This is a genomic window from Oscillibacter sp. (assembly GCF_040505565.1).
Taxonomy (GTDB): Bacteria; Bacillota; Clostridia; order Oscillospirales; family Oscillospiraceae; genus Oscillibacter.
On record NZ_JBEUWZ010000004.1, the window covers coordinates 113449 to 170632 of the forward strand.

Genomic DNA, 57184 nt, shown 5'->3' on the forward strand with positions numbered 1-57184 from the left:
CGGAGGGGTTTCGGCAGATTCGACATTTCGTCAAAGGAGACGACACCTCTGTGAAGCCAGGTGAACACCTGCTTTCCGCGAAACGCAGGCTGCCCCATGGCCTTTAAGGTTAGGGTCAGTTCCTCCTGCGTTTGTGATTTCAAATCGGTCATAGAGAAAGATCCTTTTCGTTTCGCCGCAGGCGGCAGATGTAAAACCCGTCGGTGCTGTGGCGGTGGGGCCAGAGCATCAGCTCCCCCGACTGCGCCCCTATCGGCGCGGGCAGAGTAAATGTTTCCTGGGAAAATTCCGAGTGTCCGGAGAGAAAGCCTTCCACCACCTGACCGTTTTCCTCCGGCAGAATTGTGCAGGTGGAGTAGATCAGTACGCCGCCGGGCTTCACGTACCGCGCGGCGTTTTCCAAAATGGCGGACTGCGCCACGGTAAGTGTAAACAGATCGTCCGGTGATTTATACCGGACGTCCGGTTTTTTCCGAATGATACCAAGACCGGAACAGGGAACGTCCACCAGTACCACGTCTGCGCTGGCCGCCCAGTCGGGACGAAAAACTGTCCCGTCGGCGGCGAAGGTCTGAATGGACCCGAGACCCAGCCGTGCGGCTCCGGCCTCAATGCGTCCCAGCTTTTTTTCGTGGAGATCACAGGCGAAGATCTCGCCCTCGTCCCCCATGGCCACGGCTGCGCCGAAGGACTTGCCCCCGGGTGCGGCGCAAACGTCGATGACCCGCTGCCCCTTTTGCGGCGCGGCAATGAGGCTCACCAGCTTTGCGGCGGGGTCCTGCACAAAAAACTCTCCGCTTTGAAACGCCTCCAGCGCCGTCAGGTCGCCGGACGCGGACAGCTCCAGGCAGTCCGGCACCCACGGGTGTGCGGACGCGGTCACGCCGGCAGCGGCCAATCGGGCGATCAGGTCCGCCGCCGTGGTCTTCAGGGTGTTGACCTGCACCGTCAGCGGCGCAACACCGTTGTCGGCGGCGAGAAACGCCTCGGCTTCCTCCCGGCCCAGCAGCGTCAAAAGCCGCTTCACCAGCCACTTGGGATGGCTGTACCGAATGGAGAGGTACTGCGCCTCATCCGTCGCCGGGATGGACGGCAGCTGCGCTTTATTCAGAGAAATCTTCCGCAGGACGGCATTCACCAGCCCGGAGGCTGCCCCCCTGCCATTCTTTTTCGCCAGCTCCACGGACTCGTTCACCGCGGCCCGGTCCGGCACCTTGTCCAAAAACAGGATCTGATATGCGCCGATACGCAGAATATCGGTCAGAGGCGGCTGTAAATGGCCGACTTTCTGGGAACAATAGGCTCCCAAATAAAAATCAAGCAGCGCGCGGTTTTGCAAAACGCCGTAGACAATGCGGGTGATCAGCGCGGCGTCCGCGCCGGAAAGACCTTCCCTCTGGAGTTGGGCCTTCAGGCTGGCATCTGCCCAGGCGGAGGCCCCCGAAACAGCGCTCAGCACCCGCAGCGCGGTATCCCGGGCGCTCACCGGCCGCCTCCCCTGCGGTTTCCGCCGCCGCCCCGGGAGGCAAAGATCGCCACGAACCGCATAAGCTGCAACAGGCTGGTGAGAAGCGCGGCCACATAGGTCAGCGCCGCGGCCCGCAGCACCTTTTTCGCGCCCAACAGCTCGTCGTCCTCCAAAAGGCCCTGCCCCTCAATGGTCTCGATGGCCCGTGCGGAGGCGTTGAACTCCACCGGCAATGTCACCAGCTGAAAGAATGTGGTGAAGCCGAACAGAATGATGCCCGCCAAAAACAGCGTTTGGCTGTACATGAATAGACCGATCAGCAGCAAAACAAAGGAAAACCTGGAGCCGATGTTCGTGGCCGGAATAATGACGCTGCGCAGCCGCACGGGGCCGTACCCCTCGGCATACTGCACCGCGTGCCCCGCCTCGTGGCAGGCCACGCCCACCGCCGCCACCGTGGGAGCGCCGTATACGTTCTCGGACAGGTAGATGGCATTGTCCCGGGGGTCATAGTGGTCGGTGAGACGGCCCCGGGTCTGATAGATCGCCACGCCGGTGACGCCGTGGGCCCGCAGAACTGCCTCCGCGGCCTGTGCGCCGGTGATATGACGGCGGTTGTTCACCGCGCTGTACCGGCTAAAATTGCCGGAGATCTGCGCCTGCGCATAAAGAGACAGGAGAAACACCGGAATCAGCAGAATCCAGTAAAAATTGTTGGCGAAAAAATAAGCATAATCGTTTTGCATCAAATTCCTCGTTTCAAAGTTGAATAGGATGTCCCCGCAGATAGTCCGCAGCGGACATCCGCTTGCCGCCGGTGGCTTGTATTTCTGTCAAGCGCAAAACCTTGCCATCACCGCAGGCCACCGCGATTCCTCGCTTGTCTGCAGAGAGCACAGCACCCGGCTGCGCGGAAGTGTCCTCCCCTGTCTCCACGGAACGGAAAATTTTCATAGGCTGGTCGGCAATAGCGTCGGTAGACGCGGAGGGCCAGGGAATCAGGCCGCGAATCTGGCAGTTGACGGCGTGGGCGCTCCTTGTCCAGTCGATGGGTGACAGCTCCCGGGACAGCATGGGCGCGTAAGTGAACACGCTTTCGTTCTGAGGCGTCCGGACGGCGGAGCCGTTTTCCAGCGCCGTCACGGTTCCGCTCAGCGCCTCTGCCCCCAGTATGGCAAGCCGAGCGGTCAGAGCCTGCGCGTCCTCATCCGGGCCGATGGGGGTTCTTACCTGCGTAATTACGTCCCCTGCGTCCAGCGCAGCAGCCATATACATGATGGAGACGCCGGTCTCCTCCTCTCCGTTCAGAATCGCCCAGTTGATGGGGGCCGCGCCCCGATACTTGGGCAGAAGCGACGAGTGGACGTTGATGGAACCGTATTTCGGATAGTTCAGCAGGTCCTCCGGCAAAATCTTACCGTAGGCCGCCACCACGATCAGCTCCGGGTCCAGCTGCCGCACGATGCCCATGGCCTCGCCGTCCCGCGCCTTCAACGGCTGAAAAACAGCAATTCCATATGACATAGCACATTCCTTTACAGAATTTGGTACCAGCTTCATTCCTCTGTTTTTAGGCTTGTCCGGCTGGGTAATGACACCGCATATAGTATGCCCGTCCTCCACCAGCCGCTTCAGGGAGGCCACGGCAAACTCCGGGGTCCCCATAAATAAAATGCGCATGGACGTTACTCCTTTGTTTCTCCGTCTTCTCTGGAATCACCTGATTTCTCATTTTCCATATACGTCTCCAACTCCTCATCGGAGAGGAAGTGGTCCACGTGTTCGGAGAACAGATGTCCGTCCAGATGCTCGATCTCATGGCAGAAAGCCCGGGCGGTCAAACCCTCACCCTCCGCCTCGAACCACTGGCCGTCCCGGTCCTGCGCCCGAATCCGCACCATGTTGGGCCGGGTGACAATTCCCCACTTTCCGGGCAGGCTCAAGCATCCTTCAAGTCCGGTCTGCTGACCGCTCCGGGAAATAATCTCCGGGTTAATCAGCTCGATATACTCATCCGAATCCTCGTCCAGCACCAGGCACACCCGGCGCAGAACTCCCACTTGCGGCGCCGCAAGACCGGCGCCGCCGGCATCGGTCAGCGTTTCCGCCATATCGTCCAGCAGCTCGCGGAGATGCCTGTTGAACTCCGTCACGGGGCGGCACTTTTTCAGCAGGCACTCGTCACCCACCTCTACGATCTTTCTCAAAGCCATTGCGTTGACCTCCCAATCAAAATTACGATCAATCCATTGCGTTGCAGTCTGCAAACAGATTCAGTCCTCGGTTTTCCCGCCGCTTTCCAAACTCTCGCAGCAGCCATGCCATCCGCTCACGGGTGGGCTTGTCGTTTTTACCGGACAGAAATATCCGGTAGCGAAAACGGTTGTTGACCTTCAGCACCGGCGCGGGGGCCGGGCCGAGGATCTCCGGCTCCGTATCGCGCACCGTCTCGTCCGCCATCAGCTCCCGCATCTCGTCCCGCAGGGATGCCGCCGCCCGGAGCACCGCGCTCTCGTCCCCACCGGAGACGGTGAGGGTAAAAAGGTCCGCAAAAGGCGGATAGCGCCGGATGCGCCGCAGGGCGATCTCACTTTCGTAAAACTGCTCGTAATCCTGCTGCGCGGCGCTTTGAATGACCTCGTTTCCGGGTGTATAGGTCTGAATCATCGCCCGACCACGCTTTGCGCCGCGTCCCGCCCGGCCAACCACCTGTGTCAGCAGACTGAAGGTCCGCTCGGCGGCGCGGTAGTTGTCCAGATACAGCGACGAATCGGCGCTGAGTACGCCCACTAACGTCACATTTTCAAAATCCAGCCCCTTGGCCACCATCTGAGTCCCCAAAAGGATGGGAATCCGTTCGTTGATAAAGCGGCTCAGCAGTTTTTCGTGGTCCCCACCGGCGGTGTCCGCGTCCATCCGCAGGACGCCAACTCCGGGAAACAGATCCCGCAGCTCCTCCTCTACCCGCTGAGTCCCGGCCCCGATGTGTTTCATGATTCCGCCGCACTCCGGGCAGGTATCGCTGGAGCGCTGGGAATGCCCGCAGTAATGGCACATCAGCCGCCCGTTGGCGGAGTGATAGGTCATGGAAACGCTGCATCTGGGACAGGTGGGAACGCTGCCGCACTCGCCGCACACCAGCATACGGCTGTTGCCCCGGCGATTCAAAAACAAAATGCTCTGCTCACCCCGATCCAGATTCTCTCGCAGCTCCCGCCGCAGAGGACCGCTGATCGCGCCCGCATTTCCGGCCTTGATCTCCTGCCGCAGGTCCACCACCGTGACGTCCGGCAGACTTTTTTCGTTGTACCGTCTGCGCAGCAATTCATGGTGGTATTGCCCCTGCTTTGCGCACCATGCGGTTTCCACCGTGGGGGTGGCGGAGCCCAGCACCAGAGCCGCGCCGCACTGGGCGCAGCGAAATTTGGCAATATCCCGTGTGTGATACCGGGGCGCGTTTTCGGACAGGTAGCTCCCCTCCTGCTCCTCGTCCATGATGACAAGGCCCAGCTCCCGCACCGGCGCGAATACGGCCGACCGGGTACCCAGCACCAACCGGGCCTCTCCCCGCCGAATGCGCTTCCACTGGTCATATCGCTCCGTCATGCGCAGGGAGCTATGGAGCATGGCCACCTGGGAGCCAAAATAGGATGAAAATTTTTCCATCATCTGCGGCGTCAGCACGATCTCCGGCACCAGCACGATCACGGATCTTCCGCGTTTCAAAACCTCCTGCGCCAGACGGATATAGACCTGGGTCTTTCCGCTGCCGGTGACGCCCTGTAAAAGCGCCGCTTCCGGTTTTTTGGTTTCAGTCAGGGCCAGGAGGTGTTCAAACGCGGACTGCTGCTCTGCGTTTAAGACGATGGGCAAGCCGGGCCGGATGGCTTTCGGCTCCGGAATACGGAGCTTTTCTTCCTCTGAAAACGCCACAATACCGGACTTCTCCAGTCCTTTCAGGGTCTGGGCGGAAGCTCCGGTAAAATAACAAATGTCCTGCACCGAGGCGCGGCCGGTGGCGCACAGCAGCAAAACCACCTCATAGCGCATCGGCGCTGATTTTTTTCGCGGCTCCACCAGCGCCAGAGCCTCCGCCCCGTCCATGGTCAGCTCTGCCATACGGCGCGTCTTGTCACCAATACGCCGGGCGGCTGTGATGTCCGAGGATAAAACGCCCTTTTTGCACAGCGTCCTTAGTACCGGCTCCACGCCGTCGCCGCAGGCGGACTTCAGCTGAGACAGCTCCGCGCTGCCCCCAGCGGCGAAAAGCATGTCCAGCACGCGATCCGCATCCTTGATCTTCCCGACAAGCGCTCCGGCAGCGGCGCGGTCAAGCTCCTCTGCCGCAGTAAAAGTCTCCCTCATTTGGTACCAGAGTCCTGCGGGCAGGATGGTCTTCACCGCCTCGTACATGGTGCAGAAATACCGCTGACGCATCCACAGCGCTAGAGACATGCCCCAGCTGTCCAGCACCGGCCCGTCGTCCAGAACGGATTCCAGTGCCTTCACATTGGAGCGCTTCGGCGCGGTTTCCCGCGCCATAATCACGCCCTCGCAGCTGCGGTTTCCCCTGCCGAAGGGCACCATCACCCGGACGCCCGGCAGCGCCTTTTCAAGCATTGGTTCGGGAATCAGATAGTCGTAGGGCTTGTCAATGGAATACGTCGCCGCGCTGACGGCCACCTTTGCGATCTCTGCCTGCTCCATCCGTGTCCCTCCCCGGTCGTCGGCTTACAGCTGTTCCTCCTGCTGTACGATAGCGGTTTCCTCTTTAATGGTCAGGTCCATGCCCCGGGCATCCAGCTTTCCTTCCGCTACCTCTCGGATGGCGAGGGTCACCGGCTTTTCGGTTAGGGGTTCGCCGGATTCCTCAGCGGCCTCGGAGATCTGCCGCGCCCGGAGGGCCACCACATTCACCAGCATATAACGGTTGGGAATGTAGCTGTTCAGCTTGCTCATTGCAGGATATAGCATCATAGTAAATATCTTCCTATCTGCCTTTCGGCTTAAAATAAACGGTCCTATTCGCAGAAGGTCACCTTCCGTTGATGATCTCCATGCGTTCGCTGGGCTTGCAGTGTTCCGCCGTCAGGATGGCGTCCAGCTCCGCCACCGCCGTTTCCACCGTGTCATTGATAACGAAATAGTCGTAGGTATGGGCTGTCTGAAACTCCACCTTGGCCCGCAGGAGACGTTTTTCAACCTTTTCCGGGGAGTCGGTGCCCCGCTCCGTCAAGCGCCGCTCCAACTCCGCCCAGGAGGGCGGAGCAATAAAAATCCGGACGGTCTCCGTCCGCTTGCTGCACACCTGCAGCGCGCCTTGAATCTCTATATCCAAAATCACGTCCCGTCCGGCATCCATGGCCTCATCCACATACTTTTTGGGTGTGCCGTAAAAGTTGCCGACATACTCCGCGTATTCAAGAAACGCATCCTCTGCGATTCGCTGGCGGAACGTGTCCACATCCATAAACCGGTAATGGACGCCGTCCACTTCGCCGGGACGGGGTTCCCGAGTGGTGGCGGATACGGAGAAGTAAAGATCGGGACGCTTTTCAAGCAACGCCTTCAAAACCGTACTCTTTCCCACGCCGGAGGGGCCGGAAATGATGAAAGTCTTTCCCTTTTGCATTCTATTCTTCCTCTTCCTTCGCGATTTCAGTCCCCAGCCGCCCCGCCAGCTTTTCCACCGGCAGCGCGGAAAGGACCACATGGTCGCTGTCCATGATAAAAATAGAGGCGGTTTTCCGCCCATAGGTAGCGTCGATCAGCATACCCCGCTCCCGGGATTCCTGAACAAGGCGCTTCACCGGCGCGGAATCCGGGCTGACCACCGCCACCAGGCGGTCAGCGGATAGCAGGCTTCCAAAGCCGATATTGATGAGTTTCACGGCCTCACTCCACGTTCTGGACCTGTTCGCGGATCTTCTCCACCTCCGCCTTCAGGTCCACCACCACTTGGGCGATGGAGACGTCGCAGCACTTGGAGCCAATGGTATTGGATTCCCGGTTGACCTCCTGAATCAGGAAGTCCATCTTCCGGCCCATGGGCTCGTCGGCCTTCAGCATATCCCGCAGCTGGGCTACGTGACTGCGCAGGCGGACGGTCTCCTCATCCACCGCCACCTTGTCCGCGTAGATCGCGGCTTCGGTCAAAATCCGCTGAGGGTCAATGGAGGTACTCTGAAGCACCTCTTCCATCCGGGCCGTCAGCTTCTGGCGATACTCCGAAACCGTTTCTGGAGAGCGTTCCTCCACCCGGCTGGTCAAAGCTTCAATTGCGGTAAGACGGCCGCCGATGTCCGCAGCCAGCTTTTCGCCCTCCACAGCCCGCATCGTGTTATATGCAGCCAGCGCCTCGTCCAGCACCTTGCAGATATCCGCGCCCAGCGTCTCCAGATCCTCTTCCGCCTTGGTCACGCTCAGCACGTCCGGGAATCGGGCCAGCGTCTCCGGTGTAAGTTTAGGCTCCGTGCCGCAGATCTCCGCCAGCTCCCGCAGCGCCGTGGCATAACTCTCCGCAAGACCGTGGTCCACCACCACCTTCGCGGTGTCCGCGCCTGTGGAGTCAATGGTGAAAAGGACATCCACTTTACCCCGCGAGATGGCCTGCTGTACGTGCTTACGCACCGCATCCTCCGCAAATACATAAGCTCTTGGCAGTTTTACCGCACAGTCCAGATACCGGTTGTTGACGGACCGGACCTCCACGGTGATGTCCCGTTTTTCAAGCGTTTGTCTGGCCCGTCCATAGCCGGTCATACTTTTAATCAAATTCGTTTCCTCCCAACAAAAGTTCCCGCCTCACAGGCAGCGGAATCCAGCCCCGCACCCATTGCACAGAAGCAATGTGCAGCAAAGCTGCTGGCACAGGCTGCTGCCTCCGCACATCTCCGTCCCAAAGCTGCCGTTTGGGCTATAGGCCGCGCGGCCGGCGCCTTCCATAAAGTCCAGCGCCTGCTGATACTCCCGGTTGCCCGGGTCCATCTGCACAGCGGCCTCATAGTACCGCTTCGCCTCGTCCAGCCAGCCCCGGCGGTAGCATACAGCGCCCTTAAGAAAGTTCCACTCCGCGTTGTGGTCGGAGTAATTCGACAGCAGCGCCTCCGCCCGGCTCAGATCGCCGGCATTGATGGACATACGCGCCTGCTGCAAAACGGAGCTTCCGGACTGCTGCGCAGATCCTCCACCGCCGTAGCCGTACCCATAGCCGCCGCTGTATCCGCCGTAGCTTGCGGTGCTGCGGCTTCCGCCGCCCCGACTGCTGCCGCGCAGCTTATTGACCTCCTCGTAGGCGGCGTTGATCTCCTTCATCTTCTCCTGCGCCAAATCCGCCAGAGGATTGTCGTGATAGTTGTCGGGATGGTACTTCCGCGCCAGCTCCAGATATGCTTTTTTCACTTCCGCGTCCGTCGCAGATTCGGGAACGCCGAGTACCTTATAGGGATCGTTCATGTGGTCTCCTCAACATTTCTATCTTTCTTTTGCTCCGGACGTCCCGCCCGGTACGTGCCGGAAAGCACTGCTTTTCCAATCTGAAACAACCCCGCATAGACGGTGTGTTCCAAAATGCTGGTCCAGCACCCGAAATCCCACAGCTCGTAGGCCGTGGCAAGTAAGCGGATGGAGTGGTCGACGGTCTGGGTGAAGGACGCGCGGCTCTCCTGCGTCCATACGCCGTCCGTCAGGCCGTACCGATAAATGAGCGGATTGTAGTTCCCGTCGGCGGCGTCCTCCTTCAGATCGTCCGCCGCGTCCATCAGATAGACCCAACGACCCAGATGGTACAGCATCTGATGGAGGATGCGGCGCAGGCGTCCGTCCTCCGCCTCATCCGCGGCCGCGGCCAGAATCTGCGCAAAGGCGTCCGCAGGCTCGTCCAGTGACGGGGATTTGGACTGTTCCAGCTCCGTGAGACGCTTGAGCTGTTCCCGAGTCACACGGTCAAATTCCGGTCTGGCGGCGGCGGCTTTCTGAAAACTGCTCTCAAGGGCCAGGGATGCCGCGCGGTACTTGAGCCCTTTGAAAAGTCCGTGGTCCACCACGCCGTCTCGCGCCTGCCAATAGGCCAAAATCACACTCTCGTCCGCAGCCAGATCCAGCGCCGGATTTTCCCCGCAGTAAGCTTGCTTTTTTAACGGACTTGCCACACACCGGGCGCAGCGCGTTTCCGGCTCCTCTCCGCCTGAGAGCAGAATGGCCAGAAACGTGAAATCGTAATTCAGGATAAACCGGGCGGGCAGCCCGCAGCGGCGGCGCAGGGTGTGGCACAGTCCGCAGTAGGCCCGTCGGAACCGCTCCTGTTCCTCTTGGGGAAGCTGTTCCAGGGGCGGCCTCACGTAACCAAACATGGCGATCCGGCTCAGAAAAATCGGACGATGGTGAAGTCCAGTCCGCCCTGCCGCCGCAGGTGGCGGTCATAGAGCACTGCCGGGATCAGGCCCAGTCCAAAGGCGATCGCCGCCGTAGTGTACTGGACGGCCGTGGGGAAAATGGAAGCGGTGAGAAAATACCCCAGGAAAAACAGCACCACCGGCACCATATAGACCAAAAGGACAATACCCATCAAATGCTTGGTGCTGCTCTCCACCACCACCTTTTGTCCAGGCTGGGCCCCAATGGGATTGCTGGCGCGGGCGTAGACCGGTGCCCCGGAGACGCCGCATCCGGCGCACTCCTCACAGTCGTGTCCGCAGGCGGACTTCCGGGCCACGGCGATTTGCGCATGGTCCGCATCCAACAGTTTCTCGATCGTTGCAACTTGTGTCATAATAATGCTCCTAAGTCCTTTTAAGGTTCTTGATTGACATCCGTATTGTTATTCGTACGATTGGTATCGGCCTCCGGAGTTTCCCCCGTCTGTCCGGTGTCCTCGGTAATCGTGACCCGCACCTGATATTCACCCCGAACGCCCACATCCGCGCCATTTCCGATCACCACCTGCGCGGGGACCGTATAGCTCCCGCTTGCCGCGGTGACATCCGTCAGATCTGCCATCACCGTAACGTCCTCTGACGTCACGGACGCCACATCCGCTGCGGTCCCCCGCAGAGAAACCGGCAATTCCGTAGTCAGTACCGTTACAATTTTTCCGGCCGGTACGTTTTCACACGCGAATTTAACGGCGCTGACGGTGGATGAAGCCATATCCTTGAATTTAACGGTCATTGTGGCCCGGGTGGTGCCGCTGAGGTTCTCACAGCCCGTCGGGACAGTGATCGTATACCGATACGTGGTGGGGCCGGAGAAATCCGCCAGATCAAAGTCATCCAGCGTAATGGAATCCATGTCCTTCAAAAGCTCTGCGGCTCCCGAGACCATAACGCTGGCGGGTGTGATGGTGTACTCCAGATTGCCAACCCTTGCACCGTCCGCCTCAATGAAGTTCACCTTCAGCGGAAGCTCCTTCTCCACATTTACCGGCAGTGTCACCTGGATCTGGTCAGCGGTGGCGTGAAGATCCCCGGTATCCTGAATCAACTGGTCGGCCTCGTCATAGAGCTGGTATCCAAGTGTCTGGGAGACGGTCTGCGTGGCGTTATCAACCGAGAGCATCACCTTGGCGTAAGACACCTTGTCGACGTCTTCCTGAGGCCCGCGGATTTCAAGCGTTTCGGGTTGGAACTGGAGTTCGCCGGCAATATAGCCCTGGGCAACGGAGCCCTCAAGCGCACAGCGAATATCCACGTCCCGGCTGTACAGTTCGCCGATCTCCACCTGCGCCGTGTAAGAGCTGGCATTGAGAATGGTGATGGAGTTTCTGGTAATGCCGTCGGGATAGTAGATCGTATAGCTAACGCTTTGGGTCCCGGTGGAGGTAATGTCGGTTAGGTCGGCCTGAATACGAATCTTGCTTGGGTCAAGCCGGGCCAGAACGCGCCGGCGGGCCTTGATCTCCAGCGTGATGGTCTGGTCGCTGTCCGGCAGAAGCATCAGTCCCCGGTCCGCCAGCGTGGTGTCCTTCCCTGCGTACTCAATGGGAATATTGCTGATGACCTTCGTTTTCTCGCTGCCTTCTGGATTGTCCGCGCTGTCCACGTAGATCCAGATGGCGCAGGCAATCAAAACGGAGAGTATGATATGCAAAACCTTACGTTTGTTCCACTTGCGATTACTGTTCTCCACGGTCGCCGCCTCCTTCCCTGTGGACGCGCAGCAGACTGAAAATGCCCGATTTTTGATCTGGCGTCTCCTTCTCCTGGGGCAGCAACTCATTGCGCAGGATGTTTTCCAGCGTCTCAGACATCAGATGCCGCTTCAGCATTCCGCCGATGGCCACGGATATGGACCCGGTTTCCTCGGACACAATCACCACCACGGCATCGGAGTTCTCGCTCATGCCAATACCGGCCCGATGCCGCATTCCAAGATCTCTTGAGAGATTCACGTTTTTGCTCAGAGGCAGCATACATCCCGCGCCCAAAACCCGGCCCTTGCGAACAATGACCGCACCGTCGTGCATAGGGGCTTTGACAAAAAAAATGTTTTTCAAAAGCTCATTTGAAACATCCGCGTTCAGGACCGTTCCGCTGCGGACCATATCGTCCAGCATGATCTCTCTCTCGAATACGATCAGCGCGCCGGTGCGGGACTTGGACATCTCCGTACAGGCCAGAACGGTCTGGCCGATCATACGTTCCAGAGTGCTCTCCGTCTCCCCTTTTGTGAAGAAAAGAGCCCAGCGGCGGCTGCCCACCTGTTCCAGTACCCGGCGGATCTCCGGCTGGAAGAGGATGATGAGAGCCAGAACGCCCCACTCCACCATACGGCTCATGATATAGCTGATGCCGTTGAGATGGAAGATAGAGGACAGCCACAGTACCGCCATAAAGAACAGCACGCCTTTGAGAAGGTTTGCCACCCGCGAGGTCTTGACAAAGTTCAGCAGCTTGTACAAAATGATGGCCATGAGCAGGATATCCAGAATATCCGTAATCTCAATCGTCAACAGATACCGGACGATCTCGCCCAGCAGGACCGAGAGCCTTGCGCTCATAGTAGCATCAGCTTCCTTCCCGGGTCTGGGCGGCATCCCGGCGGCGGCTCGGGCCGCAAGGTGAACGCCCAAATTACAAGAATGCTTATATTATATAAAAAACAGATGGAGATTGCAAGGTAAACAACTCCAAAATTCATAGTATGTTCACTGCTTTGCAAGTTTTTTCTCCGAAACGCGGCTTTTTCGCCCGCGCCCGGTTTTCAGGGCGCGGGCGAAATTTGGAAATTACTTGGAGAGACGCTGCAAAATTTCCGGCAGAGCCTTCAGCAGAAGATCCACCTCTTCTTCTCGGTTGAACACGGAGAAGCTCAGGCGGACGGTGCCGCTGTCTATGGTCCCGGCAGTGCGGTGGGCCAAAGGCGCGCAGTGCATTCCCGCCCGGACCGCAAAACCCGCGTCCGCCAAAGCGTTGCCCACCAGCTCCGAGTCCAGTCCCTGTGCGACAAAGCTGAGGACACCGGTCTGGTCAAACAGGTCGCGCCTCGCGCAGACAGTGACACCGGAGAGCTCCCGCAGCCCTTCCGACGCCCGCTGGGCCAGCTTCCGCTCATGGACGCAAATGGCTTCCTCCCCCATCTTGCGGACAAAACGAACGCCCTCCAGCAGCCCCGCGATGCCCGGTACGTTGTGAGTTCCGGCCTCCAGCCGGTCCGGCAGAAACTCCGGCATTTCCTGCTGGATGGATACGCTGCCGGTGCCGCCCTCCATCAGGGGACTTGTCTCCGCCTTTTCGCAGCAGAGCAGAACGCCGGTACCTTGCGGACCGTACAGCCCCTTGTGGCCCGGCATGGCGATGAACGCCGCCCCCAGCGCCGCCATATTCAGCGGAAGGACCCCGGCGGACTGGGATGCATCGATGATGAAGGGTACACCCCTTTCCCGACAAATGGCGGCGACGGCCTCCACCGGCTGCACTGCTCCAAAGACATTGGACACATGGGTGCAGATCACCGCATCCACATCCGGTGTGATGGCCTTTTCAAAGGCCTCCGACATCAGGTCCGGCCGAAACAGGGGGGCACGCGCCACGCGGATATCCGCCGCCAGCGCCGCCAGGGGCCGGGTGACGGCGTTGTGCTCGTACCCGGAGATGACGACTCTCCCCCCGTAGGGGACGAGGCTTTTGATAGCAATATTTAATCCGTGGGTGGCGTTCATGGTGAACACCACCTGCTCCGGTTCAGGTACATGAAAGAGTTCAGCCAGCTCCGTGCGGCAGGAAAGCAGCGTCTCCGCCGCCTGCATGGCCTCAGGATATCCGCCCCGCCCGGGAGAGCTCATCTTCCGCAGGGCCGTTTCCATCGCATGACCCACCGCCTCCGGCTTTTGGAAACTGGTGGCCGCGCTGTCCAGATAGATCATAGTCAACCTCCTTACAAAGATCTCAGTGAGGAGACCGCCGCCCCGCGTCCCGACGTTCTCCAAGGCCCGGCGGCAGAGCCGCCGGGCAAGGTTTACAGAGAAAGCTCCACGTATTTTCCCTGTTGAAGCAGATATAATTTAGCAGGGTAAAGTCCCGCGTTTCGAAGAATTGCCAGTGCGGGGTTCACCCCTCCGGTAAACTCCACAGCATACGCGCAGCCCAGGTTGCTCAGTTCCCGGGGGGCGCGGAAGATGCGCGTCCGGATACCCGCCGCTGCCAACACTCTTTCCATCCGTTGGGCATAGGTCACAGAACGGGCGATAATCCAATATTGTTCCACGGACACTCCTCCTCTCCCAACATCTTATGCAGGCCGCTACAAGGCGTGAAACCTGCGCCGCACTTTTGGGAAAGCTATAGCCCGCGGGGAGTTTAGACTCTTTCTGCTTTTTCGGGAGATAAACGGGAGGCCCGTCCAAAGGACGAGCCTCCCGTAAAACATCTATTCTTTTTCCAGCAGCGCCACAGCCTGCGCCACCATGCCGGAGCTGTCCCCCGTGAAGCCCAACCCCTCCTCCGTGGTGGCCTTCACGTTCACTTGATCCCGGTCCACACCCAGCGCGGCGGCCAGATTTTCCTCCATCCGCTCCCGGTAAGGCGCAATCTTGGGTTTTTGGGCGATCAGCACGGCATCCACATTGACCACCGCGTAGCCCCGCTCCTTCAAAAGTGCCGACACCTGCCGCAAAAGCCCGATGCTGTCCGCTCCGGCATACTGCGGGTCGGTGTCGGGAAACAGCTTGCCGATATCTCCCAGCTTTGCCGCTCCGGAGAGGGCGTCCATCACCGCGTGGGTCAGTACGTCGGCGTCGGAGTGGCCCAGCAGGCCCTTGTTCCATGGGATCTCCACGCCGCCCAGAATCAGCTTTCGTCCCTCCGTCAAACGGTGGACGTCGTAGCCCTGACCGATTCGCAGCTTCGTCATAGTCCGTCCTCTCTGGCGTTCAGGATCGCCTCAGCCACAATGAAATCCAGCGGCGTGGTGATCTTCAGGTTCTCCTCGTCCCCTTCGATCAGGTACACGGTCTTTCCCAGACGCTCCACTGCGGAGCAGTCATCCGTCAGCGCTGCGCCCGATTCCAGCGCGGACTGTAGCGCCGCCTTTAAAAGGCTCGCCTCGAACACCTGGGGTGTCTGCACCGCCATCAACGCGCTGCGGTCCAGAGTTTCCTCAACCTGCCCGTCCCGGACGGCCTTCACGGTGTCCTTCACAGGGATTGCCGGGGCGGCAGCGTTGCATCTGGCCGCTTTTTCGACCACATCATCAATCAGCTCCGGCGTCACCAGCGGACGCGCACCGTCCTGAACCGCCAAAAGCTCCGTTTTCCCGTCGGCCTCCAGCGCCGCCAAAAGGACGGAGTGTTCCCGGGTCTCGCCGCCCCGGATTACCTTGGCGCATTTGGAAATTTCGTATATACGGCACAGCTCGGAAAACGGCAGAATGTCCCCCTCCCGCGCTGCGACGATGATGGCGTCCACCCTCTGCGCCCGCTGCAGCGCCAACAGGGTCCGCGCCAGAACGGGAATCCCGTCCAGCGGCTCCAGCAGCTTGTTAACGCCCTCCCCCATCCGGGTAGAGCTTCCCGCAGCAGCGACAATCGCCGTACAAAAGGGGCGCTGCGCGTCCCTGAATCGATGAAAGAAACGACCCATGCCAGTCCCCTTTCCCTGTGCCGGTATCATTCCGGTCTGCATTTATGCTTCTATGGCTCCGGCCAGCCGCTGCTCCACCTGTTCATAATTTCCAATGCCGGTGAGTACGATTTCCGAAATCAGGATCTGCTTGGCATCGTGGAGCATCTTCCGTTCCCCTGTTGAAAGGCCCCGCTCCCTGTCCCGCTGGGTCAGGCTCTTGACCACCCGGGCCAATTCATAGAGGTCTCCGCTTTTCAGCCGCTGAAGATTTTCATGGTAGCGCTTGCTCCAGTTGGTGTTCTCGTCGGTCTCCATAGCAGGGAGCGCGCTGAGCATTTGCTCCACCGTCTCCCGTTCAGACACGGGGCGCAGACCGATCACATCGCTGTTGGCTATGGGGATTTTCAGAAGGAGGCCTCCCACCAGCATCTTGAAAACATAGTAATCCTGTGCTGTGTCGCCGATCTTCTCATTCACGATGCTGTCGATCACTCCGGCTCCGTGCATGGGATGGACTACCATATCTCCGACACTGAACATTTCAGGCTCCTTCCCTGTCCCTGTATATCTCCCCACACCTGTTGATATTTATAATAAGCCGAATAGATTATAGCATATTTCCAGTAATTTTACAAGTATTTCCCCTGAAATGTTACCCTGGCAGGAAAAACCGCCCTTCACACATAGGCGAAGGGCGGTTTTCTGAAAACAGTTGAAGCTTATTTCTTGTTGGACTGACGCCAGATATGCATTTTCTCCGCCTCGGCGATCAGCTCCTCGCGAAACTGGGGATGGGCAATGTTGATGATGGACTCCGCCCGCTGCCATGTGGACAGACCTTTGACGTTGACCTTGCCGTATTCCGTCACCAGATAGTTCAGATTTGCACGGGTGGCGGTGACTACGGAACCCTCAAGCAGGGTGGGACGGATGCGGGTCTTCAACTCGCCGGTCTTCTTATCCTTAAACGAGGATGAGCAGCAGATGAAGCTCTTTCCGCCCTTGGAGAGGTAAGCACCCATGACAAAGTCCATCTGCCCGCCTGCGCCGGAGATATGGCTGGTTCCGGAGGATTCGGAGGACACCTGACCAAACAGGTCGATATCCACCGCACCGTTGATGGAGATGAAGTTGGGGATCTGAGAGACGCGGGTCACGTCATTGACATAATCCACCGGCGCAGCCATGCACTCGGGGTTGTTGTCGAGGAAATCGTAGAGCTTCCGGGTCCCGGCGGCAAAGGTATAGGTCTGGCGGCCCTTGTCAAAGGGCTTGTTTGCGCCGGTAATTTTCCCGGCCCTGGACATATCCACAAAGGCATCCACATACATCTCGCTATGTACGCCCAGATCCTTCAGATCGGACTCGGCAATCATCTTGCCCACAGCGCCGGGCATGGAGCCGATACCAAGCTGCAGGCAGGCGCCGCTGGGGATCTCCTCCATGACGAGACGGGCCACCGCCAGGTCTACCTCACTCGGTTCCCCGGAGCCGCCCAATTCATCCATCGGCTTATTGTCGCCTTCGACGATCATGCTCACATCGTCGATATGGATGCGGTTTTCAAATCCGCCATGGCAGTATGGCATCGCGGTGTTTACTTCCAAAATAATGCACTTGCTGCGCTCGCAAACAGCCTTCAGATGGGTAGCGTTGGGACCAAAGTTGAACCAGCCATGGGAATCCATCGGAGTGACCTGTATCATCATAACATCAATGGGCGCAATATTTTCACGGCAGTAACGGGGAATTTCGGAGTAACGCATGGGAATGTAAAACGCCATTCCCTGTTTGACCATCTTCCGTTCTATTCCGCCCATATGCCAAGAATTCCATGTAAAATGCTTCGGCGCGTCCGGAACATCCGCAATGGCGGGACGGTGAGTGAGAATGCCGCCGCGGATATTCACGTCGATCAGCTCATCCGCGCGCTTTGCAAGCGCCTTGTCCAGTGCGTCGGGAGTACCCACGCACCAGCCGTAATCAACCCAATCGCCGGACTTGATAACCTTGACGGCCTCGTCCGCAGTGGTCAGCTTCTGTTTGTATATCTCCTGATAGCTCATGATCATATTCCTCCCTGTTCACCAGTATGCAATTTCAAAGATTGTCAATATAATAACATATTCGTTTTTAAAATGCAATCAAATTTGTGAAATTTGTGGTCATTTTTCGACCTACGTTGTCAGACAACGTAAAGTGGCGTCAGAGAAGTTAAAAAGGCAAATTTATCCTTGATTTTACAGGAAAAAAGCGGAGGTACCGCCAATGTGGTACCCCTCTTCATTCCCTTTCAGGGACATATTAAGAAGAATTTTCAGCAATTTGCTCAAACAAAAACTCAGAGGCGTAATGTCTGCTTCTTACAAAAAAGTGGGATAAATTTTGCCTTTATCTCTTTAAACTCTAACGGAATCTGGGCTGAAGAAAGCGCTGGAAATTCTTTTGCATTTCCAGCGCTCAGTCACGTATTCAAAAGAAAGACCGCTTACTCCGCGTCGGCGGGGGTGCCTTCCTCGGCAGCGGGTGTCAGCAGAGCACGGATAGACAGAGAAATCTTCTTCTTCTCCTCGTCCACAGCGATGATCTCGGCATCCACTTCCTGACCTTCACTCAGCACATCGCCGGGCTTTTCAATGCGCCGGTCAGCAATCTGAGAGATGTGAATCAGGCCGTCCACACCGGGGACAACCTCGGCAAACGCACCGAAGGTCATCAGCTTGACGATGCGGACCTTGGCTACATCACCCACGTGATACTTGCTTATGAACATATCCCAGGGGTTGACGCTGCGGTCCTTCACGCCCAGAGAGATCTTATGCTTTTCAGGATCGAAGGAAATGACATATACCTCCATCGTGTCGCCCACCTTGCAGACCTCAGAAGGGGTCTTGATGCGGCTCCAGCTCAGCTCGGAGATATGTACCATACCGTCCACACCGCCGATGTCCACAAACACGCCATATGCGGTCATGGACTTCACAGTACCGATATAGTGCTTTCCGGCCTCAATATTGTTCCAGACTTCATCCTGAGCGGCCTTGCGGGACTCGTCCGCCACGGAGCGGATGGAACCCACCACACGGCGGCGGGCGCGGTTAACCTCGGTAATGCGCAACTGGGCCTTGGACTTCACCATGGTCTCCAGATTGGCGCCGCGGGGCATACCACTCTGAGAAGCGGGCACAAACACGCGCACGCCCTTGACGGATACCACAACGCCGCCCTTGTTGACCTCGGTGACAGTGCCTTCCATGACGGTCTTGTCATCCACGGCCTTTTCAATGTTCTCCCAGACCTTGACGGCATCCAGACGCTTCTTGGAAAGCTCTGCATAACCCTCCACGTCGTTGACGCGGACGATATATGCCTCAATCTCGTCTCCAACCTTCAGAATCTCCTCCGGCTTGACGTTGGGATCTTCGCTCAGCTCGCTGGACTTGATGTATGCGGCCTGTTTCGCGCCCACGTCCACCTGAACCTCCGTCGGGCCGATGGCCGTGACAATGCCAGTTACCTTTTCCCCTGTATTTAAAGTCTTAAAAGATTGATTCAGCAGTTCCTCAAAGGACTCCTCGCCGTCTTCGGCGACCTTGATTTCTTCACTCATCGTTGCATATACCTCCTTAATGATGCCCGCAGGCGTGGAGGCACCGGCCGTCAGACCTGCAACAAAGCAACCATTGAAAAAATCCGGCGAGAGCTCGTCCGCCCTCTCAATTTGGAGGACGCGCGGGCATCTCTCATTACAAATTTCCGTCAAATGTTTGGTGTTTGCACTTCTGCGGTCTCCTACCACCACCATCACGTCCACCTGTCCGGCGATCTGTGCCGCCTCAGACTGACGTTTATACGTAGCAAAGCATATTGTATCAAATATTTTCGCGTTTGTACACTCTTTTTTTAAGATTTTTGCGGAAGTTTCAAAAAGTTCACGAATGCAGGTAGTCTGTGCCACCACCGTAACAGGCGTATCCCGCCGCCCGGGCTCCGCCTCCAGCCATGCCCGAATCTCTTCCGGCCCGCCGAAGATCAGCGGATGGGAGCAATAGCTGGCTACGCCGAGGATTTCGGGATGGTGCGGTTCTCCGATGATAATGACCTGACGGCCCGCTTCCTCAGCCTGTGCCGCAAGGGTTTGAATTCGCTGCACATTGGGACACGCGGCACTGACGCAGTGGATGCCGCGCTTTTCCAGCGCCTCCAGCACCTCCCGCCGTTCTCCGTGGGAGCGGAGCACCACGGTCTCTCCCTCCCACACATCCTCCGGCGCAGCGACCTTCCGGACGCCCAGAGCCTCCAGCTCTGCAATCACGTGGGCGTTATGGATCAGATCACCCAGCATGACGCAGCCGCCACACTCGTCGGCGGTCTCCTTTGTCAGCTCCACCGCCCGTTTTACTCCGTAGCAAAAGCCGGCGCTGCCAGCCAGAATCACTCGCACAGCGACATCCCTCCCACAGACTGGCCGCCTAGGGCATAGGCCGCCGCCAGAACGCCGTCGGCGACCCGCTGGACTTCCTCCGCAGTGCCGTGCCGTCCGGTAATCTGAGGCTGATACGGTTCACCGAAAATAATGCGGGTCCGGTGGAACAGCTTTTTTTCACCGTCCACAAACACCGGCACCAGAATGGCCCCGGTGCGGATGCCGATCATGGCAACACCGCCGTGGGCGTGAGCGGGCAGACCGTCGGCATAGCCCACGCCGCCCCGGATGGTGGTGCCTTCCGGGAACATCAGCAGATTGTCCCCGGCCTTGATGGCCTGCATAGCGGTTTTGACGGATTGAATATCGTTGCTGCCACGACTGACGGGAAACGCGCCCACCTTGCGCATAATCCAGCCCAGAACCGGATTGCGGAACAGCTCCTCCTTCGCCATGATGTGCAGCCGATAGTTAACCGGCAACCTCAGCGCCACCAGCACCGGGTCCCAGTCGCTGGAATGGTTGGGACAAAGAAGCGCGCCGCCGTGGGGAAGGCGGTCCATCCCCTCTACGGAGACCGGGTGAAGAATTCCAGCAATTAAGCCAACAAAATAGTAAATAAACACAAAAAAACGGTTCAGCGGCTTCATTTCATTTCCTCCCCGACCACCCGCAAAAGCGCGGCCAGACTCCCCTGAAAATCCAGGTCGGTTGTATCCACCATGACAGCGTCCTCCGCCTGACGCAAAGGCGCGGCCGCACGGTGGGTATCGTCCCAGTCCCGCTGAACAATCTCGCTGAGCACCTGGTCGAACGGCTCCGGTGTCCCGCGCTGCTGAAGTTCCAGACACCGGCGCTGCGCCCGGGCCTCCGCCGAGGCGGTGAGGAATATCTTTACGTCCGCATCGGGCAGGACCACCGTGCCGATATCCCGTCCGTCCATCACCACGCTGTGTTTCCGGGCAAGGTCCCTCTGCATGTCCAGCAGATACGCCCGAACGTCGGAATGTGCGGAGACGGCGGAGGCGTACCTGGAGACCTCCGGCAGGCGGATCTCTTCCGACACGTCCTCCCCGTTCAGGAACATGCGCTGCGAACCGTCACCGCCGTAACGCAGCTCCACCTTTGCCGACCGCAGCAGCTTCATCACCGCCGCTTCGTCCTTCGGATCCGCTCCCCTGCGCCATACATAACAGCCCAGCGTGCGGTAGATGGCGCCGGTATCTACGTACAAATATTCTTTTTCCTTTGCCAACGCCCGGGCCAGGGTGCTTTTTCCCGCACCCGATGGTCCATCGATGGCGATGTTCACCTTTTTCATTGGGATGCTCCTTACTCCTTGGTTTCCGCTGCCGCAAATCCGGCGGCGCGCCCGGTTGACCAGGCAATCTGTAGGTTGAATCCGCCGGTATAGGCGTCCACATCGATCAGCTCTCCCGCAAAGTATAATCCCTTTACAAGCTTTGACTCCATCGTATGTGGATCGATCTCCGACACCTTTACGCCGCCGGAGGTGACGATGGCGTCCTCCACCGGCTGGGGGGCGGCGATATCAATGGGGAAATGCTTCAAAAGGCACAGCAAACCCTGCCGCTGCTCCCTTGTGACGTCGTGGACCTTCTGGTGCGGGAAAATCCCGCAGCGCTCCACCATGACCGGGATCAGCTTCTGGGGCAGCAGGTCATTCAGCGCGTTGCAAAAATCGCTGTTGGCGTATTTTTCAAAGTCCGCCAGCAGACGCCTGTCCAACTGTGCCTCGTCCAGCGCAGGCTTCAGGTCGATCTCCAGCCGGTACGCCTTCTTATCGAAATGCCGCATGTGGGCGGAGGCGGACAGCACCAGAGGGCCGCTGACGCCGAAATGGGTGAACAGCAGTTCGCCAAAATCTGTATGAATTTTCTTGCCGTTTTCAAAGACCGCCAGCCCCACGTTTCGCAGAGAGAGTCCCTGCAATTTCGCGCAGACGTTGCCCTCTTCCTGCAAAGGCACCAGAGAACCCCGCAGGGGCGTGACCATGTGACCCGCCTCCGCCGCAAGACGGTGACCGTCCCCGGTGGAGCCAGTGGCGGGATAGGACACGCCGCCGGTGGCCAGAATTACAGCGTCAGCAAAAAGCATCCCCTGCTCCGTCTCTGCGCCCCGAACCACGCCGTCCTCGGTCAGCAGACCCGTCGCCCGCCTGCACAGCATGGAGACGTTCAGCTTTTTCAGCCGCCGTTCCAGCGCGTCGCTGATATCGAAGGAACGGTCAGACGCGGGAAATACCCGCTTTCCCCGCTCCACCTTCAGCGGAACACCAAGCTCCTCAAAAAACGTCATGGCGTCCCGCCCGTCAAACCGGGAAAAGGCACTGTATAAGAATTTTCCGTTGTGAGGGACGTTGGCCAACAGTTCTTCCGCCGTGGAGTCGTTGGTGACGTTGCACCGGCCCTTGCCGGTGATATTCAGCTTTTTTCCAAGACGCTCATTAGGCTCCAGCAGCGTCACGGACGCGCCCCGCTCCGCCGCGGAGATCGCAGCCATCATGCCGGCGGCTCCGCCGCCGACCACCAGGACTTTCTTACTCATCGTCCGACCTTCCGAACACACCGTAGGCATCCCAGATGTCCTCCAACTCGGAGAACGTGGCAGACACATCCTTCCCCAGCCGGAAACCCAGGGCCACCAGCAGGGCGTTTACCATGGACATCGGAGCCACCATGGAGTCCACAAAGGAGATCATCTCGCTGGGCGCCAGGACCGACGCGCTGGACATCTGCGCCAGAGGAGACAGCTCGTTATCTGTGACGGCCAGAATCGTCGCGCCCCGGTCCTTGGCAAATTTCGCCGTGTTGATGGTAACCTTGGAATACCGGGGAAAGCTGATGGCCAGCATCACGTCGCCGGTGCCGATGCGAAACATCTGCTCGAAAATCTCACCCGCGGCATTGGACTGTACCAGCGTGACATTTTCCAGCAGCAAATGCATGTAAAAGTTCAGATATCCCGCCACAAAGGAGGATGACCTCACACCCAGAATGTAAATATGACGCGCCCGCACCAGCTCGTCCACCACACGTTCAAAATCCTTCCGGTCGGCCTTGTCCGCAACCAACCGGAGCTTGTCAAAGTCGGACCGCATCACGGAGGACAGCACGTCCTGACCGCTCAGCATACTGTCCGCCGCCTGGATGCGCTGGGTGGAGGTCAGGCGGCTGCGGATCATCTCCTGCAGTGTTCTCTGCATGGCGGGATAGCCATCGAAGCCCAGTTCATAGGCAAAACGGACCACCGTGGATTCGCTGACGCCCGACAGCTCCCCTAATTTGCTGGCGGTCATGAACGCCGCCTTGTCATAGCTCTCTATGATGTAGGAAGCAATGCGCTTTTGCCCTTTGGAAAAACCGCTCATGCCGTTTTCCAATGTATATAAGATGCCTTTAGCCACAATATTTTCCCTCCATTGCTCTTCTCGGTTTCAGCGCGCTATCCGTGCACTGAGTGCCCACTTTGAATAGTGTATCACATTTCCTGCATTTTTCAATATCAACCTGCACTTTTACCGCAGCAGGGATCCGAACAGATTCATTACAGCGAGTTTTCTATTTTGCGCGCAGCATAAAAATTGCAGGATTTATAAAAATCCTGCAAGGAAAACGCGTACGCATCGTCAATGTATAAGGAGTCTCTGAATCCTATCTTATTTAAAACTAGTTCATCAATGGCTTCCCCGAGCAAAGGCGATTTTATAACTATAAGAAATCACCTTACAAGCATTCCCTTAGCAGCGCGGCGGTTTCCGCCGCCGTCAGGAACCGCCACTTCCCTTCCGCCAGGTCCCCAAGATCCAGCGTGTGTTCCCGCACTCGCCGCAGGCGGCGGACTGTCAGACTGCACTTCGCGCACATACGCCGGATTTGACGGTTCTTCCCCTCATGGATAATGACGGACAGCCGCGCGTGGTCTCTGTTCTGAACGAGCACCTCCACTGTCGCCGGACAGATCCGTTCTCCGTCAAGCTCTGTGACGGAAGATAGCTCCACATCCAACCCCGCCTTGAAGCCTGTTACATCCACCTGATAGGTTTTGTCAATTTGGAAACTCGGATGGATCAGCCTCTGCATCAGCTCCCCGTCGTTGGTCAGCAGCAGCAGCCCCTCCGAATCCATGTCCAGCCGACCCACCGGAAAAACCCGCGTCCCCACGTCCCGAACCAATTCCGCCACCGTGGGACGGCCTTTCTCGTCGGAAAGAGTTGACACGTATCCCCGGGGCTTATTCAACAAAATATAGGTTTTGTTCTCCTTTTTCCCAAGCGGCACACCATCCACCCGTACATCGTCCCGGTCCGGGTCGGCTCTGTCCCCAATTCGGACGGCATGGCCGTTAACCGTCACTCGCCCGGCGGCCAGCCAAATCTCCGCAGTCCGGCGGGAACAAAGCCCCGCGGCCGACAGAAGCTTTTGCAGACGTTCCTCCATGGTGTTTCCCTCCTCTCGGCATTTCAAAAAAAAAGCCGCGCCCGCCTGCACGGCTCCATGCTGCCAAAAAAGTCCTCGCTTCTTTTGGCAACCTGCTATATTCTTTCCGCATTGGCAAAAACCGCACGTTCATCCGCCCTGTATCAGCAGCCGCAGATGGCGCAGCAGACTCGCGGGCGGCTGGATCGCCGACAGAATGTCGCGGCCGCACAGCAATTCGACCCGCCCGACTTCTTTCCCGTTCAGACTGAAAACGGCTTGTCCCGCAGAATTCCCCGCCGTCACCGGGGCGCACAGGCTCTTCGGCAGCTCAAATCGAACCTCCAGCTTCTCCCCCTGCGCCAGCGGCCAGGAAAAGCTGTCCGCCGCCACCAGCGGAAGCGAAGTCGTCAGCCCGCCGGTCACCGCCAGCGTCCCCACCGTCTCGCCGATGGTCATGGCCCGCTGGGCCGGATATGTGGAAAAACCGTAGTCGTACAGCGCAGCGTGATCTGCCCAGTCGTTGCCGTCCTGAAGGGTCACAGCCACCAGCCGCTGCCCGTTCCGCCGCACGCATGAGACCAGTGTGCGGCCCGCGGCCTTCGTATAGCCGGTCTTCAGGCCGATGCAGCCGTCCACGTAAGAGAGCAGCTTGTTGTGATTGGACAGCGTCCGCCCGCCCACGGTGACAGTGCGGGTGGAGACAATGCGGGAAAAGGTCTCGTTGTTCATGGCAGCGCAGGCCAAAACCGCCATATCCTTGGCGGTGGAGTAGTGCTTGTCGTCGTCCAGACCGTTTGGATTTGCAAAGGAGGTATGGGTCATACCCAGCGCCTTCGCCTTTTCGTTCATCAGTTTCACAAACTTGTCCGTGCTGCCTGCCACGCCCTGGGCCACGGCCACCGCCGCATCGTTTCCGGAGCAGAGCATCAGTCCGTACAGCAAGGTCTCCAGCTTCAGCTTTTCCCCGGCCTTCAGATACATGGACGAGCCTTCCGTGTTCGCGGCCTCCGCGGAGATCTTTACGGTGCTGTTCAAGTCCCCGTTTTCCAGCGCTACCAGTGCGGTCATAATTTTCGTGGTGCTGGCAATCAGCATTTTGGTGTCTTCGTTTTGGGCGTATAACACCCGCCCGGAGTCCACATCCATCAGCACAGCAGCCGTGGCAGATATGCTAACGGCGTGTGCTTGGCAAGGAAAAACACTGTATAGAATTAAGACGGTGCAAAACAAAGTCAGGAATCTTTTGAAACGAGTTTCCATCTACGATCACCTTTCCACTGAGGTGACCCTAGTATACCCCTGTTACAAGTCCTCTTTTTCCTTCTTTTTGTCGAAATATTTTTCCACTTTGTCCAGAATATCGGGGACCATCTCAACCACCCGGTCAACGGTGGACACTGGAGGTACGGAGACCGGCAGAACCCTCGTCGTCCCGTCCTTGATCACGAGAAACGCCACGGGGCTGATCTTCACGCCCGCGCCGCTGCCGCCGCCGAAATTCTGGGGCTGAGTGGTACCGTAATCCCCGCCGCCGTTGGCAAAGCCAAAGCTGACCTTCGAGATGGGGATGAGCGTCACGCCGTCGGCTGTGGTGATTGGCTGTCCGACGATGGTATTTGTGTCCACCATCTCATGGATCTTCTCCATGGTGGAACGCATCAGGTCGTTCAGCGGATGACTTTTTTGAACATTGTTATCCATAGCGATTTCCTTTCTACGCGGCGGCCGGCGGCGTTTCCGCCTTTTGATCCGGCTTTGGTTCGTCCTGTTTATGGGCCTTTTGAAATTTTATAAACCAGCGGATACCGGGGATCAACAGATCGAAGCCCATCGCCAGCAGCGTCCCGATTCGCAGCGAAACGCCCACCTGCCCCCGAACACGGAGGTCTGCCGCGTCGAAGTCCACGCCCACGTGGAGGGACGGCTTCGGAATGTCGATCAGTTCCTCCAGCGGCGGCATCACCGCCCACATCACGGCGCATATGTCGCCGTAGGCCTCCGCCGCTCCGGCGGGGTCATTCTTACCGGCAAGGGTCAGCGACATCGTCAGCGGACGGACTTGGATGCCACGGCCGAACCGTCGCAGCGTCCTTTTTGAGGGCGGCCAGAGCATTTGATACGCGGTTTTCAGGTCCTTCAGCGTGGGGCTTTGGATTTTTTTCAGCGTCTTTGTCAGGTCCTTCGGCTCCTTTTTCATTGTTTCCTCTTTGGGCTTTTTCTTTTCAGCCTTTGAGGGAGCCACCCGGAAGTGCAGGAATCCAAAGGTCACATCCGCCGACACGATGTCCCCCAGATCAATGCGAACACCTAGCCGCGTAAGGCAAAACAGGGCAAATAAAACCGTAATGCCCGCCAAAATTTTCAGCCAGAGCAAACGGATCTCCCTCCTTCCTTAGCTTTCCCGCAAGGCGAAATTTATTCGCCGTTCTCCGGTTCGTCCGGCACCGCGGCCTCGCATTTCTCTCCGTCCGGATCGACGATCTCTCCGTTGTCCCCCAGTCGCATCTGACCCGCGCCGCCGAAATCCGGCAGCTCCGGCAGGTCCTCCAGTGAGTGGAGGTGGAACGCACGGAGAAAATTTTTCGTGGTCCGATACAGCCGGGGACGACCCGGCACCTGCAGCCGCCCGCACTCCTCGATCAGCTTCCGCTCCAGAAGCAGTCCCAAGGTATAAGAACTATCCACACCCCGGATCTGGTCCACATAGGCCCGGGTAACGGGCTGATAATACGCGACGATGGTCAGTACCTCCAGCGCCGGCTGGCTGAGCTTGGCGGGCTTCCGGATCTCAAACGCCCTGCGGATGACGTCCGCATAGTCCGGCGCGGAACACAGCTGCCACGTATCCTCCACATGGAGCAACCGGACGCCGCGGCGGTCATAGGCGTAGTGGTCCATCAGATTTTGCAGCACCCGCTCCGCCGCCGGACGATCAATGTCCAACGCAAGACAGATGCGGTCAATGTGGATGGGCTCGCCGGAGGCGAAGAGAATTCCCTCCACGGCGGACTCAATCTCCTTCATGTCCATACTTTCCATGATGTTTCCTTACAGCGTCAGATTTTCCGGAAGCTCCTGCTCCTGCTTCACAGTGCAGTCCGTCTCGGACCCCGCCAGACGGATGACATGGGCGCGGCACAGCTCCAGGATTGCCAAAAACGTTGCGACCACCTCGCTGCGAGTCCGGTTTCCCTTGAACAACAGCAAAAATCGGGTAATTCCGCCGATCTTCAGCTGCTGGACGATCTCCCTTGCCTTGCTCTCCACGGGATAGGGCTCGTGTTGCACGATGTTCGCAAAGGCCGTTCTCGGCGGGGGCAACGCCCGCTCCACCCGGTCTCGGATGTCCGCCATGGCCAGAATCAAATCACCGGAGTCCTGGTCATATTCATAGATCTTCCCCCGCTCCACCGGCTCCGGCTGACGGATGACGATGCTGCGGCCAAATTCCTCCATGGGCTCCAGCCGCATGGCCGCGGCCTTCACCACTCCGTAGCTCTCGCTGCGGCGGCGCTCCTCCAGCGACTGGATCAGGGCGTCCATTTCGCCCTTGGCCTCTTCGTCCTCAATGGACAGCAGCATCCGCGTCTTGAGATAAATCAGGTGAGACGCCATTGCAATAAATTCGCTGGCCACCTCCAGATCCATCTTCTTGCGTGACTCCAGCCATTGGAGATACTGGTCGCAGATCAGGGCGATGGAGATATCCTGAATCTCCATTTTATTCTTGCCCAGCAAAAACAAAATCAGGTCCAGCGGTCCTTCAAAGTCCTGCATCTCTTCCTGAGACTTGGCACGGACTACTTTTTCCAGTTTGAATACGGGACTGTCCAAAAATCGTTCACCTCAATAGAGCAGGTTGATCATGGCGGTGTACACCGCGGTGATGGCGCGGCTGATCAATCCGCCGCCCACATTGGCAAAGGAGAGCAGGATCAGCAGCAGCATTCCGTACCGCTCATAACGCATCAGCATGAAATACGCCCGGTCGGGCAGCAGTGCCCCCAGCACCTTGGACCCGTCCAGCGGCGGGATGGGAATCAGGTTAAAAAGCCCCAGACCAATGGAGAGGATGGCGGTGGAGAGCAAAAAGTTGAAAATTCCGTTCCACACCGGACTGTAATCCGCATAAAGGTAAATTCCCTTGCTGATCAAAATCAGAGAAAAGGCCAGCATGAAATTGGAGACTGGCCCCGCCAGCGCCGTTAGTGCCATCCCCTTCTTGGGGTCCTTGAAGTACCGTGGGTCCACCGGCACAGGCTTTGCCCAGCCGAACCCCACCGCAAACATCATCAGAAGACCCAGCCAGTCTATGTGCCGCAGGGGATTCAGGGACAGCCGGTGCATGGATTTAGCGGTTGGGTCCCCCAGAGACAGTGCCGCCAAGCCGTGGCAGGTTTCGTGAATCGTAAGGCACAGCAAAACGGAGACCGCCCGCAGCACCGCGTCCAGCGCGGAGGAAAGGTCAAGCTGCCCAAGCAGCGCCTGAATATAATGCAGCAAAGTAATCTCCTTGTATGAAAGTATGTTTAAAAATATCAATTATATTATTATAGCAGTTTCTTCCTTTCAATACAAGGAAAATCCAATTTGCGGCGTAAAACACACGAAACAAAAAGGTCAGGGGGCATCTCACAGCCCCCTGCCTGTCTTTTTCCCGTCGGCGTCTTACTTTCCCTTTTGCAGCAGCATATCCAGCACCAGATCGTCCATTTTGGGGGACCCGTCGTTGCCCAGCTTCACGAAGTTAGCGATGGTGACTTCGGGGTCCTGCTCCACAATGCCGTCGGTGGGCTTCACGGTCTCGTCCCGCAGGGCCATCGCCGCACAGTGGAATGCAGTGAACACGCAGGTGGAGATTTTCAGTGCGCAGTCGGCCTTGGCTCCGTCGCACAGCATTCCCGTCACGTCGCCCAGCATATTGTTGACAGCATAGCCGATTTGCTTTGCGCTGCCGCCCAGTAAGTAAACCAGTCCGCAGGCCGCGCCGGTCGCGGCGATGGTGGCCCCGCACAGGCCGGAGAGCAGGCCAAAGTCGGCGTGGATATGAATGGACATCAGATGGCTGAGCGTCACGGCCCTGAACATCCGCTCCTCGCCGACACCCAGCGACTGCGCGGCGGAGACGATGGGCATGGTGGCGGTGATGCCCTGATTTCCGGAGCCAGAGTTGGTGACAACCGGCGCGTTGGCCCCCGCCATACGGGCGTCCGCGGCGCTGGATGTGACGGCCACTGCCTCCAGCATCACATCCTTGCCCATCAGGCCGGATTCCTGGCTCTGGCGGATGTGTCGGCCGATATTCAGCCCGTAGCTTCCCTCGGCGCCCACTTTTGCGATCTCGCTGTTGATCTTGATGGCCTGCTCGATCATGTGGACGTCGTCCTTCTCCCGATCCAGTGTCTCCACGAAGTCATAAATCGTCTGTATGCTCAGTGTCTCCTTGATTAACCGCGGCGTGATGGGATCGGCGGCAGCCTCCTGCGCGGCAGTCTCAAGCTCCCGATGATCTTCCTCAATAAAGGTGACGTTGGTGTGCGCTCCTCGAATGATGGCGCGGGCCTGATGTGACCCATTGGTCAGCTCCACCTCTACGTAGAGCTTATCCGGCTCCGGCGTTCGGCCCATTTCCACATTGCCGCTGCGCACCAGCTCCACAGCTTTTGTCACATCCTCCGGCGTGGCCCCGTCCACCACCTGCAACTGACGGTCCACCCGACCGCAGACGGCACCCAGCGCTGCCGCGTAGTTCATGCCGGTGCAGTCCGTCCCCGGTATGCCGGCAGCCATCGCATTCTTAATGATGTTGACGCTGGCGAGGACTTTGACGTGGGTGGGTTCCCCAATCAAATGCTCCCGGGCGACAGCAGCAGTCAAGGCAATTGCTGCCGGCTCCGTACACCCTGTGGCCAGCATCATCTCGTGATTGAGAATCTGACAGATTAACGTACGATTCATTACTTTTCTCCTTCATTTCAATCGTTTTCCGGTAGTTACGCGGATTACTCTTATCGGTATTTTAACACCGCGCATAGGACAAAGCAAGGAAAGATGACTATGCTCCAGCCTATTTTTTTATACTGCTTTGTACAATTAGACGAACTCGTCGACACGCTGCCTCTTCCGTTGAAAGACATAACACTTAAAATTTCTCCGTTGATCACGGACGGTTTCGTTCCGACACAGCGAATCGTGCCGGAGCTGAAATTTCAGCGATTTGCTGTCTCTTCGATTCCACTGTGTCAAAAGGAAGACGGAAAGGAGCCATATCCATTTTAAAATGGATACGGCTCCTTTCCCGTCAAATTTTTTGCAGGCCGGTGCTTTCTCGTGAAAACTTCTCCCGGTTGAGTTTGCTGAAAGGAAAGCCGCTCACAGTTTTCCGCGATAGGCTTCCGCCTCGTCCAGCAGCTCTCCCGCACTTTGCAGCAATGCGTCCGTCACCCTGCTGCCGCCGGTGAGACGCGCCAGCTCCGCCATGCGCTGCGCCCGGTCCAGTTGAAGCACCTGCGTAAAGGTCCTTCCCTGGCGCTCTCCCTTTTCCACGGAAAAGTGGGAATCCGCCATGGCCGCCAGCTGCGGAAGATGGGTCACGCACAGCACCTGTTTATGCCGGGAGACCTGCGCCAGCTTCTCCGCCACCTTCTGGGCCGCCCGGCCGGACACGCCGGTATCCACCTCGTCGAACACCAGCGTTCCCACCCGCTCCTGCTCCGCCAATACGTTTTTCAGCGCCAGCATAATGCGGGCCAGTTCGCCCCCGGAGGCAATTCGGGCGATGGGTTTTAAATCCTCCCCCGCGTTGGCCGACATCAAAAACCGGATGGTATCGCATCCGTCCGGCCCCGGCTCTTTGGATGTAAATTCAATGGAGAACCGGACCCGATTCATGTCCAGGTCCCGCAGTTCCTTTAAAATGCGCTGCTCCAGCTCCGCGGCGGCGGTTTTCCGTGCCTTTGACAGCGCCGCGCCCGCAGAGGTCACCGCTTTTTTAGCTTTGACAAGTTGGCCTTCCAGCCGAGCCAGAGTGTCGTCCGCCGTTTCAATCTCGTCCAACTCCCGGCGGCTGCGGTCCAGATAGGCCAGCATGTCCTCCACCGTGGAGCCGTACTTCTTCTTCAGGCGGTACAGCTGGTCGGTCCGGCTCTCCACCGCATCCAGTTCCTGAGGCGAAAAGTCGAACTGCCCCGCCATGTCCCGCACCGTTTCCGCAAGGTCATAGGCTTCACAGTGAAGCTGTTCCAGCCGGTTCCATATTTCTTCCAGCCGTCCATTGCGCCCCTTCACATGGGCGAGTGCATTTTCTGCCTCCTGAATCAGCGACACCGCGCCGCCGGTTTCGTCATCCCCGTTGAGGCACTGGTCTGCTCCGCTCACCGCCGACAGGTACTTTTCCCCGTTGCGCAGAAGATCCCGCCGCTCCAGCAGCTCCTCTTCCTCGCCAGGGCGCAGCTCGGCCCGCTCCAGCTCCTCAATCTGAAAGCGCAGACTGTCCACCTTCCGGGCTTTTTCCGACTCGTCCATCCGAAGGGTTTCCATCTTCCGGCACAGCTCCGCCATGGCGTCATAAACACTGTGGTACTCGCCCAGCGAGTTGTCCAGCCGTCCGAAGCGGTCCAGATATGCGCCGTGCTGCTCCTCGTCCAAAAGTTGCTGTCCGTCGTGCTGGCCGTGAATGTTCAAGAGGTTCGCGCCCAGCGCGCGCAGCTGGGATACCGTAACCGGCCGGCCGTTAATGCGGCAAAGGTTTCTGCCGTCCGCGTCGATCTCACGCTGAATCATCAAAAGGCCGTCCTCATCCGGCTCCGCGCCGCTCTCCGCAAGACCGGGCAAATCACCCGTCACGCCGGAAAACTCCGCGCTGACCACCGCCTTCTTGCTGCCGGTGCGGATCAGATCCCGGGAGGTCCTGCCCCCCAGCACCGCGCCCATGGCGTCGATCACGATGGATTTGCCCGCGCCTGTCTCACCTGTGAGTGCGTTGAAGCCCGGGCGAAACTGAATGTCCGCCTGCTCGATGACCGCAATATTTTCAATGTGCAGCAGTTCCAGCATGGCTCCCTTCCTCTTCTCTCTGTATGAATATTCGATCTTATCCGTTAATCGTTTCCTGAATTTCCGTGCAGAAAGTCTCCGCTGAGGCTGTGTCCTTCATCACCAGAAACGCCGTGTCGTCTCCCGCAAGGCTCCCCATCATATAATTCAAGTCCATGTCGTCCAGCGCGGCGCAAGCGGCGCTGGCCAGTCCCGGCATAGTCTTCACCACCACGATGTTCTGCGCACTGTCGATACTGGTGATGCTCTCCCGGAAGATGGTGCGCAGCTTCTCCGCAAAGTTCAGCCGTGTCCGATTTCCAGAAACAGAATATTTATACACTCCTCGGCCCACTGGCTCCTTGATGAGGTGCATCTGCTTGATGTCCCGGGAAATGGTGGCCTGTGTACTGGAGACACCCCGCTCCTGTAACCGGGTCAAAAGTTGCTCCTGCGTTTCGATATTCTCCTGTCCAATGATCTCTAAAATCATCATTTGCCGTTCATTTTTCATTTTCCTGTCCTCCCGGTAGCATTTTTCTTGCAAAAATTTCACAAAAGCTCTTTTCCGTCAGCCGCACCAGCTTCAGTGCGTATTTGGACCGGCGCACCTGCACCTCGTCCTCCGCGTGGAGAGAAAAGCCCCGGCTCTCATCCACGAACAAATACACCGGCTTGCGTCCGTTTCGCTCCGTGCGAATGGACAACATGTGTCCGGGAGAGAGAACATACGACGAAAATCGCATGTTATGCGTACAAATCGGGCAGACCACCATGGCCTCGGCCTCCGGCTCCACCACAGGTCCTCCGGCAGAGAGGGAATAGGCCGTGGACCCGGTGGGGGTTGAGATAATGACGCCGTCTCCCGCGATATCCGCCAGATGGTGGCCGTCGGACTCAATGCGCAGATGAATCACATGGGAGATAGGGCCTTCCCGTATCACCGCGTCGTTCAGCCCGAGATTCGTGTAAATGGGCCGTCCGTCCCGCAGGACAGATACATCCAGCATCATCCGGCTCTCCATTTCAAAATCCCATGTTTCAAGCCGCCGCAGTGTTTCCAGCTCTCCCAGCTCCAACTCCGCGATGAACCCGAGGCTGCCGGTGTTGACGCCCAGAACCGGGACCTTGTTCAGCGCCGCCAGCTTGGCGAGGTGCAGAATCGTACCGTCCCCGCCGAAGGTAATCATCAGATCCGCGGAACGCAGCTCCTGCGTCAGCGGATGCACCTCCAGATTGGCAAAGGTCCCCTCCCGCTGATCCTTGAAGGGAGAACATACCACTGTCCGAAAACCGCTTCCGTGCAGAATGGACTGGGCGAATTTTGTGGCGGTCATATCCCGATCCCGGCTGGGATTGGGGCAGAGAATAATCTTTTTTCCCTCTTTCATGTTTCCGTGCCTCCCCGCTCCGGCAGAACCTCGTGTGACTCATCTACCAGCGCCCGCAGGTCAAAAGTTGTCTCCTCCTCCGACGCGCCGCATTGCAAAAATCCCAGATACTCAATATTTCCCTCAGGGCCTCGAATAGGAGAATAAGTTAAGCCAAGCACTGTAAAGCCAGATTCCTTTGCATGCATCAAAAAGTGCTCCAGCACCTCCTGATGGACCGCCGGGTCACGGACTACGCCCTTTTTCCCGACCTTTTCCCTGCCCGCCTCAAATTGGGGCTTGACGAGGCAGACCGCGCGGCTCGACTGCTTCAACAGTCCCCGCAGGGCCGGCAGAATCAGCTTCAGCGAAATGAAGCTCACATCCACGCTGGCAAAGTCCAGCTCGTCCTGCACCTGTTCATGGGTGAGATACCGGGCATTGGTCCGTTCCAAACACACCACTCGCGGGTCGGACCGCAGCTTCCACGCCAGCTGTCCATAGCCCACATCCACGGCGTAGACCTTCACAGCGCCGTTTTGGAGCATACAGTCGGTAAATCCGCCGGTTGAGGCTCCGATATCGCCGCAGACCGTACCGTTTAATTCGATGGGGAAGACCGACATGGCTTTCTCCAGCTTCAGTCCGCCCCGGCTCACATAGGCCAGCGCGTTTCCCCGCACCTCGATCTCCGCGTCGGAAGGATAAGCGGTGCCGGGCTTATCCGCCCGCTGGCCCCTTACAAATACCAGACCGCTCATGATGGTGGCCTGTGCCTTCTGCCTGCTCTCCTGCAAGCCGCGCTCCACCAGCAGCATGTCCAGCCGTTTTTTTTCACTCATGGTAACCCTCCTGCGCTCTCCCGACTGAAAGAGTGCGATGTACTCACCGAATTCTCTCTAAAATGGACTTTGCGATGCCTTCGGCATCCAGCCCCAGGCTGTGTTCCAACTCCCCCACGGAACCCGCCGGGATAAAGCTGCCACCCAAATTTTTAAAGATGATCTGCTTTGGCGCATCTCCCCGTGCTGCCAGAATGCCCCCCACTCGCTGCCCCACGCAGCCGGAGCCGCAGCAGTCCTCCACCGCAGCCATGCATCCGCAGCCGGACAGAACGGGCGCAAGATCCTCATAACACAGAGGTGCAATGCGGTTCAGCTTGACAACGCCTGCGTGCACGCCTTGCTTTTCCAACGCCTCCGCGGCGTCCAGCGCCTGATTGGTCAGCACACCGTAGGTCAGGATGGTCACATCGTCTCCATCCCGCAGCCGCACGGCGGCATCCGTCCCGCTGTCCTCCCGGTAGCGGCCCTCGCCGCCTCTGGGGTACCGGACCGCCACCGGGCCGCCGCACTGGAAAACCGCGTCCCTCAGCATCCGCCGCAGCTCCGCGAAGCTGGCGGGGCAGTAAACCGTCATACCGGGGATAGTAGGCAAAAACAGCGCGTCAAAAACGCCGTGGTGGGTCTCGCCGTCGTTGCCCACCAGTCCTGCCCGGTCCACTGCCAGCACCACATGAAGCTGCTCAAGCGCAACATCGTGGATAAGCATGTCGTAGCTCCGTTGCAAAAATGAGGAATACACCGCGAACACGGGAATCATCCCTTGGGAGGCAAGTCCTGCGGCCATAGCCGTGCCGTGGCCCTCCGCAATGGCAACGTCGAAAAACCGCCGGGGAAATTCCTTTTGGAATGGAGCCAGTCCCGTTCCGTCCGCCATGGCTGCGGTGATGGCGCACACGCGCGGGTCCTCCGCGGCACAGGTGGTCACCGTTTTGCCGAAGACGGAGGAAAAGCTCTCCGCGTCCGGCTTTTTCAAAAGACCGGTCTCCACGTCGAAAGGCCCCACTCCATGAAACTTTCCGGGGTCCCGCTCAGCGGGAGCGTACCCCTTTCCCTTCAGGGTGTGTACGTGGACCACCACTGGGCAGCGCAGCTCCTTCGCCCATTGCAGCACATTGCACAGCCGGCTCAGATCGTGCCCATCGATGGGGCCGAGATACGTGAAGCCCATGTCCTCGAACAGGGTGCTTCCGGGCCACAGCGTCTTTTTTAGGGAGGATTTCAGGCGATGGTTAAACCGATAAAGCGTACTTTGCATAGGGCTCGTCCCGAACAGGCTGCGGTACCATTTTTTAAAGTGGTAGTAGGCGGGCTTGCTTCGAATTTTCCCAAGATGGCGGCTCACCGCCCCCACGTTGGGGTTAATGGACATGCCGTTGTCGTTTAGAATCACGATCAGCGGCTCTCTGGCGGCCCCGGCGTTGTTCAGTCCCTCATAGGCCAAGCCTCCGGACAGCGCTCCGTCTCCGATCAGAGCCAACACATTGTAATCCTTCTGTTCCAACGTCCGGGCCCGGGCCATACCCAGCGCCACAGAGACGGAATTGGATGCGTGGCCCGCCACAAACGCGTCGTGACCGCTCTCATAGGGCTTTGGAAATCCGGAAAGGCCGCCGAACTGCCGCAGAGTGCCGAACAGCTCTTTGCGGCCTGTCAGAGCCTTGTGGACATAGCACTGGTGGCCCACGTCGAACACCAGCCGGTCATTGGCGGTATCGAACACCCGGTGGATCGCCACCGTTAGCTCCACCACACCCAAATTGGAAGCCAGATGCCCGCCGGTTTGAGAAATATTTTCAATTAAAAAGCTCCGCAGCTCGCCGCAGAGCGTATCCAGATCCCGACGGCTCAAGGCTTTCACATCCGCCGGAGAATCAATTTTTTCAAGAATCATGGAGTCTCTCCCTCATCCTCCTCACTTGGAGGAACGATGAAATATGTGCAAAAATCTGCCCGCGAGGAAGACCACGCGGGTACTTTTATCGATGGCAAACGTCTTGCCAAGCGCTTTGCCGCCGATGGTAAGGCCGGAAATCAGCGCCGTGACCCCCACGCTCAAAAGCACTGTGTGTACGCTCAGCATTCGCTGTAGTTGGACCACAATGACGGCGGCGGTTGTGCCGGAGACAATGCCGCAGATGTCGCCCACCACATCGTTACAGAAGCTGCTGACATGGCTGGCATTATGAAGAAGGCCAATGGCTTCCGACGCTCCCGGCTCCCTGTGGGCCGCCATGGAGTGGAAAGGCCGTTCGTCCGCGGCAGTAACGGCCACGCCGATGATGTCAAATACGATGCCAAGACCGATGAACGCAGCCAAGACTAACAGCGCCGCCGCGATCCCCGCCCCGGTGAGCACGCTTTCTGAAGCGAGACTCAGTGCGGCGGACAGCGCCACGGCGATAAAAAATATTCGCAGAATCCAGCGACATTGCGGTAAATCCGCGTCCTTCTTCTTTTTTACGTTTCCCTTGTTCAAGCAGTGGCCTCCTCGGCGGCAAAATTCCGCCAAGACCTGGACGGATCAAAAATTCATTTTACTAAGTCAGCGGCGGCAAAAAAGGTTAATCTTACGGCTTAGGTACGGGTTGGATTTCCCTGCAGCGCACCTCTCGTTGCCGATAGAGGCGGTTCCCCTTTCGGCGCTGCGTCGCGGCGTCGCCGTCCGCGCGACCCGACTGCCACTTAGTCCGCACTGTAATCCCTTTTTTGCCCTTACGACAGCCTAGGTGATTTCCACCTCAGTCTGTCCGTCTCTTTAGCCTCTTTTGCAACCGGGGTTTCAGGAAGCGATAGCAGCTTGGCTCTGGCCAGAGCCGAAGCCGCGTGAATCCTCCATCCACCGCGCCCACGCAAGGCAGGCTACATCTGCACACAGCATTACAGGCGTAAACGCCTGATGCACCGCATTGCAGGTTCCTAATCTGTTTCGTACGCGGGCCGGATACCACATGGGATTACGTCCGCGCACAAGAACAGGTCTCCACGGAAACAGGGTCGGGTTGACCATGCCATTGCTCATCGCCCTGAGTCCGCAAGCGTGAAGCCACGCTTCCCCCCAGCACCCACCCAAAACTGGGCGTTTCAAGCAAGCACCACGGGTTTCATCGATATGCCCTTCAGAGGATTTTTAGGCCCTCCCTGAGAGACGGCAGTCCTGACTAGGATACTGCGCCGCCGCTTAGCATTTTTAGTATAGCACGTTCTCAATAAATATACAACGATTTTTGTATATACAAATGTTAATTTTAATTGAACAGACTTAAACGCACTCCTCGCTCAGCTTTTTCGCTCCGCCAGCGAGTCTGCCAAAAAGTCCAGAAACTCATGCCCCGGCACTTGCGCCAGCGCCGCCCTTGCCGCGGCGGTACACATCCGAACGGCGTTTTCACAGCCCTCCAGTCCCAGCACGTCCACATAGGTGACTTTTCCGTCCGCCCTGTCGGAGCCAATGGGCTTTCCAAAGGCTGCCTCGTCACCGATGACGTCCAGCATGTCGTCCCGAATCTGAAACGCCACGCCCAGCTCCTGGGCATAGGTCCCAAGCGCGGAACGAAGGTCCGGCCCCGCTCCGGCTGCGGCGCAGCCCAGCAGCGCGGCGCCCCGGATCATGGCCCCGGTCTTCAGTCGGTGAACCTCCAGCAGTTCTTTGTGGGTCTGGGGCTCATGGAGCGTGTCCAGCACCTGTCCGGCCACCATGCCGTCCGCGCCCGCGGCCTCCGCCAGAATCAGCGCACAGTCAGCCCGCCGGACCGCACTGAGGTCCGGAGCGGACAAAATCAGGCGGAATGCCTCCGGCTGCAGGGCGTCCCCCGCCAGCACCGCCAGCGTCTCTCCGTAGACCTTGTGGTTGGTGGGCTTTCCCCGGCGGAGATCGTCGTTATCCATGCAGGGCAGGTCGTCGTGAATGAGGGAATAGGTGTGGACCAGCTCCAGCGCACAGGCCGCCGGCAGTGCCTGATGCCAGTCCATCCCGGACAGATGGGCCGCCTCTAAAGTCAGCACCGGACGGATGCGCTTTCCTCCGGCAAGAAGGCTATACCTCATGGCGTCGTACAGATCGGCCCAATGAGGCCTGTCCAAAAACAGTCCGGCCAGATACTCCTCCACCGACTGACGGTACTCGCCGTACCGCGCGTCGAACGCCGCCTTATCCATCAATTTCATCCTCGGTGTCAAAGGGCATCTCCACCGGCGCGCCGTCGGCGCCCTTCATCAGCTGCACCACCTTCTGCTCGGCCTCGTCCAGGAGCTTTCCGCAGGACGCGATCAGCGACGTTCCTTCGTCGAACAGCGCCAGTGAATCCGCCAGCTCCGCGTCGCCCTTTTCCATCTGGGCCACGATCTCCTCCAGACGGGTGATCTGCTGTTCAAACGTCTGGGTTTCCTTTTTCTTTCCAGCCATCACGGTCTTCCTTTCTCAACAGTACAATCCAGCGTCCCCTCACCCAGTGTCACCTCGATGCGGCTCCCGACGGGGGCGTTTTGGTAGCTTTTAATAATGCCCTGCTCATTCCGGGCCACGGCATAGCCCCGGCTCAGGACTTTTAACGGGCTCATGGCGTCCAAAGATGCAGCCAGAGTGGAAAACTTCTGCCGCTTCTCCCCCATACTTCGGCTGGAGAGATCCCCCAGCCGCTGCTGTAAATGGGTCAGCAGCATCCGCCGATCCTGCACAAAAGCTAGCTGATTTTTCATCACACGTTTCTCTGCAGCGGTCTGAAGACGGCGGCGGCAGATTTGCAGCTTTGTCTCCTCCGCCTGCGCGATGCGGACCCCCGCTCCCCGCAGCCACCGCAGCAACTCCATCTGATCGGGCACGGCGATCTCCGCCGCGTTGGAGGGGGTGGACGCCCGCACGTCCGCCACAAAATCGGAAATCGTTACGTCCGGCTCGTGGCCCACGGCGGAGATCACCGGCAGATCCGAATCGAAAATAGCCCGCGCCACCCGCTCATCGTTGAAGGCCCAGAGATCCTCCATGGACCCGCCGCCCCGGCCCGTAATGATTAAGTCTCCCACATTCCATCGATTTGCATACCGAATGGCCCCCGCGATTTCCGCCGGAGCCTCTGTCCCCTGCACCCGCACCGGCAGCAGGACTACCGCGGCGGCGGGGAACCTGCGCCGCAGAATGCGGATCATGTCGTGGACCGCCGCGCCGGCGGAGGACGTAATAATGGCGATGGTCCGGGGATAGCGCGGCAGGGGCTTTTTGTGCGCCTCGTCAAACAGTCCCTCTTCAAACAGCTTTTCTTTCAGCTGCTCAAACGCCACCGCCAGATCGCCCACGCCGTCCGGCGACAGTCCGCTGCAATAGAGCTGATAGGCTCCGTCTCTGGGGAAGACGGAGATTCGGCCACGGGCGATAGCCTTCATGCCGTTTTCCGGTCGGAATCGCAGGCGCTGGACCTGAGACCGGAACATAACGCACCGCAGCGCGCCTTCCCGGTCCTTCAACGTAAAATAGTGGTGTCCGGAAGGATAGACCTTGTAATTGGACAGCTCGCCCCGGACCAAAATGTCCTGTAGGATCGGCTCTCCGTCCAGCAAAGCCTTCACATATTCATTTACCTGGGAAACCTGATAGATCGGCTGATCCACATGCGCACCTTCTTTTTGCAATTCTCTTTGGCGTTCACAGTAAAAAAGCGGGGCGGGCATCGGCGGCCCGCCCCGTTCTGAATCACTCCTGCGGGCACTCCTGGCGCGCAAAGCTGCCGAGAATCCCGTTGATGAATTTCACCGTCTCCGGCGTCTCGTATTTCTTGGCAATCTCCACGGCTTCGTTGATCGCCGCACTGTTGGGGACATCCGGCATATAGAGGATCTCGTACATGCACACTCGCATAATGGCGGAAGCCACCAGCGGGATACGGGCAAAGCTCCAGCCCACCGCGTACTTGGAAATATAGCCGTCCAGCTCCGCGGCGTGTTCCTCCACGCCGACGACCAGGCGGCGGATATAGGCCGCCTGCTTGTCGTTGGGGGCCTCAGCATAAATCGCATCCTCGCCCGCCAGGGACTCAAAACTCTCCGCCGTCAGCCGCTGGTTCAGCAGCTCCTCCACCGTCTGATCCGTGAAACTCAATTCATAGGCAAGGTGGATGGCGATCTCTCGTGCAACGTTCCGTACCATATACCGTTTCGTCCTCTATCTTTCTCAGGCCAGCGTCACGCCGTCCACATGAATGTTCACCGTACCCACCGGGCAGCCGGTCATGGCCTCCACCGACGAGACCACGGCCTTCTGGGCATTCTCCGCCACTTCGGGAATGGGGTGTCCATATGCCACCGTCAGGTATATATCCAGCGTCAGTGTCGCGCCGGTCATGTCGATCTTGACCCCGCGGGTCCCCTTCTGGGCATTTTTCTTATTCATCAGGTCGGTCACGCTGCCGCCCATACCGCTCATCATTCCGGACACACCCTCGACGTCCCGGACGGCGCCCACCGCGATGGCGGCGATGACTTCCTCCGCGATATTGATACTGCCGTTTTCCTCCGGCAGGGTCATGTATTCCCGGCTCTCGCCCATGGTATCCACGCTCCTTCTTGTCGCCCGGCTCATAGCCGAGCCCCATCTTTCGTGCATATTAGTTTACCATGATTCGCCGGAAATTACAACAGCTAATTTGCCGCCATGATCTTGATATTCCCGGCGGAATAGCCGGTCTCTGACATGGCGATATCCGTGATCTTCGCCACATCCTCGCTGCTGAGTTTTCCGCTGTCGGTAGACACTACCACACTGAGGCTGTCCTCGCTCATGAACGCGACGCAGTCGGCATAGCCCTTGGCTGCTACCAGATTTTCGATCTGAGCCTCCGCCATGGTGTATTGGGCCATGGTCTGAATTCCCTCCGACGCTTTGTCCAAGGCGCTTTGAGCCGCGCCGTCCTCATCGGCGGCCTGCTGCAAAAGAGCCACGGCGGAGTCCCGGGCCTGCTGGCGGGTCAGGCGGGCAGAGGCAAAATAATCCCCTCCAGTGTAGACCCCCGTTTCATCCACCGATGCGGTGGAACCGGCAGCGCTGGCAGATCCATCCCCGCCGGAGACCAGCGTGGCTTCGCCCAGCAGCTTTCCGCCCGCCTGCGCCGTGTCGGATGCCGCCTCGCCGCCCGTCGGCGCGGCTTTCTGCGTTGCCTGCCAATTCAGGACGGCCGCGGCGCAGATCAGCACCAGCATGGTCACGACCACCGTATAGCGCTTCCAGTTTCCTCTCATTTCCTGCTTCCTCCTCCAAAATATCACTGACATTTTACCACCGTGATCCGATCTGAGCCCAGGCCCGTCAGTGAGGCCACTGCAGCCGTCACCGCCAGACGCACCTGCGCGTCGCCTCCGCCCTGACACACCACCAGTGCTCCTCGCCATGTGGGACAGCGCGTTTCTGTCACCACCGGTTCCTCCGACCCGCTTCCTCCGGAGAGCACGGTCTCACTTTTACGCTGATAATCCTCTGGCGCGGCGGTATCGCCGCTGTAGCTCAATTCCGTGTCCTGAGCCAGATGCCGCGACGTTCCCGTGTCCGCCGTCAGCATCAGGTGCAGCTCCCCAACGCCATCGATCTTCGCCAAAATCGTCTCCATCCTTTTCTCCGTCTCCTGAACCGTGTCCTGCACATTTTCGTCCGGGACGACAGCGGCGCTCTGCTTGCCGCCGGAGGGCAGCAAAAGCAGCGCCGCGCCCGCCGCTACCACTAAAACCGCGTATTTCCAACGGTCCCATAGCTTTTTGAACGTCTCAGCCTGTTTCATGATAAACCTGCCTCTCCTTGGGAATCCCCAGCTCCTGTTCCATATAGTTCGCCAGCACATCCGACTTCTGCCCAGTCAGCTCCGCGCCTGCCGGGATGGGGGTACCGTCCTCCCCCGGCTCCACGAGAACGTGGACGGTGCAGTCCACCCCCAGCGCCGCCGCTTTGTCCAAAATATATGCTTCCGTCTTCTCCGCTATGAGTTCTTGAAGCGATTGGTCGCTCTGGGTCTGCAGCTCCGTCTGACGCTGGCTGATCTCCCCGGCATAATCCTCATAGTGAAAGTCCAAGTGGTCGAAGTCCGCTCCCAGCAGAGGCCTGACCATCACCAGCAAAAGCGTCAGCCCTCCGGCAAAGCCCGCAATCTTCCGCACCGTCCCCTCCGGGATCAGGCTCTGGGATAGAGACACCAAAAAGGCCGCCGCCGCAACGGCGATGAGCCAGCTCCGCGCCGCCTCAATCATTTCACTCGCTCCCCCTTTCACGTCACAGCCGCCACGGAAGACAGGATGGAGATCAGCAGCAAAAGCGCGCTGGCCCCCGTCATCCCCAGCACCAGTCCGAACGCGCTGCCCAGGCCGTCGATCAGCTTGCACAGCTCCGGCGAGCCGATAACTCCCGCCAAAAAGCCCACCAGTTTATACAGCAGATACTGGATACCCAGATGCAGAAACGGCCACGCGCAGGCCGACAGCACCGCCAGCGTTCCAAAGATGCCGATGGTGTTTTTCAGAATCCCCGCTCCGGCCAGCACCGTGTCCGCCGCCTCCGCAATGATGCCGCCCACCACGGGAACCACTCCCGCCACCGTGGCCTTTGCCATTTTCACCGCCGCCGCGTCTGCTGCACCGGAGATGATATGAGCCACGGAGAGATATAGGGTAAACGCCGTCAGGGCCCCGCACAGAACCCAGGTGATACACTTGCGCAGCGCCTCCGCAATATTTCCCAGCCGCCCGCCGGGAAGACAGGCGGCGGCGGTCAGCGTCCCGATGTAGAGATAGATCAGCGGCAGCAGCAGTCCCTCGATCAGCTTCAGCAGCAGACCGGTAAACAGCACCGTGATCACCTGCTGGACCGTGGCGGTGGTGACGGAACCACTGATCGCCGTCGCCGCCGCCAGCACCGGCAGCAGAACCCGGGAAAAGTTGTTCAGGCTCTCGATCACGCCGCCGCCCATACCGATCAGGCTCTCCAAACTCCCCGCCGCCAAAAGCGTTACCGACAGCGCCCCCGCCGCCAGCACCAATTTGGGGCCGGACGCCCCGGCGGTCTGAGAGAATCCGTCCACCGCGCCGCACAGAAGCACCACCAGCAAAATGCTCACCGCGCTTCGCATCCTCTGGCACAGAACGGATTTTGCCTGTTCCTTCAGATTTTGGAGAATTTGAGAGACGCCGCCGCCCAGTGGGTCCGTCGCGGTCAGGTCCGTATTTTGTAAAATGTCCTCCGTCCCCTCCGGCAGGGCGTCCCACAGCTCGTCCGGTACCTCGGCGGCGGAGACCGGAACTGTCAGAAGCAGCGCCAGAGTCAGCGCCAGCAGCCATTTTTTCATCCCATCAACTCCAACAGGACGTTCATCGCTTTTTCCAGCAGCGGTAAAGCCACCAGCAGCGCGCAAACCGCCCCGGCAATTTCCACGGCGGAGGCCAGAGCCGCCGCTCCGGCGTCCTTGCAAAGTCCGGTCCCCACCTTTACCACCAGCGCAATGCCAACGGTCTTGTACAGCGGCACAAACAGTTCGTTGGACACCCCGGCCCGTGTGGTCAGCTCCGAGAAAAAGGCCATTAGCTCCCGGAGACTTCCGGAAAGCGCCAGCAGCGCCGCAACGGCGGCGGCCAGCCCCAGCAGCAGCGCCGCCTCCGGCGCGCCCCGCCGAATCGCCGCGCCCAGCAGAGCCGTCACCACACAGACAAGCGTGATCTGCATAACCTGTTCCATCAGAAGCCGAACAGGGTCTTGATCAGCTGAAACAGATCGCTGATCTGCCGCACCATCATCATCAGCACCACCACTAATCCCGCCAGCGTCGTCATCATGGCCTGCTCCTCCCGACCGGAGCGCACCAGCAGCTGGTTCAGCACCGCCACAAGAATCCCGATGGCGGCGATTCGAAAAATCAAATCAACATCCATGGCAAATGTTCCTTTCGTATGTCCTTCACAGCAGGAGAATGATTAGCAACGCGGCGCCGGAGAAACACACCGCTGTGGCCTGCCTGGTCCAATCCCTTTTTTTCCTTGAGCGCTCCTCCATCTTCTTTCTGAGCCAGCCTGTTGCAAGTTCAATTCCTTTACATATTTCCGTTTCGTCTCCGGACAGCTTGTACCCCAATTCGGCAACCGTCTCCCTCACGTCGTCCTCCACCGGAAGACGGCGGCAGGCCGCGTCCCACGTAGTCCGAAGGGGTTCTCCCCGCTCCAGAGACTCCGCAAGTCCCGTCAGCCAAGCTGCAACAGCTCCCTGCCGCACCTGTCCCAGCTCTCGCAGCAGTCGGGGCAGCGGCATCCGCGTCAGACGAATACGGCTGGACAGAGCCTCCATCGCCGCGATCAGCTGGGAAAGCGTCTCCGTCTCCTGCCGCCAGCGGCGCAGCTCTCCGGCCCATGCCGCGCCAAACCCCACCAGAATGAAAAGACTTCCCAGCGCTTTCACGGCAGCTCCTCCAATTCGTAGGACCGCCCCTCTTCCGTCCGGCGGATACACACCGCCCGACGAAAGACCTTTGTCTCCAGGAGCCGGGCGTACAGGGGCTTTTGCATAAGCTCCGCAGCGTCCGCGGCATGGACGGTGGCCAGCAACTTCACGCCGCAGCCCGCCGCCATGGTCATGGCCCGGATATCCTCCTCCGCCGTGATCTCATCGGCGGCCACAATCTGGGGGTTCATGGTCCGCAGCAGCATGGGGATGGCGACAGCTTTCGGGCAGCCGTCCAGCACGTCGGTACATGGCCCCACATCCATCTGTGGCCTTCCCCGATAACAGACCGCCACCTCCCCCCGCTCATCCGCCAGTCCCACCCGGAGCCCCCGCTGGGAGATACAGCGGATCAGGTCTCTCAGGAGTGTTGTCTTTCCCCCTCCCGGCGGAGACAGAAGCAGCGTACTGTCAGGCACTCCGTCTGACAGCAGCTGCTGCGCCAGTTCCTCCGCCACGCCGCGCTTTTCCCGGGCTATCCGCAGATCGGCAGAGGACAGATCCGCCAGATTCGTGCACACGCCGCCCTTCATGACGGCGGAGCCACAAAAGCCGATCCGAAATCCACCCCGGACGGGCAAAAAGCCCTCTCGCAGCGTCTCCGCGGCGGCATAGCGGGAAAATTCCGCTCCCAGGTCGCACAGGGTCTCCAATTCCTCCGGCTCCACCGACGGCTCCGACGGCCAGGGACAGGTTTCTCCACCCGGCAGCAGCACGGTCATGGGCCAGCCGGTCCTTAGGCGGAACTCCTCCGCAACGGCCTGGTCTTCCTTTGGCAGCGTCTCCGCTAATTTGCGCAGCCGCACCGGCAAAAACATCGCTGCCTGTCGGTATCTGGAAATTTCCTCCCGCTCCTTCATCTGCATCCCTCCCCGTCCGATACCCAACCATATGAGAGCCCGTCCCACTTTATGCCGGAAAAATATAAGGGGAGATAAAAACGCCCGGTATCCGAAAATACCGGGCGTCTCGTGCGCTTACTGGCAGCAGCTGCAGATGTTTTTCGTCTCTTCGTAGGTTTCGGGGTGGCAGACCGTGTTGGGCGGGAAGAACTCGCCCACAGGGAAGCGGATATTGCGGAACAGACCGCAGGGGTCCTGACCAGGGTCTACGCCTCCAGAGCACTCCTTTTCCGGCAGGCAGTAATCGTACACGGGGATCAGCAGCTGAGAATCCCGCTCCAGCCGTACGATGGAAAACTGGCCCAGGGTCACATAAACCCGCCGCATGTCGTCCCCACCGGACAGCTCTCCGTCGAAAAAGCCGCTGATAAAGGACGGAACCTCGCAAAGGTCGTTGTCGCAGGGGTGGCAACCGCAGGCCTCCACCAGCTTCGCGTCCAGCACAATGGGGTCCACGGCCTCCACCACAGCAACGGGTAGATTACTGTCGCGCAGACACTGCGGATCCAGCCCGCCCGCGCGGAACTCAGAGGAGAATATCTTGGCGCTTCCCTCGCTGCCGAACAGCAGGACGCGCTTGTCGAACACACACAGGCCTTCTACTGTCACCGGGATGGGGCAGCTCAGATACGCCTGCAGCGTCACATGATAGAAAAACCGCATATCAATTGTGTAAAAGCCCCGGTTAAACGTCACCGGCTCCACGTCTACGTACACATGAAGCAGTTTTGCGGTGCCGCCCTTTACGGATAGCGCGTGGTTGATGGTATCTACATACTGGAGCTTCGGATAAAAGCGCAAGTCTTCCACGCAGTCCTTATCTCTGCACGAGTCATAGATCTTTTTGGTGTGAATACAAACCGCCTCGCGGATGCCACGGGGGTCATCCACAGGTCCGGGCATGATCTTGTCAGGCATTGCAATACCTCCTATTTAAGTAGCTGTGAAAGAAAGACTCTTTCAGTCCAGTCTATGCTTCTCGAAAAAAAGAGTGAGCGCTCCGGGCCTGAACCTCGGAGTGCTCATAAAAAAAAGTAGGACAGGGAGAGGGAAAGGTTGGAAAAATAAGGTAGAATAACCCTACGTCCATATTGAGGACTGGCGCAACCGGTCGCTGCAGGGCGGGCACTTCTATGTGGACGGCATTTATCTTCGCCGCACCTAGGGCGGAAAGTTCGCGAATGTAGCCATTCTAGTGGCAATCGCCGTGAATGAGGACGGCTATCGGGAGATTTTGGGTGCTGCTGAGAGCATGAAAGAAGACAATGCCAGTTGGGTCGTCTTTTTTCAGTGGCTCAGGAGGCGCGGCCTGGATAGCGGAATTGTTGAGAACCATATTTTTTTAGATATTATGACTTCATATAATATGGGTGGAGAAGATATTACTGCTACTTTTGACACTAGTAGTGGTGGATTATAAACAAACAGAGCAGTAAGCTGCTTGAGAACTATTTCGAAGATAGTAAGATCATCTCCAAAACAGCCGACAGATACACTTCTTGTATCTGTCGGCTGTTTGTTTGATAATACCGTCCTAGCTTGCTTCGTTTTATTTCTACCATTCTTTATGAAAATATCTCGTTTGATGGGTTTGCCCTAAACCTTATGCTATTGTTTTGGTTACATCCCCTGTAACAGAACCGCGAGCATCTTCGCCGCCTGGGCGCGTGTGGCGCTTGAGTGCGGGGCGAAGCTGCCGTCGGTATTGCCGGACAGGATTTTGTTGTTCATCGCCCACTGGATGGGGGTCTGCGCCCAGCTTGAAATTTTGCTGTAATCCGGGAACTCCCGAACGGACATGCCCTCGGCGTTCGAGACCGTGCCCTTGTACTGGGCGTAGCGGTAAAGCATCGCGGCCACCTGTTCACGTGTGACCGTTGCGCTTGGGCTGAACTTGCCGTTATTGCCGGCGGCGATGCCAGCCTTGTTTGCCCACTGCACCGCCGCGAAGTACCAGCTGTCTGCTGAGACATCCGAGAAGGAAGCTGTCTTGTAGCCGCTCAGGTCGTCGCCGGACATCCGGGCGAGGATGGTCACAAACGCCGCTCTCGTGATACTGGCAGCAGGGCTATATGCTCCATTATTTCCGCCAACGATGCCGCGCGCGGCGAGATAGGTCACGTAGTCGGCATACCACGCGCTGTCAGACACATCCTTGAAGTTCACGGCGTTGTAGCCCACGGCATAGGTGGAAAAGTGTGTTGTAGTGAAGGTCACGGTTCCGGTTTTTGCGTCATAGCTGCAATTCGGTACTGTGACCAACTCGCCGGAGGCATTGATGTAGTAAACCACGATGGCGCTGATGTCCTCGCCCGAAGCCGGAGTGTACGGAACAGAAACCGTCGCCGTACCGCCGCCGAAGCTGGAAACCGTTGTACTGCCGGAGGTGATTTTGAGATCATAGACCGGCCTTGTGCCGATGGCGGTCCTGGTGTCTGCCGAAAGTGCGGAGGTGTCCGCCGCCGTGGCGGTAATTGTTACATCTCCGCTGGTCTGCTTGCCGATTTCCGTCAGCGTCACGCTGTCCAGCGTGACAGTTGCCACAGTGGAGGATACTGTTAAGCTGGCTTCACCGCTTGTCAATGTGGTAACTGCCGACTGCGGGAGAGTGACCGAAACACCCGTCGCACCGCTTCCGGTTTGAACCTGAAGGTTAACAGCGGCCTGTGCGTTTGAGGCTGTCTTTTCTTTTGCCGCCGTGAGCATTTCAGAAATCTGCGAGCTTGTTGCGCTTGCAGCCGCCACGCCGCTTGAGCCGGTTGTAGCGGTAACGGTCTGCGATGCGGTGGTGGTATTGTTCTCTGTCGAAACAGTAATGTTGCTGCTTGGGGAAGCGCTGCCTCCGCCTCCGGTAGGCGCGCCGCCGGGGTTGCTGCCGGGGTTGCTGCCGGGGTTGCTGCCGGTGTTGCTGCCAGCGCTGACCGTAAAGCTGATGTCAAAGGTCTGCGAGGTCACGCTTCCGCCGAAAACCGTTACCGTCGCGGTATAGGTTCCCGCGCTCAGGCCCGTGTTTGGCCCAATGGTGAAGCTGTCTATACCACCGGAGGCGATGCTGTTCAATGTACCATTGGACAGGGTAAAGCTGGTTGCATTTGTGCCGCTCAGCGCCACGGTTAATGCGCCTGTCTCATGGTTGCCCGTACTTGAGACAGTAACACGTAGCGGCGTGACGGAGTTGTAACCCGCTGTCTGTCCGGTAAAGGAATATGCTGTTGCCCGGCTCAGACTAATACCGTAGGTGACGGCTTCACTGACGGTTACTGTAACCGTATAGTCCTGCGTCGACCCATTCTCCGCCGTGACGGTGTAGATAACCGGATTTGAAAAGTCCTGCGCCGTGCCGCTTGTCGGGGAAACGGTGGCCTTGTCGCTTACCGTGACCATCGGCGTCAAGTCCGTTACGCTTGTGCCGTAAGGAAGCGTCACCGCGATGGTATGGTCCGCATGGATTGTTCCGTCCACGCCACCCAGTGTGAAGCCGGTAATGGCATTTGCGCTGCTAAGCGTGTCCGGTGCTGCGTTGATCGTTACTGTATAGGTTGCTGTTTTGCCGCCTACCGTTACGGTCAGCACCTGATCCACTGCCGGAGCGCTGCTGTCAAAGCCGGTTATATTGGCGGTTGTTATGGTTTCTGTCTTTCTTGAATTATCGCTGTAGAGGCCTATCACCACCATATCGCTGATATCAAGACTGTCGCCTACCATGTAGGTCAGCTTGGTTGCTGGGGTTGTGATAAAGATTTCTTGCACTGCAGGAGCTGCGGTTACCTCAAAACTCAGCTCAAATGCTTGTGTAGTTACGTTACTTCCGGATATCGTGACCGTCGCCGTATAGGTTCCCGCACTCAGGTTTGAGTTCGGTACAACGGTGAGGTTGTCCGTATTGCCTTCCACGATGCTGCTGACGGCGGTCTTGGACAGTGCGAAGCTGCTTTTGCCCGCACCGGTCAGTGAAACTGTCAAATCGCCTGTCGCCTGAATTCCGATGTTGATTATCGTGATGCTCAGAGGAGAGACGGAGCTATAACCCGCGGTCTGCGCGGTAAAAGTATACAGACCGGTCTGGCTCAGGCTGATACCATACGGTAGAGCTCTCAACTGCGGATACTTAGCGGAGGCAAAGCTCCAGACAGCAGTATCCCAACCCGCAAATGAATCTGCATCCCCATTTATACCAGCGGTAGCGGTAGCGTTCTTCATCCACGCTGTCGTCTTACCCACAGCGGCTCCTGCAGTGTCACTGCCATTCATTCCGCCGCTGATTCCGCTTGTCTCTTTGTCATAATAGCAGCCTATAACTGTGCTTAAGCCATTATCCCCCGCTATGCCGCCGACATATTGTCCGCCGCTGACACGGCTGGTGTTATAGCAGTTTGTTATGATATCTTCTTTGCTTAACCCGACCAGACCGCCTACAGCCGCACTATTGTCCAGTCCCGTATGATTGCCCATGTTATAGCAATTGGTGATTGTGCTGCTGGCACTTTGCCCAAACAATCCGCCGACATATTGGCCGCTGCAGGTGACACTTACCATGTTATAACTATTGGTGATCATACCGTTTTTGATGTACCCGACCAGACCACCGTCATATAAGCCTCCGCTGATATAGCTGTCAACCACGCCTACATTTTTAATCGTTCCACCGTTAATATTGCCGAACAGACCCTGAAAGCCGGTGGCCTTGTTTATGTAAATCCCGCTCACCGTATACCCGCAGCCGTCAAAGACGCCGTTAAAGGTGTCGTCATAGGTGACGTTATAGTTGCTGTCATAGGTGTAACTGCCGTTACCGATAGGCGTCCATGAATTGCTCGGCGCGTTTGTACTCCATCCGCTTACACCTGACACATCGTTTAATAGGATATTCGCGCCCAGCTTAACTGTTTTGCCCGAGAAATTGTGCTCGCTATTCACAAGACTCGCAAGCCCTGCTAATTCCGCCGGGGTATTGATGGTGTAACTGCTGTCACTTTCGTGTCCCGCATACCAGCTTACGTTCGAAGTACCGTCCCAAATGTTGGTTTTGACTGTGAATTGGACTGTGAAGGATTTCGAGACTAAGTTATTCCCTGATACCGTCACCGTAGTGCTGTAAGTTCCCTCACCCAGCCCTGTTTTCGGCACTACAGTAAAGGTATCGGTGCCACCCACGGCGATGCCGCTGATTGTTGTCTTCGACAGCGTGAAGCTGTCCTTGCCCGAACCGCTCAATGCCACGGTCAAATTTCCCGTCACCTGATTGCTGGTGTTACTCACGATGACCGTCAGTGGGGACACCGCACTGTAATCCAATATGCGCTCGGCAAAAATATAGGGGTCGGTCTGGCTCAGTCTGATTCTGGACGTGGTTTTGAAGCTGTTTCCATCGTTTTCGGCCATGGTTTCGCCTTCCGTATCGGTAAAACCGGATATCTTAACGGTGTATTCTGTTTCATATGCCAGTCCGGAATACGCAACCGTATAAACGGTATCATTTTTTGACCATGACCCGGAGGAAAGCGCTGTTGAGGCGCTGCCGTCACTCAGCGACACGGTGCCTCCGGCCGCCGTGTTTATCGTCTTGCTAAACGTGATTACAAGATTTCCACTGATCGCTTTCTCAGTGCCGCCTGGTGAAACACGCAGCACATGCAGTGCGTTTCTTAACTGCGGATACTTAGGGGATGCAAAGCTCCAGACAGTAGTATCCCATCCCGCAAAGGTATCCGTGTCTCCATCTATACCATCGGTAGCGGTAGCGTTCTTCATCCACTCTGTCGTCTTGCCCACTGCAGCCCCCGCAGTGTCACTTCCATTCATTCCGCCGCTGACTCTGCTCGTCTCTTTGTCATAATAGCAGCCTGTAACCGTGCCGCTGCTATACCCCGCTATGCCGCCGACATTATTTCCTTTGCCGTTGACGCTGACGCTGCCCGTGTTATAACAGTTAGTAATGATACCTCGGTTATCACCCACGAGCCCGCCGGTATTTGGGGGGTAGGAGGTGTTGGCGACACTGCCCAGGTTATAGCAGTTGGTGATTGCACTGTTTCCGTAGCTGCCCCCGATCAGACCTCCAGCATTATAGCCGCAGACATACACTCCGACATTGCCTGTGACACTCCCTGTGTTATAGCAGCTGGTTATCGTACTGCTGTCAATGCTCCCGATCAGACCGCCGACATTGCTAGTGTCGGATAGGGTACTTTTGGTGCTGATACTGCCTGTATTATAGCAGCTTGTTATTGTACTGCTGACGCTTCGCCCTGCCACACCACCGACAAAACTACTTTGGCTGCTGACGCAGGTAACTATTCCCGTGGTATAGCAGTTGCTTATCGTACTGTTTTCGATGTACCCGACCAGGCTGCCGGCACATATGCTGCCGCTGATATAGCTGTCGATCACGCCTGTATCTTTAATATTCCCCCCAGAGACATAGCCGAACAGACCTTGATTGCGTGTGGTCGTGTTTATGTAAACCCCGCTCACCGTATATCCGCAGCCGTCAAAGCTGCCCTTAAAAGCGTGACTGCTGCTTCCGATTGGCGTCCATGAATGATCCGGCGCCTTTGTATTCCAGCTGTTTACCCCGGACACCGTGTTCAAAGCGATACTCGCTCCCAGTATAATTGTCTTGCCGGAGAAATCATTCCCATTGTTGACCAGGCTTGCCACCCCCGCTAATTCCTCCGGGGTGGTGATGGTGTAGGTGCTATCGTTTTCGTGTCCCGTGTACCAGCTTGTATTCGAAGTTCCGTTCCATGTGCCGTCGTTGACCGTGAATCGGACGGTAAAGGATTTCGATGTCATGTTATTCCCCGATACCGTCACGGTCTTACTGTAAGTTCCTGCGTCTAGCCCCGTTATCGGCGTAAGGGTAAAGGTATCGGTGCCGTTCAAGGCAATGCTGCTGATGGTTGTCTTTGACAGCGTGAAGCTGTCCTTGCCCGTACCGCTCAGTGCAATGGTCAAATCTCCCGTTACCAGCTTGCCGATGTTGCTCACTGTGACAGTCAATGGGGACACCGGGCTATAACCCACAGTCTGATCGGAAAAGGTATACTGGTCGGTCTGACTCAGTGTAATTCTGGGTATTGATTTGGTAGTGACACTATAACTGCTGTCCTCGGTCATGGTTTTACCTTCCGTGTCAGTAAAACCTGATATTTTAACAGTGTATTTTGTCTCATATACCAGCCCGGAATACGCGACCGTGTAAACTCTATTATTTTCTGACCACGACCCACCCGAAAGCTCTGCTGGGGTACTTCCGTCGCTCAGCGATACGGTACCTCCGGCTGTCGTGTTCATCGACTTGCTGAACGTGATTACCAAGTTTCCGTTAAGAGGTGCTTCCGTACCTTCTGTTGAAACCTCCCATACGCTCAAGTTGATGCGTAACTGTGGATACTTATTGGAGACGAACCCCCAAAGTTCAGGGTCCCAGCCCGCAAAGGGATCCGGGTCCCCATCTATACCTGCGGTACTGGTGGCGTTTTTCATCCACTCTGTCGTCTTGCCCACGGCAGCTCCGGCCGTATCACCGCCGTTGATGCCGCCGCTGATGCCGCTCGTCTGTTTGTTATAATAGCAGCCCGTAACCGTACCGGTGCTGGTCCCCGCTACGCCGCCGACAGATGTGTTGCTACTGCCGCTGACACTGCCCGTGCTATAGCAGTTCGTAATTGTACCTTGGCTATCGCCCACCAGACCTCCGATATATTGGCTGCGGCTGGTATTAATGCTGCCCGTGTTATAGCAATCGGTAATTGCACCGGTCCCATGGCTCACCCCCACCAGACCGCCAATATTTTCGTTAAGGCCTCCTGTTCCTGTGACATTGCCCGTGTTATAGCAGCTCGTGATTGTGCTGCTGTCGCTGCACCCGACCAAGCCGCCAAAAGTGCTGCCCGCGTTACTGACACTGCCCGTATTATAGCACTTAGTGATCGTGCTGCTCTTGCAACGCCCGACCAGACCGCCAAAAAAACAGCAGATAGGGTCGTAGCCGTTAATTACGCCCGTGTTATAGCAGTTCGTAATGGTACCGTTTTCTATGTACCCGACTAGGCCTCCAACATTTTCCCCACCTTTTTGATAAGTGGTACCCTCGCCCATGCCTATATGGCCGTTTACCATACCTACATTTTTAATCTCCCCACCGGAGACATAGCCGAACAAGCCCTGATTTTCCTTGTTCGTGTTGTCATCGTTCGTGGCTATATACAGCTCACTCACTGTATATCCGCCGCCGTCAAAAATACCCTGAAAGCTGTTGCTGCTGGTGCCAATTGGCGTCCATCGTTTGCTCTGATAGTAGTCTATAACCATATTCAAAACGACATCTGCGCCCAGCGTGACTGTCTTGCCGGAAAAGCTATCTCCGCCATTAACTAAACTTGCAAACCCCGCTAATGCCTCCGGGGTGGTGATGGTGTAGCTGCTGTCGCTTTCGTGTCCCGTATACCAGCTTGTGTCCGTCGTGCCGTCGTCCAGCCAGCTTGCAGCAGCCGCCGTCTGGCTCAACTGCGGCATAAGGCTGAACAGCATGCATGCTGTCAGAAAGATCGAAAGGATCTTTTTTCTTATCTTTTTCATATTTTCTCCTTATCCTGTAAGTTTGAATGCGACGCCGGAATTAAATTGATCGAAAACGCCAATTGCATCGTTTTTTACTTCGCTTTTTTTGCGTATAGCATATTCTAACAGGATCTTTTAAATTATAAAATCGTACCGGTATGAGGTTTTTGAAATTTATTTTCCTTGCTTTTATATCTTCGTAACAATATACTAGCGCTATAGAGAGGAGGCCGTTATGTCCTCAAACAACTACATCAACGATAAATTTATCCCAACCCCGATGCCGGAGGTCTGCGCGCCGAGGGCTTCCGTTCTGAATCGGTTTGGATCGGTTTGGATGAATATGACGACGCACCCTTTGTGTTTTACAAGCTGTTCTGTACCGGAATCCTGTCGATACAGCCGAATAACGAAAAAATGGAGGTGATTTTAAACAGCAAGGCTTTTTATTCCTCCCCCGTTGAGAATACCATCCGCTTTTTGCTGGAATTTACACAGGACGACGGCGCTTACGCGCTGGTGCTGGATGATTTGCATACCATCACCAACAAAAAAATTCTCAAGGCCCTGCCGCTGATCCTGAAACGGATGCCCCATTCCTTTGTCATTCTGCTTCTGAGCAGAAATAAGCTCCCCGACGAATTACAGGAATTCACGGAGAGCAGAGGAAGTGTTCCCATTACGGCGGACGAGCTGTCTTTTTCAGCGGAGGAAATACAAACGTACTACGGTGCTTTGGGACGTAAGCTGACGAAGGCACAGGCTAGAACGGTCTTGGGCACTACGGGCGGCTGGGCTATCGGTATTAACGCTCTGTCCAAAAGTGACTCACTTTACGCGCCCGAAATCCGAAAATCGCCGGCTACAGCGTACCTTTTGCTTGTCACGCCCACGTGGCAAGCGAGTAGGCCGTCAACCAGAATGGTGAGATTGTCCTCGCGCCGGACTGTGGATTGGATTCCTTAGTACGGCGAGAATGCGGGCGAGCTCATTAAAATATTTTGTCCGTAGACAATGACCTCCTGTAAAAACAAAAAAAGCCGAGGTCTTATTTCTAAAACCTCGGCACAAAAGTGGACGATATATTAATATAAATATGCGATGTGTACGTCGTTCTTACGACGAAATATCCGGTTTTTGTCTGTGTGTTTTCTGATGAATAGGGATTTGTGTGAGTTTGAATACACAGACGGGTCTAAAACACCGAAAGACATCTCCAAAAACGCAATTATTTTTGACGGGCAAAAGCAGATAAAAAGAGTTCCAAAAAGATGTCCTGCGGTTTTTGCCGCAGGACATCTTTTTGGGGAACAAATTATGGTGCGCGAGGCGGGACTTGAACCCGCACGTCCGTAATGGACACTAGAACCTGAATCTAGCGAGTCTGCCAATTCCACCACTCGCGCATATCTATGAAGTTAAAAAGAGCCAGAACAATTTCAGAAATATCTGTCTGAAGACATCCGCCCTCAGACAGATATTGGTGCGCGAGGCGGGACTTGAACCCGCACGTCCGTAATGGACACTAGAACCTGAATCTAGCGAGTCTGCCAATTCCACCACTCGCGCATATTCATCTGAAATTGTCTCAGTCTTTCTCCCCAGACCTTCGGATAGGGGAAATGGTGCGGCTGACGGGATTTGAACCCACACGTCGATTCGGACACCAGCACCTCAAGCTGGCCTGTCTACCAGTTCCAGCACAGCCGCAAATCTGTGCTCTAAAAAAGACTGCTTGATTATTATAGCTACAAGCAATAAAAATGTCAACCTTAAATTTTCCTTTTCGGCAAAATTTCCGTTTTCCGTCTTCCGACCTGTTTTTGCTGTAGGTAACCCCGCGCCGGACGGCAGTTTTCTGCCGTCCGGCGTACATTCTCGCTGAAGCGCTCAGCGCTCTGCCATAGGCGTATAACCCCTGTGGGCCTCCACGCACTCATACCGCGGACGGATCAGCTTTCCGCCGCCGGACAGCTCCTCCATCCGATGGGCGCTCCAGCCGGAAATGCGGGCAACCGCAAACAGCGGCGTATACAGTTCTCTGGGCAAACCCAGCATCTCAAAAACAAATCCACTGTAAAAGTCAATATTGGTGGAGATGGCATCCTTATGCCGTTTTACCATCAGCAGATCCTTGCCGATCCGCTCCACCCGCTCATAGAGATCCAACTCCGGCTGTCGCTGCTTCTCCCTGGAGAGGGTCTTCACATAATCCCGAAAAACCTCGCACCGGGGATCCGTCCGGGTATAGACCGCGTGGCCCAGACCGTACAGCAGCCCCCGCCCATCAAACGCCTCGCTGTCGAGAATGCGGCCAAGATAATTTTTCAGTTCGTTATCGTCGTTCCAGTCCAACACGTGGGCCTTAATGTCCGCCATCATCTCCATGACCTTGCTGTTGGCGCCGCCGTGGCGAGGGCCCTTCAAGGACGCCATAGATGCCGCAATTGCGGAATATGTATCCGTTCCCGAGGAGGTGACCACATGGTTCGTAAAAGTCGAGTTGTTGCCGCCGCCGTTGTCGGCATGGAGAACCAGCGCCACATCCAGTACCCGGGCCTCCAAGTCCGTGAATTGCCCGTCTTCGCGCAGCATTCGCAGGAAGTTCTCCGCTGTGGACAG

At 57.5% G+C, this 57184-nt stretch carries 57 protein-coding genes, 3 tRNA genes and 1 pseudogene (2 of these 61 running past the window's edge); 2 read left to right on the plus strand and 59 right to left on the minus strand.

All coding sequences use genetic code 11. The annotated features are described in order from the left end of the window. The 54 genes from rlmN to ABWQ15_RS01400 form a co-directional block, all read right to left on the minus strand. On the minus strand, positions 1-152 hold the 5' end (the start) of the coding sequence (gene rlmN / locus ABWQ15_RS01135) for a dual-specificity RNA methyltransferase RlmN (RefSeq protein WP_353906986.1). It extends 880 nt beyond the left edge of the window; 152 of the gene's 1032 nt are visible here — the first part of the coding sequence; the start codon lies at positions 150-152; its stop codon lies off the left edge, out of view. Continuing rightward, positions 149-1486 carry a 16S rRNA (cytosine(967)-C(5))-methyltransferase RsmB gene (gene rsmB / locus ABWQ15_RS01140; RefSeq protein ID WP_353906987.1) on the minus strand — a complete coding sequence of 446 codons (1338 nt, stop codon included), beginning with the start codon at positions 1484-1486 and terminating at the stop codon, positions 149-151. The genes rlmN and rsmB overlap by 4 nt, the downstream gene beginning before the upstream one ends. Beyond that, positions 1483-2214 carry a zinc metallopeptidase gene (locus ABWQ15_RS01145; RefSeq protein WP_353906988.1) on the minus strand — a complete coding sequence of 244 codons (732 nt, stop codon included), beginning with the start codon at positions 2212-2214 and terminating at the stop codon, positions 1483-1485. The genes rsmB and ABWQ15_RS01145 overlap by 4 nt, the downstream gene beginning before the upstream one ends. Positions 2215-2227: 13 nt before the next feature. After that, entirely contained in the window at positions 2228-3148 is a 921-nt protein-coding gene (fmt, locus tag ABWQ15_RS01150) for a methionyl-tRNA formyltransferase (protein WP_353906989.1), read from the minus strand. Positions 3149-3153: 5 nt separating this feature from the next. After that, a complete protein-coding gene (gene def, locus ABWQ15_RS01155) occupies positions 3154-3681 on the minus strand; it encodes a peptide deformylase (protein ID WP_353906990.1) in 528 nt (175 codons plus the stop codon). A 28-nt stretch (positions 3682-3709) separates the two neighbouring features. Next, positions 3710-6175, minus strand: a complete 2466-nt coding sequence (gene priA, locus ABWQ15_RS01160; protein ID WP_353906991.1) for a replication restart helicase PriA — start codon at positions 6173-6175, stop codon at positions 3710-3712. 24 nt (positions 6176-6199) lie between these two features. Then, on the minus strand, positions 6200-6445 hold the full coding sequence (rpoZ, locus tag ABWQ15_RS01165) for a DNA-directed RNA polymerase subunit omega (protein ID WP_353906992.1): 246 nt from the start codon (positions 6443-6445) through the stop codon (positions 6200-6202). A 58-nt stretch (positions 6446-6503) separates the two neighbouring features. Beyond that, a complete protein-coding gene (gene gmk, locus ABWQ15_RS01170) occupies positions 6504-7100 on the minus strand; it encodes a guanylate kinase (RefSeq protein WP_353906993.1) in 597 nt (198 codons plus the stop codon). A 1-nt stretch (position 7101) separates the two neighbouring features. Beyond that, a complete protein-coding gene (locus ABWQ15_RS01175) occupies positions 7102-7359 on the minus strand; it encodes a DUF370 domain-containing protein (protein ID WP_353906994.1) in 258 nt (85 codons plus the stop codon). Positions 7360-7363: 4 nt separating this feature from the next. Beyond that, positions 7364-8242, minus strand: a complete 879-nt coding sequence (locus ABWQ15_RS01180; RefSeq protein ID WP_353906995.1) for a YicC/YloC family endoribonuclease — start codon at positions 8240-8242, stop codon at positions 7364-7366. Between the two features lie 30 nt (positions 8243-8272). Beyond that, a complete protein-coding gene (locus ABWQ15_RS01185) occupies positions 8273-8923 on the minus strand; it encodes a J domain-containing protein (protein WP_353906996.1) in 651 nt (216 codons plus the stop codon). Continuing rightward, positions 8920-9819, minus strand: a complete 900-nt coding sequence (locus ABWQ15_RS01190; RefSeq protein WP_353906997.1) for a DUF5685 family protein — start codon at positions 9817-9819, stop codon at positions 8920-8922. The genes ABWQ15_RS01185 and ABWQ15_RS01190 overlap by 4 nt, the downstream gene beginning before the upstream one ends. Positions 9820-9830: 11 nt before the next feature. Then, positions 9831-10238 carry a SoxR reducing system RseC family protein gene (locus ABWQ15_RS01195; protein WP_353906998.1) on the minus strand — a complete coding sequence of 136 codons (408 nt, stop codon included), beginning with the start codon at positions 10236-10238 and terminating at the stop codon, positions 9831-9833. A 20-nt stretch (positions 10239-10258) separates the two neighbouring features. Further along, the gene (locus ABWQ15_RS01200) at positions 10259-11593 is read right to left on the minus strand and encodes a CdaR family protein (RefSeq protein WP_353906999.1); all 1335 of its coding nucleotides are present in this window, start codon (positions 11591-11593) and stop codon (positions 10259-10261) included. Beyond that, entirely contained in the window at positions 11580-12464 is an 885-nt protein-coding gene (gene cdaA, locus ABWQ15_RS01205) for a diadenylate cyclase CdaA (protein WP_353907000.1), read from the minus strand. Before cdaA ends, ABWQ15_RS01200 begins: the two co-directional genes overlap by 14 nt. Before the next feature lie 228 nt (positions 12465-12692). Then, positions 12693-13829, minus strand: coding sequence for an aminotransferase class V-fold PLP-dependent enzyme (locus ABWQ15_RS01210; RefSeq protein ID WP_353907001.1), 1137 nt, complete (start codon positions 13827-13829; stop codon positions 12693-12695). Positions 13830-13921: 92 nt separating this feature from the next. Next, on the minus strand, positions 13922-14170 hold the full coding sequence (locus ABWQ15_RS01215; RefSeq protein ID WP_353907002.1) for a putative Se/S carrier protein: 249 nt from the start codon (positions 14168-14170) through the stop codon (positions 13922-13924). 162 nt (positions 14171-14332) lie between these two features. Further along, positions 14333-14815, minus strand: coding sequence for a 2-C-methyl-D-erythritol 2,4-cyclodiphosphate synthase (gene ispF / locus ABWQ15_RS01220; protein WP_353907003.1), 483 nt, complete (start codon positions 14813-14815; stop codon positions 14333-14335). After that, positions 14812-15543 carry a 2-C-methyl-D-erythritol 4-phosphate cytidylyltransferase gene (gene ispD, locus ABWQ15_RS01225; RefSeq protein ID WP_353907004.1) on the minus strand — a complete coding sequence of 244 codons (732 nt, stop codon included), beginning with the start codon at positions 15541-15543 and terminating at the stop codon, positions 14812-14814. Before ispD ends, ispF begins: the two co-directional genes overlap by 4 nt. A 42-nt stretch (positions 15544-15585) precedes the next feature. Next, positions 15586-16065 (minus strand): CarD family transcriptional regulator, encoded by a 480-nt coding sequence (locus tag ABWQ15_RS01230; RefSeq protein WP_353907005.1) that lies wholly within the window; start codon positions 16063-16065, stop codon positions 15586-15588. 179 nt (positions 16066-16244) lie between these two features. After that, positions 16245-17591 carry a butyryl-CoA:acetate CoA-transferase gene (locus tag ABWQ15_RS01235; protein ID WP_353907006.1) on the minus strand — a complete coding sequence of 449 codons (1347 nt, stop codon included), beginning with the start codon at positions 17589-17591 and terminating at the stop codon, positions 16245-16247. Positions 17592-18013: 422 nt separating this feature from the next. Then, a complete protein-coding gene (locus ABWQ15_RS01240) occupies positions 18014-19969 on the minus strand; it encodes a bifunctional 4-hydroxy-3-methylbut-2-enyl diphosphate reductase/30S ribosomal protein S1 (RefSeq protein ID WP_353907007.1) in 1956 nt (651 codons plus the stop codon). Continuing rightward, positions 19960-20601, minus strand: coding sequence for a lysophospholipid acyltransferase family protein (locus ABWQ15_RS01245; protein WP_353907008.1), 642 nt, complete (start codon positions 20599-20601; stop codon positions 19960-19962). Before ABWQ15_RS01245 ends, ABWQ15_RS01240 begins: the two co-directional genes overlap by 10 nt. Further along, positions 20598-21272, minus strand: a complete 675-nt coding sequence (cmk, locus tag ABWQ15_RS01250) for a (d)CMP kinase (protein ID WP_353907009.1) — start codon at positions 21270-21272, stop codon at positions 20598-20600. Before cmk ends, ABWQ15_RS01245 begins: the two co-directional genes overlap by 4 nt. Before the next feature lie 11 nt (positions 21273-21283). Next, on the minus strand, positions 21284-22519 hold the full coding sequence (locus tag ABWQ15_RS01255) for a BaiN/RdsA family NAD(P)/FAD-dependent oxidoreductase (RefSeq protein WP_353907010.1): 1236 nt from the start codon (positions 22517-22519) through the stop codon (positions 21284-21286). Next, entirely contained in the window at positions 22512-23378 is an 867-nt protein-coding gene (locus tag ABWQ15_RS01260; protein WP_353907011.1) for a MurR/RpiR family transcriptional regulator, read from the minus strand. Before ABWQ15_RS01260 ends, ABWQ15_RS01255 begins: the two co-directional genes overlap by 8 nt. 319 nt (positions 23379-23697) lie before the next feature. Continuing rightward, positions 23698-24411: a pseudouridine synthase gene (locus tag ABWQ15_RS01265; RefSeq protein ID WP_353907012.1), complete on the minus strand. Its 714-nt coding sequence runs from the start codon at positions 24409-24411 to the stop codon at positions 23698-23700. 129 nt (positions 24412-24540) lie between these two features. Further along, entirely contained in the window at positions 24541-25653 is a 1113-nt protein-coding gene (locus ABWQ15_RS01270) for a D-alanyl-D-alanine carboxypeptidase family protein (RefSeq protein WP_353907013.1), read from the minus strand. Positions 25654-25695: 42 nt separating this feature from the next. Next, a complete protein-coding gene (ytfJ, locus tag ABWQ15_RS01275) occupies positions 25696-26094 on the minus strand; it encodes a GerW family sporulation protein (protein ID WP_353907014.1) in 399 nt (132 codons plus the stop codon). A gap of 13 nt (positions 26095-26107) precedes the next feature. Next, positions 26108-26767 carry a hypothetical protein gene (locus tag ABWQ15_RS01280; RefSeq protein ID WP_353907015.1) on the minus strand — a complete coding sequence of 220 codons (660 nt, stop codon included), beginning with the start codon at positions 26765-26767 and terminating at the stop codon, positions 26108-26110. Between the two features lie 41 nt (positions 26768-26808). Next, positions 26809-27432, minus strand: coding sequence for an SMC-Scp complex subunit ScpB (scpB, locus tag ABWQ15_RS01285; protein ID WP_353907016.1), 624 nt, complete (start codon positions 27430-27432; stop codon positions 26809-26811). A gap of 9 nt (positions 27433-27441) precedes the next feature. Further along, entirely contained in the window at positions 27442-28227 is a 786-nt protein-coding gene (locus ABWQ15_RS01290) for a segregation and condensation protein A (RefSeq protein ID WP_353907017.1), read from the minus strand. Between the two features lie 12 nt (positions 28228-28239). Then, positions 28240-28896 (minus strand): site-2 protease family protein, encoded by a 657-nt coding sequence (locus tag ABWQ15_RS01295; protein ID WP_353907018.1) that lies wholly within the window; start codon positions 28894-28896, stop codon positions 28240-28242. 165 nt (positions 28897-29061) lie between these two features. Beyond that, a complete protein-coding gene (locus tag ABWQ15_RS01300) occupies positions 29062-30351 on the minus strand; it encodes an L-cysteine desulfidase family protein (RefSeq protein ID WP_353907019.1) in 1290 nt (429 codons plus the stop codon). Positions 30352-30765: 414 nt separating this feature from the next. Continuing rightward, complete coding sequence (recN, locus tag ABWQ15_RS01305) at positions 30766-32448, minus strand: DNA repair protein RecN (RefSeq protein ID WP_353907020.1); 1683 nt, start codon at positions 32446-32448, stop codon at positions 30766-30768. A gap of 37 nt (positions 32449-32485) precedes the next feature. Then, complete coding sequence (locus ABWQ15_RS01310) at positions 32486-32941, minus strand: arginine repressor (protein WP_353907021.1); 456 nt, start codon at positions 32939-32941, stop codon at positions 32486-32488. Further along, positions 32931-33818 carry an NAD(+)/NADH kinase gene (locus ABWQ15_RS01315; protein WP_353907022.1) on the minus strand — a complete coding sequence of 296 codons (888 nt, stop codon included), beginning with the start codon at positions 33816-33818 and terminating at the stop codon, positions 32931-32933. The genes ABWQ15_RS01310 and ABWQ15_RS01315 overlap by 11 nt, the downstream gene beginning before the upstream one ends. Then, positions 33815-34639 (minus strand): TlyA family RNA methyltransferase, encoded by an 825-nt coding sequence (locus tag ABWQ15_RS01320; protein WP_353907023.1) that lies wholly within the window; start codon positions 34637-34639, stop codon positions 33815-33817. Before ABWQ15_RS01320 ends, ABWQ15_RS01315 begins: the two co-directional genes overlap by 4 nt. Positions 34640-34682: 43 nt before the next feature. Continuing rightward, the gene (gene dxs, locus ABWQ15_RS01325; protein ID WP_353907024.1) at positions 34683-36533 is read right to left on the minus strand and encodes a 1-deoxy-D-xylulose-5-phosphate synthase; all 1851 of its coding nucleotides are present in this window, start codon (positions 36531-36533) and stop codon (positions 34683-34685) included. Between the two features lie 21 nt (positions 36534-36554). Further along, on the minus strand, positions 36555-37118 hold the full coding sequence (locus tag ABWQ15_RS01330) for a hypothetical protein (RefSeq protein ID WP_353907025.1): 564 nt from the start codon (positions 37116-37118) through the stop codon (positions 36555-36557). Positions 37119-37918: 800 nt separating this feature from the next. Further along, the gene (locus ABWQ15_RS01335; RefSeq protein WP_353907026.1) at positions 37919-38797 is read right to left on the minus strand and encodes a polyprenyl synthetase family protein; all 879 of its coding nucleotides are present in this window, start codon (positions 38795-38797) and stop codon (positions 37919-37921) included. Further along, entirely contained in the window at positions 38790-39044 is a 255-nt protein-coding gene (gene xseB / locus ABWQ15_RS01340) for an exodeoxyribonuclease VII small subunit (RefSeq protein WP_353907027.1), read from the minus strand. The genes ABWQ15_RS01335 and xseB overlap by 8 nt, the downstream gene beginning before the upstream one ends. Further along, positions 39044-40243, minus strand: a complete 1200-nt coding sequence (xseA, locus tag ABWQ15_RS01345; RefSeq protein ID WP_353907028.1) for an exodeoxyribonuclease VII large subunit — start codon at positions 40241-40243, stop codon at positions 39044-39046. Before xseA ends, xseB begins: the two co-directional genes overlap by 1 nt. Before the next feature lie 82 nt (positions 40244-40325). Further along, positions 40326-40778, minus strand: a complete 453-nt coding sequence (gene nusB / locus ABWQ15_RS01350; RefSeq protein WP_353907029.1) for a transcription antitermination factor NusB — start codon at positions 40776-40778, stop codon at positions 40326-40328. A gap of 24 nt (positions 40779-40802) precedes the next feature. Beyond that, a complete protein-coding gene (locus ABWQ15_RS01355) occupies positions 40803-41210 on the minus strand; it encodes an Asp23/Gls24 family envelope stress response protein (protein WP_353907030.1) in 408 nt (135 codons plus the stop codon). 59 nt (positions 41211-41269) lie between these two features. Continuing rightward, positions 41270-41866 carry a SpoIIIAH-like family protein gene (locus ABWQ15_RS01360; RefSeq protein WP_353907031.1) on the minus strand — a complete coding sequence of 199 codons (597 nt, stop codon included), beginning with the start codon at positions 41864-41866 and terminating at the stop codon, positions 41270-41272. A 23-nt stretch (positions 41867-41889) separates the two neighbouring features. Continuing rightward, on the minus strand, positions 41890-42399 hold the full coding sequence (locus ABWQ15_RS01365; protein WP_353907032.1) for a SpoIIIAG-related protein: 510 nt from the start codon (positions 42397-42399) through the stop codon (positions 41890-41892). Beyond that, the gene (locus ABWQ15_RS01370; RefSeq protein ID WP_353907033.1) at positions 42386-42862 is read right to left on the minus strand and encodes a stage III sporulation protein AF; all 477 of its coding nucleotides are present in this window, start codon (positions 42860-42862) and stop codon (positions 42386-42388) included. Before ABWQ15_RS01370 ends, ABWQ15_RS01365 begins: the two co-directional genes overlap by 14 nt. A 17-nt stretch (positions 42863-42879) precedes the next feature. Continuing rightward, the gene (locus tag ABWQ15_RS01375) at positions 42880-43953 is read right to left on the minus strand and encodes a stage III sporulation protein AE (RefSeq protein ID WP_353907034.1); all 1074 of its coding nucleotides are present in this window, start codon (positions 43951-43953) and stop codon (positions 42880-42882) included. Beyond that, on the minus strand, positions 43950-44327 hold the full coding sequence (locus tag ABWQ15_RS01380) for a SpoIIIAC/SpoIIIAD family protein (protein WP_353907035.1): 378 nt from the start codon (positions 44325-44327) through the stop codon (positions 43950-43952). The genes ABWQ15_RS01375 and ABWQ15_RS01380 overlap by 4 nt, the downstream gene beginning before the upstream one ends. Before the next feature lie 11 nt (positions 44328-44338). Beyond that, positions 44339-44533 (minus strand): stage III sporulation protein AC, encoded by a 195-nt coding sequence (spoIIIAC, locus tag ABWQ15_RS01385; RefSeq protein ID WP_014118232.1) that lies wholly within the window; start codon positions 44531-44533, stop codon positions 44339-44341. Between the two features lie 25 nt (positions 44534-44558). Further along, positions 44559-45053, minus strand: a complete 495-nt coding sequence (locus tag ABWQ15_RS01390; RefSeq protein ID WP_353907036.1) for a stage III sporulation protein AB — start codon at positions 45051-45053, stop codon at positions 44559-44561. Beyond that, positions 45050-45955: an AAA ATPase domain-containing protein gene (locus ABWQ15_RS01395; RefSeq protein ID WP_353907037.1), complete on the minus strand. Its 906-nt coding sequence runs from the start codon at positions 45953-45955 to the stop codon at positions 45050-45052. Before ABWQ15_RS01395 ends, ABWQ15_RS01390 begins: the two co-directional genes overlap by 4 nt. Positions 45956-46072: 117 nt before the next feature. Next, positions 46073-46915 (minus strand): hypothetical protein, encoded by an 843-nt coding sequence (locus tag ABWQ15_RS01400; RefSeq protein ID WP_353907038.1) that lies wholly within the window; start codon positions 46913-46915, stop codon positions 46073-46075. 163 nt (positions 46916-47078) lie between these two features. On the opposite strand from ABWQ15_RS01400, the pseudogene ABWQ15_RS01405 reads away from it, so the two are divergent. Continuing rightward, positions 47079-47312: pseudogene (locus ABWQ15_RS01405) on the plus strand (transposase); the annotation flags it as partial. Positions 47313-47617: 305 nt separating this feature from the next. On the opposite strand, the gene ABWQ15_RS01410 reads toward ABWQ15_RS01405, so the two are convergent. Next, positions 47618-54580: an S-layer homology domain-containing protein gene (locus tag ABWQ15_RS01410; protein WP_353907039.1), complete on the minus strand. Its 6963-nt coding sequence runs from the start codon at positions 54578-54580 to the stop codon at positions 47618-47620. Positions 54581-54895: 315 nt separating this feature from the next. On the opposite strand from ABWQ15_RS01410, the gene ABWQ15_RS01415 reads away from it, so the two are divergent. Continuing rightward, positions 54896-55528 carry a helix-turn-helix transcriptional regulator gene (locus tag ABWQ15_RS01415; RefSeq protein WP_353907040.1) on the plus strand — a complete coding sequence of 211 codons (633 nt, stop codon included), beginning with the start codon at positions 54896-54898 and terminating at the stop codon, positions 55526-55528. 352 nt (positions 55529-55880) lie between these two features. Here the strand turns inward: ABWQ15_RS01415 and ABWQ15_RS01420 are convergent. The 4 genes from ABWQ15_RS01420 to ABWQ15_RS01435 form a co-directional block, all read right to left on the minus strand. Further along, positions 55881-55968, minus strand: a tRNA-Leu gene (locus tag ABWQ15_RS01420). A 75-nt stretch (positions 55969-56043) separates the two neighbouring features. After that, positions 56044-56131 (minus strand) — tRNA-Leu (locus tag ABWQ15_RS01425). A 54-nt stretch (positions 56132-56185) separates the two neighbouring features. Continuing rightward, a tRNA-Leu gene (locus ABWQ15_RS01430) sits at positions 56186-56272 on the minus strand. A 180-nt stretch (positions 56273-56452) separates the two neighbouring features. Then, positions 56453-57184, minus strand: the 3' portion of a protein-coding gene (locus ABWQ15_RS01435; protein WP_353907088.1) for a citrate synthase. 642 nt of this gene lie beyond the right edge of the window; only the last 732 of its 1374 coding nucleotides appear in the window; its start codon lies off the right edge, out of view; its stop codon occupies positions 56453-56455.

Excerpts from the sequence above, each read along its gene's own strand:
- ABWQ15_RS01380 (WP_353907035.1), bottom strand. The coding sequence starts at position 44,327 with ATGCAGATCACGCTTGTCTGTGTGGTGACGGCTCTGCTGGGCGCGGCG.
- ABWQ15_RS01255 (WP_353907010.1), bottom strand. The coding sequence starts at position 22,519 with ATGAGTAAGAAAGTCCTGGTGGTCGGCGGCGGAGCCGCCGGCATGATG.
- cdaA (WP_353907000.1), bottom strand. The coding sequence starts at position 12,464 with ATGAGCGCAAGGCTCTCGGTCCTGCTGGGCGAGATCGTCCGGTATCTG.
- ABWQ15_RS01370 (WP_353907033.1), bottom strand. The coding sequence starts at position 42,862 with ATGATTGAGGCGGCGCGGAGCTGGCTCATCGCCGTTGCGGCGGCGGCC.
- def (WP_353906990.1), bottom strand. The coding sequence starts at position 3,681 with ATGGCTTTGAGAAAGATCGTAGAGGTGGGTGACGAGTGCCTGCTGAAA.
- ABWQ15_RS01235 (WP_353907006.1), bottom strand. The coding sequence starts at position 17,591 with ATGAGCTATCAGGAGATATACAAACAGAAGCTGACCACTGCGGACGAG.
- dxs (WP_353907024.1), bottom strand. The coding sequence starts at position 36,533 with ATGATTCTTGAAAAAATTGATTCTCCGGCGGATGTGAAAGCCTTGAGC.
- ABWQ15_RS01410 (WP_353907039.1), bottom strand. The coding sequence starts at position 54,580 with ATGAAAAAGATAAGAAAAAAGATCCTTTCGATCTTTCTGACAGCATGC.
- xseB (WP_353907027.1), bottom strand. The coding sequence starts at position 39,044 with ATGGCTGGAAAGAAAAAGGAAACCCAGACGTTTGAACAGCAGATCACC.
- ABWQ15_RS01210 (WP_353907001.1), bottom strand. The coding sequence starts at position 13,829 with ATGATCTATCTGGACAGCGCGGCCACCAGTTTCCAAAAGCCGGAGGCG.
- ABWQ15_RS01315 (WP_353907022.1), bottom strand. The coding sequence starts at position 33,818 with ATGAAAGAGGGAAAAAAGATTATTCTCTGCCCCAATCCCAGCCGGGAT.
- nusB (WP_353907029.1), bottom strand. The coding sequence starts at position 40,778 with ATGGTACGGAACGTTGCACGAGAGATCGCCATCCACCTTGCCTATGAA.
- fmt (WP_353906989.1), bottom strand. The coding sequence starts at position 3,148 with ATGCGCATTTTATTTATGGGGACCCCGGAGTTTGCCGTGGCCTCCCTG.
- cmk (WP_353907009.1), bottom strand. The coding sequence starts at position 21,272 with ATGAAAAAGGTGAACATCGCCATCGATGGACCATCGGGTGCGGGAAAA.
- ABWQ15_RS01365 (WP_353907032.1), bottom strand. The coding sequence starts at position 42,399 with ATGAAACAGGCTGAGACGTTCAAAAAGCTATGGGACCGTTGGAAATAC.
- ABWQ15_RS01270 (WP_353907013.1), bottom strand. The coding sequence starts at position 25,653 with ATGGAAACTCGTTTCAAAAGATTCCTGACTTTGTTTTGCACCGTCTTA.
- ispD (WP_353907004.1), bottom strand. The coding sequence starts at position 15,543 with ATGGGTCGTTTCTTTCATCGATTCAGGGACGCGCAGCGCCCCTTTTGT.
- ABWQ15_RS01375 (WP_353907034.1), bottom strand. The coding sequence starts at position 43,953 with ATGAAAAAATGGCTGCTGGCGCTGACTCTGGCGCTGCTTCTGACAGTT.
- ABWQ15_RS01190 (WP_353906997.1), bottom strand. The coding sequence starts at position 9,819 with ATGTTTGGTTACGTGAGGCCGCCCCTGGAACAGCTTCCCCAAGAGGAA.
- ABWQ15_RS01145 (WP_353906988.1), bottom strand. The coding sequence starts at position 2,214 with ATGCAAAACGATTATGCTTATTTTTTCGCCAACAATTTTTACTGGATT.
- ABWQ15_RS01320 (WP_353907023.1), bottom strand. The coding sequence starts at position 34,639 with ATGAGTGAAAAAAAACGGCTGGACATGCTGCTGGTGGAGCGCGGCTTG.
- ABWQ15_RS01355 (WP_353907030.1), bottom strand. The coding sequence starts at position 41,210 with ATGAGCCGGGCGACAAGAAGGAGCGTGGATACCATGGGCGAGAGCCGG.
- ABWQ15_RS01395 (WP_353907037.1), bottom strand. The coding sequence starts at position 45,955 with ATGAAGGAGCGGGAGGAAATTTCCAGATACCGACAGGCAGCGATGTTT.
- priA (WP_353906991.1), bottom strand. The coding sequence starts at position 6,175 with ATGGAGCAGGCAGAGATCGCAAAGGTGGCCGTCAGCGCGGCGACGTAT.
- spoIIIAC (WP_014118232.1), bottom strand. The coding sequence starts at position 44,533 with ATGGATGTTGATTTGATTTTTCGAATCGCCGCCATCGGGATTCTTGTG.
- scpB (WP_353907016.1), bottom strand. The coding sequence starts at position 27,432 with ATGGAAAGTATGGACATGAAGGAGATTGAGTCCGCCGTGGAGGGAATT.
- ABWQ15_RS01245 (WP_353907008.1), bottom strand. The coding sequence starts at position 20,601 with ATGAAGCCGCTGAACCGTTTTTTTGTGTTTATTTACTATTTTGTTGGC.
- gmk (WP_353906993.1), bottom strand. The coding sequence starts at position 7,100 with ATGCAAAAGGGAAAGACTTTCATCATTTCCGGCCCCTCCGGCGTGGGA.
- ABWQ15_RS01310 (WP_353907021.1), bottom strand. The coding sequence starts at position 32,941 with ATGAAAAATGAACGGCAAATGATGATTTTAGAGATCATTGGACAGGAG.
- ABWQ15_RS01265 (WP_353907012.1), bottom strand. The coding sequence starts at position 24,411 with ATGGAGGAACGTCTGCAAAAGCTTCTGTCGGCCGCGGGGCTTTGTTCC.
- ABWQ15_RS01195 (WP_353906998.1), bottom strand. The coding sequence starts at position 10,238 with ATGACACAAGTTGCAACGATCGAGAAACTGTTGGATGCGGACCATGCG.
- ABWQ15_RS01400 (WP_353907038.1), bottom strand. The coding sequence starts at position 46,915 with ATGCCTGACAAGATCATGCCCGGACCTGTGGATGACCCCCGTGGCATC.
- ABWQ15_RS01185 (WP_353906996.1), bottom strand. The coding sequence starts at position 8,923 with ATGAACGATCCCTATAAGGTACTCGGCGTTCCCGAATCTGCGACGGAC.
- ispF (WP_353907003.1), bottom strand. The coding sequence starts at position 14,815 with ATGACGAAGCTGCGAATCGGTCAGGGCTACGACGTCCACCGTTTGACG.
- ABWQ15_RS01335 (WP_353907026.1), bottom strand. The coding sequence starts at position 38,797 with ATGGATAAGGCGGCGTTCGACGCGCGGTACGGCGAGTACCGTCAGTCG.
- ytfJ (WP_353907014.1), bottom strand. The coding sequence starts at position 26,094 with ATGGATAACAATGTTCAAAAAAGTCATCCGCTGAACGACCTGATGCGT.
- rpoZ (WP_353906992.1), bottom strand. The coding sequence starts at position 6,445 with ATGATGCTATATCCTGCAATGAGCAAGCTGAACAGCTACATTCCCAAC.
- ABWQ15_RS01360 (WP_353907031.1), bottom strand. The coding sequence starts at position 41,866 with ATGAGAGGAAACTGGAAGCGCTATACGGTGGTCGTGACCATGCTGGTG.
- ABWQ15_RS01300 (WP_353907019.1), bottom strand. The coding sequence starts at position 30,351 with ATGAATCGTACGTTAATCTGTCAGATTCTCAATCACGAGATGATGCTG.
- recN (WP_353907020.1), bottom strand. The coding sequence starts at position 32,448 with ATGCTGGAACTGCTGCACATTGAAAATATTGCGGTCATCGAGCAGGCG.
- ABWQ15_RS01230 (WP_353907005.1), bottom strand. The coding sequence starts at position 16,065 with ATGTTCAGTGTCGGAGATATGGTAGTCCATCCCATGCACGGAGCCGGA.